The 57,373-nt window shown below is 65.9% G+C and carries 51 protein-coding genes (1 of these 51 running past the window's edge); 15 read left to right on the plus strand and 36 right to left on the minus strand.

Features of this window, described 5'->3' with window-relative positions:
* The first annotated feature begins 100 nt into the window (after positions 1-100).
* From CAFEL_RS07275 to CAFEL_RS07300, 6 genes are read left to right on the plus strand one after another with little or no spacing between them, the layout of a single operon-like run.
* Positions 101-649 (plus strand): TetR family transcriptional regulator, encoded by a 549-nt coding sequence (locus tag CAFEL_RS07275; protein ID WP_194559524.1) that lies wholly within the window; start codon positions 101-103, stop codon positions 647-649.
* Between the two features lie 22 nt (positions 650-671).
* Positions 672-2,840 (plus strand): glycogen debranching protein GlgX, encoded by a 2,169-nt coding sequence (gene glgX, locus CAFEL_RS07280; RefSeq protein ID WP_194559525.1) that lies wholly within the window; start codon positions 672-674, stop codon positions 2,838-2,840.
* A complete protein-coding gene (locus CAFEL_RS07285; protein WP_194559526.1) occupies positions 2,840-4,231 on the plus strand; it encodes an exonuclease domain-containing protein in 1,392 nt (463 codons plus the stop codon). Before glgX ends, CAFEL_RS07285 begins: the two co-directional genes overlap by 1 nt.
* Positions 4,232-4,285: 54 nt before the next feature.
* Entirely contained in the window at positions 4,286-4,867 is a 582-nt protein-coding gene (locus CAFEL_RS07290; RefSeq protein WP_194559527.1) for a hypothetical protein, read from the plus strand.
* Between the two features lie 10 nt (positions 4,868-4,877).
* A complete protein-coding gene (gene treY, locus CAFEL_RS07295; protein WP_194559528.1) occupies positions 4,878-7,241 on the plus strand; it encodes a malto-oligosyltrehalose synthase in 2,364 nt (787 codons plus the stop codon).
* Positions 7,242-7,255: 14 nt separating this feature from the next.
* The gene (locus CAFEL_RS07300; RefSeq protein ID WP_228496178.1) at positions 7,256-8,305 is read left to right on the plus strand and encodes a GTP pyrophosphokinase; all 1,050 of its coding nucleotides are present in this window, start codon (positions 7,256-7,258) and stop codon (positions 8,303-8,305) included.
* 1 nt (position 8,306) lies between these two features.
* On the opposite strand, the gene CAFEL_RS07305 is transcribed toward CAFEL_RS07300, so the two are convergent.
* The 4 genes from CAFEL_RS07305 to ilvA are packed head-to-tail and all read right to left on the minus strand — an operon-like array spanning position 8,307 to position 10,892.
* A complete protein-coding gene (locus tag CAFEL_RS07305) occupies positions 8,307-8,675 on the minus strand; it encodes an RNA-binding S4 domain-containing protein (RefSeq protein WP_194559841.1) in 369 nt (122 codons plus the stop codon).
* 16 nt (positions 8,676-8,691) lie between these two features.
* Positions 8,692-8,925 carry a hypothetical protein gene (locus CAFEL_RS07310; protein ID WP_181888708.1) on the minus strand — a complete coding sequence of 78 codons (234 nt, stop codon included), beginning with the start codon at positions 8,923-8,925 and terminating at the stop codon, positions 8,692-8,694.
* A 19-nt stretch (positions 8,926-8,944) separates the two neighbouring features.
* Complete coding sequence (locus tag CAFEL_RS07315) at positions 8,945-9,586, minus strand: YigZ family protein (protein ID WP_194559529.1); 642 nt, start codon at positions 9,584-9,586, stop codon at positions 8,945-8,947.
* Positions 9,587-9,590: 4 nt separating this feature from the next.
* Positions 9,591-10,892 carry a threonine ammonia-lyase IlvA gene (gene ilvA / locus CAFEL_RS07320; RefSeq protein ID WP_194559530.1) on the minus strand — a complete coding sequence of 434 codons (1,302 nt, stop codon included), beginning with the start codon at positions 10,890-10,892 and terminating at the stop codon, positions 9,591-9,593.
* Positions 10,893-11,027: 135 nt separating this feature from the next.
* On the opposite strand from ilvA, the gene CAFEL_RS07325 reads away from it, so the two are divergent.
* The 3 genes from CAFEL_RS07325 to CAFEL_RS07335 all read left to right on the plus strand — a co-directional run bounded on the left by CAFEL_RS07325 (position 11,028) and on the right by CAFEL_RS07335 (position 14,118).
* Entirely contained in the window at positions 11,028-12,887 is a 1,860-nt protein-coding gene (locus CAFEL_RS07325) for a choice-of-anchor I family protein (protein WP_194559531.1), read from the plus strand.
* A 154-nt stretch (positions 12,888-13,041) separates the two neighbouring features.
* Positions 13,042-13,563, plus strand: a complete 522-nt coding sequence (locus CAFEL_RS07330; RefSeq protein WP_194559532.1) for a hypothetical protein — start codon at positions 13,042-13,044, stop codon at positions 13,561-13,563.
* 36 nt (positions 13,564-13,599) lie between these two features.
* Positions 13,600-14,118, plus strand: a complete 519-nt coding sequence (locus CAFEL_RS07335; RefSeq protein ID WP_194559533.1) for a hypothetical protein — start codon at positions 13,600-13,602, stop codon at positions 14,116-14,118.
* A gap of 74 nt (positions 14,119-14,192) precedes the next feature.
* Here the strand turns inward: CAFEL_RS07335 and dnaE are convergent, their stop codons facing one another.
* From dnaE to lspA, 7 genes are all read right to left on the minus strand, one after another.
* Positions 14,193-17,753: a DNA polymerase III subunit alpha gene (gene dnaE / locus CAFEL_RS07340; RefSeq protein WP_194559534.1), complete on the minus strand. Its 3,561-nt coding sequence runs from the start codon at positions 17,751-17,753 to the stop codon at positions 14,193-14,195.
* A 57-nt stretch (positions 17,754-17,810) separates the two neighbouring features.
* Entirely contained in the window at positions 17,811-19,079 is a 1,269-nt protein-coding gene (locus CAFEL_RS07345) for an ABC transporter permease (protein WP_194559535.1), read from the minus strand.
* The gene (locus CAFEL_RS07350) at positions 19,080-19,817 is read right to left on the minus strand and encodes an ABC transporter ATP-binding protein (RefSeq protein ID WP_370642102.1); all 738 of its coding nucleotides are present in this window, start codon (positions 19,815-19,817) and stop codon (positions 19,080-19,082) included.
* Positions 19,818-21,497 carry an efflux RND transporter periplasmic adaptor subunit gene (locus CAFEL_RS07355; protein WP_194559536.1) on the minus strand — a complete coding sequence of 560 codons (1,680 nt, stop codon included), beginning with the start codon at positions 21,495-21,497 and terminating at the stop codon, positions 19,818-19,820.
* A gap of 114 nt (positions 21,498-21,611) precedes the next feature.
* Positions 21,612-22,106 (minus strand): hypothetical protein, encoded by a 495-nt coding sequence (locus CAFEL_RS07360; RefSeq protein ID WP_194559537.1) that lies wholly within the window; start codon positions 22,104-22,106, stop codon positions 21,612-21,614.
* A complete protein-coding gene (locus tag CAFEL_RS07365) occupies positions 22,107-23,036 on the minus strand; it encodes an RluA family pseudouridine synthase (protein WP_063938789.1) in 930 nt (309 codons plus the stop codon).
* A complete protein-coding gene (gene lspA / locus CAFEL_RS07370; protein ID WP_194559538.1) occupies positions 23,026-23,535 on the minus strand; it encodes a signal peptidase II in 510 nt (169 codons plus the stop codon). The genes CAFEL_RS07365 and lspA overlap by 11 nt, the downstream gene beginning before the upstream one ends.
* A gap of 72 nt (positions 23,536-23,607) precedes the next feature.
* Here lspA and CAFEL_RS07375 point away from each other — a divergent pair, with 72 nt between their 5' ends.
* The gene (locus tag CAFEL_RS07375) at positions 23,608-24,546 is read left to right on the plus strand and encodes a DUF6263 family protein (RefSeq protein WP_194559539.1); all 939 of its coding nucleotides are present in this window, start codon (positions 23,608-23,610) and stop codon (positions 24,544-24,546) included.
* On the opposite strand, the gene CAFEL_RS07380 is transcribed toward CAFEL_RS07375, so the two are convergent.
* Complete coding sequence (locus CAFEL_RS07380; protein WP_194559540.1) at positions 24,543-25,133, minus strand: WKL family lipoprotein; 591 nt, start codon at positions 25,131-25,133, stop codon at positions 24,543-24,545. The two genes, CAFEL_RS07375 and CAFEL_RS07380, sit on opposite strands and share 4 nt — an antisense overlap.
* Before the next feature lie 74 nt (positions 25,134-25,207).
* Here CAFEL_RS07380 and CAFEL_RS07385 point away from each other — a divergent pair, with 74 nt between their 5' ends.
* Entirely contained in the window at positions 25,208-26,098 is an 891-nt protein-coding gene (locus CAFEL_RS07385; protein WP_194559541.1) for an asparaginase, read from the plus strand.
* Here CAFEL_RS07385 and CAFEL_RS07390 read toward each other — a convergent pair.
* From CAFEL_RS07390 to CAFEL_RS07500, 23 genes are all read right to left on the minus strand, one after another.
* Entirely contained in the window at positions 26,087-27,469 is a 1,383-nt protein-coding gene (locus tag CAFEL_RS07390; protein ID WP_194559542.1) for a DNA polymerase IV, read from the minus strand. The two genes, CAFEL_RS07385 and CAFEL_RS07390, sit on opposite strands and share 12 nt — an antisense overlap.
* 43 nt (positions 27,470-27,512) lie before the next feature.
* The gene (locus CAFEL_RS07395; protein ID WP_194559543.1) at positions 27,513-28,811 is read right to left on the minus strand and encodes an HNH endonuclease signature motif containing protein; all 1,299 of its coding nucleotides are present in this window, start codon (positions 28,809-28,811) and stop codon (positions 27,513-27,515) included.
* Between the two features lie 430 nt (positions 28,812-29,241).
* The gene (ileS, locus tag CAFEL_RS07400) at positions 29,242-32,418 is read right to left on the minus strand and encodes an isoleucine--tRNA ligase (RefSeq protein WP_194559544.1); all 3,177 of its coding nucleotides are present in this window, start codon (positions 32,416-32,418) and stop codon (positions 29,242-29,244) included.
* A gap of 241 nt (positions 32,419-32,659) precedes the next feature.
* Positions 32,660-33,625, minus strand: a complete 966-nt coding sequence (locus CAFEL_RS07405; protein ID WP_194559545.1) for a DivIVA domain-containing protein — start codon at positions 33,623-33,625, stop codon at positions 32,660-32,662.
* A 126-nt stretch (positions 33,626-33,751) separates the two neighbouring features.
* Positions 33,752-34,063: a YggT family protein gene (locus tag CAFEL_RS07410; RefSeq protein ID WP_194559546.1), complete on the minus strand. Its 312-nt coding sequence runs from the start codon at positions 34,061-34,063 to the stop codon at positions 33,752-33,754.
* Positions 34,064-34,081: 18 nt separating this feature from the next.
* Positions 34,082-34,576, minus strand: a complete 495-nt coding sequence (locus CAFEL_RS07415; protein WP_194559547.1) for a cell division protein SepF — start codon at positions 34,574-34,576, stop codon at positions 34,082-34,084.
* A 38-nt stretch (positions 34,577-34,614) separates the two neighbouring features.
* Complete coding sequence (locus CAFEL_RS07420) at positions 34,615-35,313, minus strand: YggS family pyridoxal phosphate-dependent enzyme (RefSeq protein WP_194559548.1); 699 nt, start codon at positions 35,311-35,313, stop codon at positions 34,615-34,617.
* Positions 35,306-36,031 (minus strand): peptidoglycan editing factor PgeF, encoded by a 726-nt coding sequence (gene pgeF, locus CAFEL_RS07425; RefSeq protein WP_228496179.1) that lies wholly within the window; start codon positions 36,029-36,031, stop codon positions 35,306-35,308. Before pgeF ends, CAFEL_RS07420 begins: the two co-directional genes overlap by 8 nt.
* 14 nt (positions 36,032-36,045) lie before the next feature.
* Positions 36,046-37,236 carry a cell division protein FtsZ gene (gene ftsZ, locus CAFEL_RS07430; RefSeq protein ID WP_063938856.1) on the minus strand — a complete coding sequence of 397 codons (1,191 nt, stop codon included), beginning with the start codon at positions 37,234-37,236 and terminating at the stop codon, positions 36,046-36,048.
* 133 nt (positions 37,237-37,369) lie between these two features.
* Positions 37,370-38,017 carry a cell division protein FtsQ/DivIB gene (locus CAFEL_RS07435; RefSeq protein WP_194559549.1) on the minus strand — a complete coding sequence of 216 codons (648 nt, stop codon included), beginning with the start codon at positions 38,015-38,017 and terminating at the stop codon, positions 37,370-37,372.
* Between the two features lies 1 nt (position 38,018).
* Complete coding sequence (gene murC, locus CAFEL_RS07440; protein WP_194559550.1) at positions 38,019-39,440, minus strand: UDP-N-acetylmuramate--L-alanine ligase; 1,422 nt, start codon at positions 39,438-39,440, stop codon at positions 38,019-38,021.
* Positions 39,437-40,519, minus strand: coding sequence for an undecaprenyldiphospho-muramoylpentapeptide beta-N-acetylglucosaminyltransferase (murG, locus tag CAFEL_RS07445; protein WP_194559551.1), 1,083 nt, complete (start codon positions 40,517-40,519; stop codon positions 39,437-39,439). Before murG ends, murC begins: the two co-directional genes overlap by 4 nt.
* A 7-nt stretch (positions 40,520-40,526) precedes the next feature.
* Positions 40,527-41,807 carry an FtsW/RodA/SpoVE family cell cycle protein gene (locus CAFEL_RS07450; protein ID WP_353959464.1) on the minus strand — a complete coding sequence of 427 codons (1,281 nt, stop codon included), beginning with the start codon at positions 41,805-41,807 and terminating at the stop codon, positions 40,527-40,529.
* Positions 41,808-41,978: 171 nt separating this feature from the next.
* Positions 41,979-43,382, minus strand: coding sequence for a UDP-N-acetylmuramoyl-L-alanine--D-glutamate ligase (gene murD / locus CAFEL_RS07455; protein WP_194559553.1), 1,404 nt, complete (start codon positions 43,380-43,382; stop codon positions 41,979-41,981).
* Positions 43,379-44,479: a phospho-N-acetylmuramoyl-pentapeptide-transferase gene (gene mraY, locus CAFEL_RS07460; RefSeq protein ID WP_194559554.1), complete on the minus strand. Its 1,101-nt coding sequence runs from the start codon at positions 44,477-44,479 to the stop codon at positions 43,379-43,381. Before mraY ends, murD begins: the two co-directional genes overlap by 4 nt.
* A gap of 36 nt (positions 44,480-44,515) precedes the next feature.
* Complete coding sequence (locus CAFEL_RS07465; RefSeq protein WP_194559555.1) at positions 44,516-46,036, minus strand: UDP-N-acetylmuramoyl-tripeptide--D-alanyl-D-alanine ligase; 1,521 nt, start codon at positions 46,034-46,036, stop codon at positions 44,516-44,518.
* On the minus strand, positions 46,033-47,517 hold the full coding sequence (locus CAFEL_RS07470; protein ID WP_228496180.1) for a UDP-N-acetylmuramoyl-L-alanyl-D-glutamate--2,6-diaminopimelate ligase: 1,485 nt from the start codon (positions 47,515-47,517) through the stop codon (positions 46,033-46,035). The genes CAFEL_RS07465 and CAFEL_RS07470 overlap by 4 nt, the downstream gene beginning before the upstream one ends.
* Positions 47,518-47,538: 21 nt before the next feature.
* A complete protein-coding gene (locus CAFEL_RS07475; RefSeq protein WP_290171978.1) occupies positions 47,539-49,428 on the minus strand; it encodes a peptidoglycan D,D-transpeptidase FtsI family protein in 1,890 nt (629 codons plus the stop codon).
* Between the two features lie 191 nt (positions 49,429-49,619).
* On the minus strand, positions 49,620-50,198 hold the full coding sequence (ftsL, locus tag CAFEL_RS07480) for a cell division protein FtsL (RefSeq protein ID WP_290171979.1): 579 nt from the start codon (positions 50,196-50,198) through the stop codon (positions 49,620-49,622).
* A gap of 96 nt (positions 50,199-50,294) precedes the next feature.
* Positions 50,295-51,308 carry a 16S rRNA (cytosine(1402)-N(4))-methyltransferase RsmH gene (gene rsmH / locus CAFEL_RS07485; RefSeq protein ID WP_194559559.1) on the minus strand — a complete coding sequence of 338 codons (1,014 nt, stop codon included), beginning with the start codon at positions 51,306-51,308 and terminating at the stop codon, positions 50,295-50,297.
* Positions 51,309-51,499: 191 nt separating this feature from the next.
* Complete coding sequence (gene mraZ, locus CAFEL_RS07490; protein ID WP_034998527.1) at positions 51,500-51,934, minus strand: division/cell wall cluster transcriptional repressor MraZ; 435 nt, start codon at positions 51,932-51,934, stop codon at positions 51,500-51,502.
* Between the two features lie 414 nt (positions 51,935-52,348).
* Positions 52,349-52,741 (minus strand): DUF3040 domain-containing protein, encoded by a 393-nt coding sequence (locus tag CAFEL_RS07495; protein WP_194559560.1) that lies wholly within the window; start codon positions 52,739-52,741, stop codon positions 52,349-52,351.
* Positions 52,742-52,831: 90 nt separating this feature from the next.
* Positions 52,832-53,290 (minus strand): SAV_6107 family HEPN domain-containing protein, encoded by a 459-nt coding sequence (locus tag CAFEL_RS07500; RefSeq protein ID WP_290171980.1) that lies wholly within the window; start codon positions 53,288-53,290, stop codon positions 52,832-52,834.
* 131 nt (positions 53,291-53,421) lie between these two features.
* Here CAFEL_RS07500 and CAFEL_RS07505 point away from each other — a divergent pair, with 131 nt between their 5' ends.
* Genes CAFEL_RS07505 through CAFEL_RS07515 form a run of 3 tightly spaced genes read left to right on the plus strand, consistent with a single transcriptional unit; the run spans position 53,422 to position 56,616 of the window.
* The gene (locus CAFEL_RS07505) at positions 53,422-53,985 is read left to right on the plus strand and encodes a GNAT family N-acetyltransferase (protein WP_194559561.1); all 564 of its coding nucleotides are present in this window, start codon (positions 53,422-53,424) and stop codon (positions 53,983-53,985) included.
* Between the two features lie 43 nt (positions 53,986-54,028).
* Positions 54,029-55,111, plus strand: coding sequence for a polyprenyl synthetase family protein (locus CAFEL_RS07510; RefSeq protein ID WP_290171981.1), 1,083 nt, complete (start codon positions 54,029-54,031; stop codon positions 55,109-55,111).
* On the plus strand, positions 55,111-56,616 hold the full coding sequence (locus CAFEL_RS07515; protein ID WP_194559563.1) for an alpha-(1->6)-mannopyranosyltransferase A: 1,506 nt from the start codon (positions 55,111-55,113) through the stop codon (positions 56,614-56,616). Before CAFEL_RS07510 ends, CAFEL_RS07515 begins: the two co-directional genes overlap by 1 nt.
* Here CAFEL_RS07515 and CAFEL_RS07520 read toward each other — a convergent pair.
* Positions 56,519-56,908: an Rv2175c family DNA-binding protein gene (locus tag CAFEL_RS07520; RefSeq protein ID WP_194559564.1), complete on the minus strand. Its 390-nt coding sequence runs from the start codon at positions 56,906-56,908 to the stop codon at positions 56,519-56,521. The two genes, CAFEL_RS07515 and CAFEL_RS07520, sit on opposite strands and share 98 nt — an antisense overlap.
* Here CAFEL_RS07520 and CAFEL_RS07525 point away from each other — a divergent pair.
* Positions 56,907-57,373 carry the 5' end (the start) of a protein kinase domain-containing protein gene (locus tag CAFEL_RS07525; protein ID WP_194559565.1) on the plus strand. The gene runs 886 nt beyond the window's last position, so the window shows 467 of its 1,353 coding nt (coding positions 1-467); its start codon is at positions 56,907-56,909; the stop codon falls past the right edge of the window. The genes CAFEL_RS07520 and CAFEL_RS07525 overlap by 2 nt on opposite strands.

The raw sequence follows: 57,373 nt of genomic DNA on the forward strand, positions 1-57,373 counted from the left end.
GCACTCGTTGGACATCTATATAAGCATTCTGGAGGGTTTCTGTGAGGTTACGTAAAGCCATTTCGGCCGCCGGTGACCGTTGTGCGTCTATGTTGGAGGAATGCAACTAACCCGTGAGCGCATCACCGAAGCGGCGTTGACCATCCTCGCCGAGTACGGGCTCGCGGACGTGTCCATGCGCCGGGTAGCCACCTCACTTTCGGTCGCGCCCGGAGCGTTGTACTGGCACATCTCCAACAAGCAGGAACTCATCGCCTCCATGGCGGAAGAGATTGTGCAGGTGCTTATCAACGGCCCCCTGCCGGACCCCGCATGTTTGAGCCGCGAGCTGCGTGACGCACTGCTTTCCACCCGCGACGGCGCGGAGGTCGTCGTCGCGGCGGTGAGCCAGCCCGGTTCGCAGGTGCAAAAGGAGTTGGAAACCAGGTTCGCGGCATCGGTGAGGACGTGGCTGGGCGAAGCGGCGTCGGAAAGCAATGTGCGCATCGCCGCCAGAGGCTTGCTGCGACTGACCTTGGGCGACGCTGCGGTGCAGCAATCCGCCGCGCAGCTGGCGCAGGCCACTGGCGCGCCTGCGGAGTCGGACGGCGCAGGCGAGCACGCCGCGGCAGTGGCCTTCCTGCTCGACGGCCTAAAGCGAAGTGTCTGAGGGGGCACTAAGCTGTGACCCCATGAGTGAGACCATCGTCTGGCCCGGTTCTTCTTACCCCCTGGGCTCCACCTTCGACGGCGCAGGCACGAACTTCGCACTGTTCTCCGGCGTCGCGGAGAAAGTGGAGCTCTGCCTTATCGACGACGACGGGGCGGAGACCCGCATCCCGCTGGAGGAAGTGGACAACCACGTCTGGCACGCCTACCTGCCCGGAGTGAGCCCGGGCCAGCGCTACGGCTACCGCGTGCACGGGCCGTGGGACCCGCACAACGGCAAACGCTGCGACCCGAACAAACTGCTGGTGGACCCGTACGCGCGCGCCTTCGACGGTGAATTCGACCAGCACTCCTCACTGTTTTCCTACGACGTGCACGCCGACGAGCCGGGCACCGGCCGCAACGAGGAGGACTCGTTGGGCCACACGATGCTGTCCGTGGTGATCAACCCGTTCTTCGACTGGGGCGATGACCGCGCGCCGAAGATCCCGGAGGGCGAGTCCGTCATCTACGAGTGCCACGTCAAGGGCATGACGCAAACCCACCCCGGTATCCCGGAGGATCTGCGCGGAACCTACGCCGGCATGTCGCACCCGGTGATGGTGGATTACCTCAGGGACTTGGGCGTCACCGCCATCGAGCTGCTGCCGGTGCACCAGTTTTTGCAGGATGACCGCCTGCGGGACCTAGGCCTGCGCAACTACTGGGGCTACAACACGTTCGGCTTTTTCGCCCCGGAGAACAACTACGCCTCCTCCACCGCGCCCGGTGATGCGGTGGCCGAGTTCAAGCAGATGGTGCGCACGTACCACGAGGCGGGCATCGAGGTCATCCTGGACGTGGTGTACAACCACACCGCCGAGGGCAACCATATGGGCCCGACCATCGCTTTCCGCGGCATCGACAACGAGGCGTACTACCGGCTGGTGGACGACGACAAGTTCCACTACATGGACTACACCGGCACCGGAAACTCCTTCAACGTGCGCTACCCGCACTCGCTGCAGCTGATCATGGATTCGCTGCGCTACTGGGTCACGGACATGCACGTGGACGGGTTCCGCTTCGACCTCGCCTCCACCCTGGCCCGCGAGTTTTCCGACGTGGACCGCCTGGCCACCTTCTTCGACCTGGTGCAGCAGGACCCTGTGGTCAGCCAGGTCAAGCTCATCGCCGAACCGTGGGACGTGGGCGAAGGCGGCTACCAGGTGGGCAACTTCCCCGCCCTGTGGAGCGAGTGGAACGGCAAGTACCGCGACACCATGCGCGACTTCTGGCGCGGCGAGGACTCCACCCTCGGCGAGTTTGCCTCGCGGCTGACCGGTTCATCGGACCTGTACCAGCACAACGGCCGGCGCCCCACCGCATCCATCAACTTCATCACCGCCCACGACGGATTTACCCTCAACGACCTAGTCACCTACAACGACAAGCACAACGAGGCCAACGGCGAGGACAACCGCGACGGCGAGAGCCACAACCGCTCGTGGAACTGCGGCGCGGAGGGCGACACGGACGACCCGGAGGTGCTGGACCTGCGGGCGCGGCAGCGCCGCAACTTCCTGACCACCCTGTTGTTGTCCCAGGGCACCCCGATGCTCGCCCACGGCGACGAAATCGCGCGCACCCAGGGCGGCAACAACAACGTCTACTGCCAGGACAACGAGATCGCCTGGATGGACTGGTCCAGGCTCGAGGAAGCATCCGACCTGCACGACTTCACCCGTCGGCTGATCGAGCTGCGCCGCGACCACCCGGTGTTCCGCCGCCGTCGCTTTCTCGCCGGCGGCGCGTTGGGCGACGAGGAGCACGGCCGCGAGATTGCGTGGCTGACACCCGAGTGCACACTGATGACGCAGGACGATTGGAATACCCCGTTCGGGCGTGCTCTGATGGTGTTCTTGGACGGCGAAGCTATCGCCGAGCCGGACGCACGCGGACAGCGCGTGGTGGATGATTCCTTCCTGTTGATGTTCAACGCCCACTACGAAGACATCGACTTCACGGTGCCGGGCGCCGAGTTCGGCGACGAGTGGGAGGTAGTCGTGGACACCACCGAGGCGCTCGGCGTACGCGAGGACGCCGAGCCAGTCCAGCCCGGCGCGGCTGTGACCGTGGGCCAGCGTTCGACCGTGGTGCTGCGCCGCACCCAACCACCCGCAGGCGAAGGAAATTCGGAGGCCAGCCAGTAATGATCACCGCGCACGGCGCAACGTTGACCGTGACCAACGAGGCACTGACCCTCACCCCCACCGCACTCGCGGCCTCGTTGCGCGGCGGCAACAACTCCCGCGAGGTGACCATCACCGACATCGCAGGCACCACCTCCGTCGCGGGCGACGCGTGGACCCGCCCGCGTGTGGACATCGACACTGCCGGCGGCACTGTGGCCGTCTGGTTCGCTCCCGGCGACGAGGAGGGCCCCGCCGAGCTCTGCAAGCTTCTCGACGACGCAAAGCACGGCCACGCACCTGCCACCGGCACCGTGGCCGGCGGCGCCGGCATCCCTGGCTTTTCCTTCGTCGGCTTCGACGTAGAGACCGCGAACCGCCGCTGGGGCTCGATTTGCCAGATCGGCCTGGTGAAGATCGTTGACGGCGAAGAGGTGGACCGCGCCTCGTGGCTGTGCAAGCCGCCGGCGTCTCTCGCACAGTTCGAGGAGGGCAACGTGGCCATCCACGGCATCACCGAGCAGGATGTCGCCGACGCGCCGGACGTGTGCGACTGCATTCCGAAGATGGCCGAGTTCGTCGGCGATCTGCCTCTGGTGGCGCACAACGCCCAGTTCGACGCCTCCGCGCTGCGCGACGCCTGCCAGGCCTCCGACGTCGAGGTGCCGCAGATGCTGTTCGCCTGCACGCTCGCCCAGGCGCGCTCCACCAAGCTGGACGTGGCCAACCACCGCCTGCCTACCCTGGCGGAGCACTTCGGCATCACGCTGGACAACCACCACGACGCCTGCGAGGACGCCGCGGCCTGCGCCGGCGTAATGGTGGGCCTGGCGCGCCAGGCCGGCCATACCGGCAGCCTGATGACCTTCGTGCACGACTCCGGCTTCACGCTCGGCTCCATCGACGCCGCCCGCGTGACCCCGGTGTTGCGCGACCGCTCCGGCGCGGGCCGCACCATGCAGGCGGAAAAGGCGGCCCAGGGCGGGGTCGCCGCCGCGGTTGCAGCATCCGCGGCGCCGCAGGGCTCGAATCAAGCGGGCCCGGCGAAGCGGGCGCAGCAGAACAAAGGGCCCCAGCGCCCCTGGCAGTCCGTGGCCACCCCAGACACCGTGCCGGAGCCGAACACGGACGCAGATCCGAACGCGCCGCTGTACGGCGAAAATGTCACGCTGACCGGCGAGTTTGAGCCGCACGACAAGGGTGAGCTGTGGCAAAAGATCGCCGCACAGGGCGCGCAGGTGGGCAAGAACGTGACGAAGAAGACCACCGTGCTGGTGGTGGGCGAATGGGCCACGGTGACCTCGAAGGAAAAGCGCGCCCGCGAGCTGAAGGACAAAGGCCAGGACATCCAGATCTGGCAGGCCGACCAGCTGCTTGAGGCGCTGGGGTTAAACGAGCAGCCGCCGTTTTAGAAAAACTTTCGGCCTTTCGGGAACCGGGGCGGGTGCGGTTGCGTCTAAGTAGCCATGCAGCTTCTCCAACACGCACCCGTTCCCACCACGGCGATCACGTTGCGTCTTGCGCACGTGGACGGCGCGGCAACTCGCGCGCGCATCGCCGCCGGCTTTAGCACCTCCACTGCCTTTATTAGCCTCTCGCCTGGCCTGGTGTGCGTATTCGACTCGCCTACCTCCACCGGCCTTACCCACCAAGAGGTCGGCGCCGCGGGTGTGAGCGCCCATCAGCTGTGGAACGCCGCGGCGGAACAGCTGATCTCCCGCGCGCAGCGCGACGACGGCGTGGAGTTCTTAGTACGTTGCCCCAGCGTCGCGCTGGACTGCGACGAGCTGCCGCGAGGCTTCGAGGTGGACGGACACGACTCCCCCGCCGCCTGGTGGCTTTCCCACCCACGCACCTTTACCCTGCTGCACCGCCACTTCGAGGCCGTGCTGCGGCCGGAGACCGGGCTGGTCTACGCCACCCGCGACTGGCGCGAGCTATTCGTTTTCGACGCGGACGCCGACGAGGTGGCGCAGCACCTGCCCGGCGCGAATGTGCTGGCCTACTCCGTGGGGTTCCCCCTGCTGCGCCACGCAAAATCCAGCTAGGGTGTGGGGCGTGAAACGCCCCATCACCTCCACGTACCGCCTGCAGCTGCGCGGCCCGCATGCGGACCCTCACGGCCGCGAGTTCGGCTTCGCCCAGGCCGCCGAGCTTGTGCCCTACCTGTCCGACCTCGGGGTCTCGCACCTGTATCTCTCCCCGATCTTCGCGGCCGCGCCGGAGTCCAACCACAACTACGACGTGATCGACCCGACCGTGGTCAACCCGGAGCTCGGCGGCATTGACGGGCTGCGCGGGCTCGCCCGCACGGCGCACGACGCCGGGTTGGGGCTGGTGGTGGATATCGTGCCCAACCACCTCGGCGTGGAGGTGCCGCGGCGCAATCAGTGGTGGTGGGACGTGCTCAAGCACGGCAAGGATTCGGACTACGCCCACTTCTTCGACATCGACTGGGCCGAGGACAACGGCGCGGGCGGCAAAATCGCGCTGCCGGTCCTGGGCGCACCCGGCGACACGGACGCGCTGAAGCTCGAGCACCTCGACGGCGAGGACGTGCTCACCTACTACGACCACGTCTTCCCGCTCGCCCCCGGCAGCTACGCCGACCTCGACGACGACCCGGCCGCCGTGCACGAGCGCCAGCACTACCGGCTGATGTACTGGCGCGACGGCATCATCACCTACCGCCGTTTCTTCTCCATCAACGGCCTCGCCGGCGTGCGCCAGGAGGACGAAGACGTCTTCAACGCCACCCACTCCTGCCTGCGGGAACTTGTGGGCGAGGGGCTTATCGACGGCGTCCGCGTCGACCACCCCGACGGCCTGACCGACCCGTTCGGCTACCTCACACGGCTGCGCGAGCTCATCGGCCCGGACACCTGGCTGATCGTGGAGAAGATCCTCGCGGCGGAAGAGCCGCTGGACCCGCACTTGAACATCCACGGCACCACCGGCTACGACGCGCTGCGCGAGTTCGACGGCGTCTTCGTCGACGCGAACGCCACGGGCGCACTCAGCGAGCTGGCGCGTGAGTACTCTGGCTCCACCTGGGACGCCGACGCGGTGGAGGCTGCCGAGTGGGAGCTCAAAGCCCGCATCGCAAACGAGGAACTCGCCCCGGAGGTGCGCAGGCTTGCCCGCGCCGTGCGCCGCGACAGCCAAACTTTTAGCGACGTCACCGACGCCGAACTGACTGAGGTGCTGGTGGCGCTTGTGTCTCGCATGCCGGTCTACCGCGCCGATTACCGCTGCCTGTCGCGGGTGACGCCAACGCTGATCGCGCAGCTGGCCGAGCTCGGGCACAACCCGGCCGCGCTCGACCTGACCGCCGCCGCGCTCGCCGCGTCCGGCGAGGCGGCCCACCGTTTCGCCCAGGTCTGCGGCGCGGTTATGGCCAAGGGCGTGGAAGACACCCTGTTCTACCGCGCGTGCCGCCTGGTGGCGCTGCAGGAAGTCGGCGGCGCGCCGGGCCGGACCGGGGTGAGCCAGGCCGAGTTCCACCTGCTCCAGGCAGAACGCGCCGCGCTGTGGCCCCGCACCATGACCGCGCTGACCACCCACGACACGAAGCGCAGCGAGGACACCCGCGCCCGCATGCTGGAGATCGCGGAGCTTCCCGACGAGTTCGCCCGCCTGATCCGCGACGTGTTCGCGCTGACCCCGCCGCCGGATGAGGCCACCGGATACTTCCTCATCCAGAACATCCTCGGCGCCTGGCCCCGCGACGGCCACGCCACCGAAGAGTTCACCCGGCGCCTGCAGGACTACGCCGTCAAGGCCGCACGAGAGGCGGACCGGTTGACCAGCTGGCACGACAACGACCACGAGTTCGAGGCCCGGCTGACCGATTGGATCGCCCGCCTCACCGACGGCCCCGCAACGCAGCTTCTCGCAGACTTCGCCCGCGACCTCGACCGCGGCGGCGTGGCCGTCTCCCTCGGCCGCAAACTGCTGCAGCTGGTCGGCCCGGGCATCCCGGACACCTACCAGGGCACCGAGTTTTTGGACTTCTCGCTGGTGGACCCGGACAACCGCCGCTTCGTCGACTATCAGGCGCTTTGTGCTGGTGAGGCGGCGCCGGAGGACGTCGATAAGCAACGCATTGTGCGCGCCGCCCTCACCTTGCGCCGCGAGCGCCCGCAGCTCTTCCTCGACGGCGGTTACCGCGCGATCTTCGCCGCCGGCCCCGCGCGCGAGCACGTAGTGAGCATGGCGCGCACACTTGACGACGAACCACAGGTCATCGCCGTAGCAACCCGCGCCCCGCTCAGCTTGGAGCGCGCCGGAGGCTGGCGCGGCACCACCCTCGCCCTTCCCGAAGGCACCTGGACCGACCGGCTCACCGGGCAGAAGTATTCCGGCACTGTGGAAATGTCGCAGCTGTGCGCCGGACTACCTGCGGTGCTGTTGTCCATGTAAGCTATCCCGCCGTTATGAGCACTGCAAAGCATCCCGCAAAGCCTGAGAAGCCGAGGAACAAGGCGATGGACGACACCATCGCCCGGCTCGGGTCGACCTACTTTGCCTGGATGCGCGAACACGACGACATCGCGACCGCGTTTCGGCACGCGTTGCACGAACTCATGCGCGACGCCGGCGTCAACTTTGACCGCGTGGACGCGCGCGTGAAGTCCTGGACCTCTTTGAAGGAAAAGGCCCGCAAGACGCGCGACGACGGTGAGATGGTCTACCCCGACCCGTGGCACGACATCAAAGACATCATCGGCGCGCGCATCACGGTGCTGCACTCCACTGAAATCCCGGCCGTGCAGCGCCTCCTCGCGGACCAGTTCGAAGTGCTGCGCAGCGTGGACAAGGCCGAAGAAACGCGCGTGGCCGGCGGCTTCGGCTACGGCTCGCACCACATGATCGTGCGGGTGCAGGAGCAGTCCGAGGGGCTGGAAGAGTACGTCGGCCAGGTCTTTGAGGTGCAGATCCGCACCGTGCTCCAGCACGCCTGGGCCGAGTTCGAGCACGACATTCGGTACAAGCGCGCCACCGAGAACCTGGACCCGCAGGTGGACCGGGCTTTCACCCTGGCTGCGGGCCTGATAGAGCTTGCAGACCAGCAGTTCGACCAGATCGCGTCGCTGGCGAACCCGGAGGATCCGGCAGACAAGGTCAACACCGAGGTGGACGCGGAGATCTCCCCGGAGACCCTGCCGGGCATCCTCACCGTACTGCTGGGCAACCAGTTCCCGCTGTCGCGCGCGGGCGACTACCGTTTCTGCACGGAGCTTTTGCGCGCCCACGGCATGGAGCACGTCTCCGACGTTGCGGAGCTGACCAACCCGGCGGACATCGAGGCGATCTCGAACTCGCTGTCCTACCCCTTCGTGCCGGGCCAAGTGCGCATCGTGGACGATTTGCTGCTCAACCGCTTGGGCACCGAACACATCGAGCGCACCTGGGACGCCGGCAACCGTCCGCAGGTGCGGCGCAAGCGGCTGACCAACCGTTTGCGGCTTTTGCGCGGCGAGTAGTTCAGTTGCGCCGACCCATCAGCCGGTCGATCTCGCGGCGCTGCTTCTTCGTCGGCCTGCCTGTGCCGCGGTCGCGCACCGGCGGGGCCGCGAACAGCTCGCGCGGCGGGGGCGGCGGCGAGTGATCGACGTAGCACGACCGGGCAACCGGCGCGCCGACGCGCTTGCTCACGGTCGCCGCCACCTCAAGGATGTATTCGCGGTGGTCCTTCCACACGCGCACCGTCTCGCCGGGGACGACCTGCTGGGCGGGCTTGACGGCCTTGCCGTCGATTTTCACGTGCCCGGCGCGCACCGCGTCCGCGGCTTGGCTGCGGGTTTTGAAGATGCGCACGGCCCACAGCCAGGCGTCGATGCGCACCGCCGCCATGGTTGGCTGGGTCAAGCTAGTACTGGTCCTTGTGGTTGACGATTCGCTGGACCTTGTTCCAGTTGGTGAACCCGCCTGCGACAGCAACGACAAGGCCGAGGAACAAGAAGGTCCAAGAACTGAAAATCAGGCCGAAAGCGATGCCTCCGGCAACGCCGCCGCCGGCCCACAGGACGGCGTTGCGGGAGTACTGGCGCACGGCGGCCTTGCGCTGTGCGATCGGGTCATTGGGGCGCGGCTGCATGGTCATGGCGTCTAAGTGTAGCGCCTTACGCGCCGCGTTCGACCCAGCGGTAGCCGGCCTCTTTCATCTCGGCGCCGCCGTGAGTGGCGGCGGCCAAAAGTGTGTCCACACGATCGCGCTCCCCCGGCGTGAACGCCAGCGTGTAGGTGGCGGCGCGCCCATACTCCACATCCACGACGTCGATGCCTGCGGTGCGCAGCTCCGACTCGATGCGCCCAGCTTCGGCGTGCGGGAAGTCCACGGTGCCCAGCTCACGTACCTCGCGGGTGACGCGGGTGACGTGCTCCAGTGTGTCGGCCACGGACTCGGTGTATGCGCTGACCAGCCCGCCGGTGCCGAGCTTGATGCCGCCGAAGTAGCGGATCGCAACCGCCACCACGTCCTGCATGCCGGAGCCTTTAAGCACCTCCAACATGGGTTTGCCGGCTGTGCCGGAGGGCTCGCCGTCGTCGGATGAGCGCTCGAGGGGCTGCGCTGCGTCCTGGTGCACGATGAACGCGGAGCAGTGGTGGCGCGCGTCCGGGTACTCTTCGCGGGCGGTGTTGATGACCTCGCGCGCCTCTTGCTCTGTGGTTGCGCGGGCGATCCAGCCGATGAACCGGGAGCGTTTCACTTCGAACTCGTGGGTGACCAGCTCATCTGCGGGGCGTACGTACGACTGCTCCATCGTCTTAACCCGCCACGATGTAGTCGTACTCCGGTGTGCCCGGCTCCAGGCGACGGCAGTCGATCGCCGACTCATCCATCCGCCCCAGCAGCGGAGCGAGGTCCTCGGCGCGGGCGAGCTCGATGCCAACGAGGGCCGCGCCGGTTTCGCGGTTGTTCTTCTTCAGGTACTCGAACAGGACGACGTCGTCTTCCTCGCCGAGGATGTCGTTGAGGAAGTGGCGCAGCTGGCCCGCCTCTTGCGGGAAGTTGACCAAAAAATAGTGGCGCAGTCCGCGGTGCACCAGGGAGCGCTCCATCACCTCGGCGTAGCGCAGCACGTCGTTGTTGCCGCCGGAGATGATGCACACCACGGTCGAACCGGGCGCCAGTTCCGCCAGTTCCAGGCCCGCCACGGACAGCGCGCCGGCGGGCTCGGCGATGATGCCTTCGTTTTGGTACAGCCCGAGCATCTCGGTGCACACCGCGCCTTCGTCCGCGGCGTAGAGCTCGGTGGTGTCGCGGTGGGCGTTGAAAATCTGCCACGGGATGTCGCCGATGCGCTTTACCGCCGCGCCGTCCACGAACGGGTCGATGGCCTCCAGGGTGACGGGTTCGCCCGCATCGCGCGCCGCGCCTAGCGACGCCGCACCTTTCGGCTCCACCCCAACCACCTTCGTCGCCGGGGACATGTCAGCCAGGTAGGACAGCACGCCGGAGATAAGCCCGCCGCCGCCCACCGGCACCAGCACGGTGTCCAGCTCTTTGCCCAGGCTGGCCAGCTGCGCCACGATCTCGGCGGCGACGGTGCCCTGGCCGACCACAGTGTCGCGGGAGTCGAACGGCTCGATCACCGTCGCGCCGCGTGCCGCGGCGTCCTCGCGGGCGGCCTGCGCGGCCTCGTCGAACGTGTTGCCCGTGACCACAAGTTCGATGGCGTCGCCGCCGTGGACGCGGATGCGGTCGCGCTTCTGCTTCGGGGTGGGCTTGGGCACGAAGATCTTTCCTTGGATGCCCATCGCGCGGCAGGCGTAGGCCACGCCTTGGGCGTGGTTGCCGGCGGACGCCGCCACGACACCGGCGGCGCGGGCCTCGTCCCCCAGTCGGGAGATGCCGTAGTAGGCGCCGCGGATTTTGTAGGAGCGCACGTCCTGCAGGTCCTCGCGTTTGAGGTAGACATTAACGCCGTACTGCTCCGACAACCGGGGGCAGTACTGCAGTGGAGTCGGCGAAATCACCGATGAGATCCGGCCTTGCGCGAACCGGATGTCGGCTGCGTGGACTTCCTCGAAGGCGGAGTCGGATGTGTTCGGTGTGGCTGTGCGCATGGTTAGCGAGTCTACAACTGCCCCGCTCGTTTACTCCCCCTTCACCTCACCGTAACTTCGCGCCCACCTTCAGGCTGTACACAAGAACACGTATTCGTTTTCAGCTCGTTTTTACAGCTCCCTGAAAGGTCCCCCATGCCCGGAAACCGCATCTCCCGCACCGGCCTCGCCGCCGCGTGCGCCACCGCCCTCACCCTCGGCCTTGTCTCCCCGGCAACCGCCGCCGTCGTTGCTGAGCCGGTGAAGGATCTCGCCGACGGCGCTACCGCCGACATCTCGGTGCTGGGCTCCTACGGCGCAGGCGCCTTTGACGAGTCCGCCGCCGAGATTGTCGCCTTCCACGCCGATTCCAAGCGCATCCTCACCGTCAACGCGCTGTCCGGCAAGATCGACGTCCTCGACGCGGCTGACCCCTCCAGGCTCACCAAGGTCGGCGAGGTCTCCGGCGGTAAGAACACCACCATCAACTCCGTCGCTGTGCGTGCCGACGGCCTCGCGGTGGCCACCGTCGAGCCAGAGAACAAAACCGATGCCGGCGAACTGATTTTCTTCGACGCCGGCGCCGACACGCCCGGCACCGTGCTCGGCCGCGTGGGTGTCGGTGCCCTGCCGGACATGGTGACCATCACCCCGGAGGGCGATTACGCACTGGTAGCAAACGAGGGCGAGCCCGCTGAGGACTACTCGGTTGATCCAGAGGGCAGCGTATCCGTCGTAAAGCTTCCTGATGCTGTAAAGACCGCGACCCAGGCCGATGTGCGCACCGCGGACTTCACTGCGTTCGAAGGCACCTTGGCGGATAAGGGCGTGCACATCTACGGCCAGGTGGGCGCCTCCACCACCGAGGCGCAGAACCTCGAGCCGGAGTACATCGCCGTCGCGGGCGGCAAGGCGTACGTGACGCTGCAGGAAAACAACGCCGTCGCCGTGGTGGACATCGCCACCGCCACCGTCGAGGACGTGTGGCCTCTGGGCTACACCGACCGCCGCGAGGTGCCGATGGACATCTCCGACAAGGACGGCAAGATCGACATCCGCACCGCACCGGTTAAGGGCATTCTGCAGCCGGATTCCATCGCCGCCTACGAGGTCGACGGCTCGACCTACCTGGTCACAGCCAACGAGGGCGACGCGCGCGACTGGGAGGCCTACTCCGAGGAAGAGCGCATCAAGAAGCTGGGCGGCAAGAAGCTGGCCCCGATCTGCGAAGGCTACGCGGGCATGACCGCCAGCGAAATCGAGGAATTCCAGGCCGACGAAAACGCGGGCCGGCTGAAGATCACCACCGCGTTCGGTTTGAACGAAGAGAAGAACTGCTACGAGGACCTCTACACCTACGGCGGCCGCAGCTTCTCCATCTTCACCGCCGACGGCAAGCGCGTGTTCGACTCCGGCGCCGAGTTCGAGGAGCTCACCGCGAAGCTTCTGCCGGAGTATTTCAACACCAACCACACGGAAAACGAGTTCGAGTCCCGCTCCGATGACAAGGGGCCGGAGCCGGAGGGCGTCACCCTCGGCGAGATCAGCGGCCGCACCTACGCGTTTGTCGGCTTTGAGCGCATCGGCGGCGTGATCGTCTACGACATCACCGACCCAGCGAAGCCGGCCTACACCGCCTACATCAACAACCGCGACTTCTCCATCAATATGGAAGAGCTTGCCGACGAGGGCGACGACGCCGTGAAGGCCGGCCTGGAGAAGGTTGGCGACCTGGGCGCCGAGGGCCTTACCTTCGTGCCGGCGAAGGATTCCCCGAACGGCGAGAACCTGCTGATCGTGGGCAACGAGGTGTCCGGCACCACAACCGTGTTCCAGGTGGACTCGCTCATCGAGACACCGGCCAAGCCGGCCGAGCCCGCTCAGCCGGGCAACGACGCTGCCGGCAGCTCCCTATCCAAGGGCGGTGTGATTGCGATCGCACTTGCTGCCGTGGCGCTGGTTATCGGCGCGCTGGGCGCGCTCGGTAGCGTCGTGAACTCGATGTTTGCCAAGTAATTGGGTGGCGGCGGACAACTGCTGTCCATGAAATAAACGCCGCCGCTTCACTACATTTTTAACCATAAACCTGCTAGGTTCATCGGGGTGTCATGTCGGGCACAGCGCCCACATCGACTGTTTTGGATCTTCTACGAGGAGAATAAGAGAACATATGAAGCGTATTTCCACCGCAGCCGTGGCTGCAGCAACTGCTCTGTCCCTGGCCACCGTCCCGGCGATCGCTCAGGAGGACACCGCGGCTACGACCACCACCCCGGCTGCAACCACCGCTCCGGCTACCACCGAGCCGTCCGAGCCGACCGAGACCACTCAGCCGACCGAGACCACCTCCGAGCCGACCGAGCCGTCTGAGACCTCCACCCCGGCTACCACCGAGCCGACTGAGACCACTCAGCCGGCGCCCACCACGAAGCCGCAGCAGCCGAAGCCGCAGCAGCCGAAGCCGCAGACCTCCGGCTCCTCCCAGGGCACCCTGGTCGGCATCTTCTCCGGCACCCTCGGTGCTGTGCTGACCACCTCCCTGATCGTATTCTCTGACCCGCGCGGCGCGAACAAGATCATCGATATGGTCAACGCACAGTTCGGCCTGGGTCTGCCGCACCTGTACACCCCGAAGTTTGAGCTGCCTAACTTCCAGCTGCCGAACTTCCAACTGCCGAATCTTCCCTTCTAACCCACCCGCTCTCTTTCGCCTGAGGAAGGTCAATCAATGAAGTCCCGTTTCGTAGCCGTGTCTTTCGCGGCAACCGCTATCGCTGCCGGCTCCCTTGCGGGTGCTGCAGCCGCCGCCGAAGCTGATACTTCGACGACGACCACGTCCGTCTCTGCGGAGCCAGCCACCACGGCAACGCAGGATTCCACCCCGGCCACTACGGCGTCGACCAAGACCAGCGAGCCAGCCCCCACCACGGAAGGCCCGGTAGTAGTCGAGCCGACCGGTACCACCACCCCGGCTACCACCACCCCGGCTACCACCGGCAAGGAGAAGCCGACGGGCCCCAACGTCGCAACCATCACTCCGACGGCGACCTACACCCCGCCGGCATGGCTGCAGCCGTCCTCCTACGAGGAGCAGGCACTCACTATCATCACCAAGATCTCGGTCTGGGTCACTGCCCTCGCAGCGGCGATCAGCTCCCTCATGGTTGTCGTGGGCGCTGTCCCAGGCCTGAAGGAGAACCTCAAGAACCTGAAGAAGGACTTCAAGACGCTGACGGGCCAGCAGTAAAGCCTGCTGCGTATACGCCAAGCCCCGTCCGGTGTGACCGGACGGGGCTTTCCGCTTGGTTTTGGGGCCGCGCGCTAGCCCAGGATCCCGGCGCCGAGTGTCGCCTTGAGGTCGCCCATCAAGCTGGCCGAGCGGTTCACGCGCAGGTGGTCACCCAGAATCATCAGCTGGCTGTGTTCTCCGTTGACCAGATTCAGGTAGACGTCCGAATCGCCGGCGTTGTTCACCAGTACGCCTTTAAGTTTGGCGATATTCTCCGCTGTGCACTGATCCGTGCGCATGGTCAACCTCAGCGGCAGCCCGGCACCGTTGCCGGGGCCAAGCTCCGGCACCTTCACGTCATCGCCGAACAGGCTCATGCGATCGTCGCGGATGGAAACGTGCGCCTTGACCAGAATGATGTTGTCCTCCACGATTTGAGGCGCGACCAGTGCGTACACCTTGTTAAACAGCAGCACATCCACCTGTGCGCCATGGTGGTCCTCGATGGTCACGATCGCCCACGGGGAGCCATCCTTCTTGGAGAAACGGCGGTCCACGGTGGAGATCAGCCCGCCGATGGTCACCTCTGCCCCGTTTCGCATTTCTCCGGAGAGGATGGTGGTCAGCTGCGTATCCGTCTGCGCGTCGATGGCCTCCTCGAAACCGTCGAGCGGGTGGCCGGAGACATACAGGCCGAGCATCTCACGTTCCAGTGCGAGCTTATGTTTGCGGTCCCATTCGTCGTCAGGCACCTCGATGGTGAACGCGGAGTTGTCGGCGCCATCTTCCCCGCCGAAACCGGCGAAGAGGTCGAACTGCCCCTTGTCCGCCGCCTTCTTTGTGGCCAGAACGGAATCGACGGCGTCTTCCTGGATGAGCATGAGCCCCTTACGCGGGTGCTCCAACGAGTCGAATGCCCCGGCTTTGATCAGCGATTCTGTGATTCGCTTGTTGCAGGCCGCCAACTCGATCTTGTCCAGGTAGTCCGAGAAGCTGGTGAAAGAGCCCTTTTCCTTCCTGGTTTTCTTGATGGACTCCACCACTTCCACGCCGACGTTTCGCACAGCGGCAAGCCCGTAGCGGATGTCTTCGCCAACAGCCATGAAGTTTTCTTCGGACTCGTTGATGTCCGGCTGCAGCACGCTAATGCCCAGGTGGCGGCAGTCCGACAGATAGATCGCGGACTTGTCTTTCTTGTCGCCCACAGAGGTCAGCAGTGCCGCCATGTACTCAGCGGCGTAGTTCGCCTTCATGTACGCCGTCCAGTAGGACACCAGCGCGTAGCCCGCGGCGTGGGACTTGTTAAACGCGTAGGAGGCGAACGGCTCGATCGTGCCCCACAGCGCATCCACGGCCTCCTTGGAGTAGCCGTTGGAGAACATGCCGGCGGAAAACGTCTCGTACTGCTTCGCCAGCACCTCCGGCTTTTTCTTACCCATGGCCTTGCGGAAGCCGTCTGCTTGGCCCGCCGTGTAGTTCGCCACTTTCTGCGAGATGTTCATGATCTGCTCTTGGTAGACGATCAGGCCGTAGGTCTCATCCAGAATCTCCTTGAGCGGTTCTTCCAGTTCCGGGTGGATCGGCGTAATCGGCTTGCGCCCGTTCTTACGGTCGGCGTAATCCCAGTGGGCGTTCACACCCATCGGGCCTGGGCGGTACAGCGCCAGCGAGGCGACAATATCGTTGAATCCGGTCGGCTTCATGCGCTTGAGCAGCTCCTGCATGCCGCCCGAGTCCAGCTGGAACACGCCTAGGGTGTCGCCGCGCGAGAGCAACTCGTAGACCGCCTGGTTGTCGGTGTCGAGTGCCTCGAGGTCGATGGTTTCGCCGCGGTTTTTCTTCACGTTCTCCAGCGCGTCACCCAGCACCGTGAGGTTGCGCAGCCCCAGAAAGTCCATCTTCAGCAGGCCAATGGCCTCGCACGCCGGGTAGTCCCAACCGGTGATGATCGCGCCGTCCGCCGGGCGCTTCCACATCGGAATATGCTCCATCAGCGGCACCGAGGCCATAATCACCGCACACGCGTGCACGCCTGCCTGCCTGACCACGCCTTCCAGGCCGCGGGCCGTCTCATAGATCTTGGCCACGTCCGGATCCGTCTCAATCAGCGAGCGGACCTCCGCGGCCTCGTTGTAGCGCTCGTGCTCCGGGTCGGTGATGCCAGAGAGCGGAATGTCCTTCGCCATGATCGCCGGCGGCAGTGCGCCGTTGATGCGGTCCGCCATCTGGAAGCCGGGCTGGCCGAAGTTCACCTTGGCCGAGTCCTTAATCGCCTGCTTGGTCTTCACCGTGCCGAAGGTGATCACCTGGGCGATCTTGTCTTCGCCCCAGCGCTCTGCGGCGTAGGTGATCATTTCTCCGCGGCGGCGGTCATCGAAGTCGATATCGATATCCGGCGCGGAGGGGCGCTCCGGGTTCAAGAATCGCTCGAAGAGCAGGCCGTGTTCCATCGGGTCGATGTTGGTGATCGTCAGCGCGTACGCGACCAGGGAGCCCGCCGCAGAACCACGGCCCGGTCCGACGCGGATGCCGATCTCGCGAGCATGCTTGATCAGCTCCGCCACGATGAGGAAGTAGGACGGGTAGCCCTTCATGTCGATGACATCGATCTCGTAGCTCGCGCGCGTCAGGTATTCCTCCGGCACGTCTCCACCATCGAAACGCTCCTTCAAACCGCGCAATACCTCTTCGCGCAGCCACGTCGTCGGCGTGTGCCCCTCCGGCACGTCCGCGATCGGCATACGGTCGTGCGGGTGCTCCTCCCACAGCTCGCCGTAGTCGCCGACGCGCTCCGCAATCCACAGGGTGTTGTCGCAGCCGTCCGGCACCGTGGAATCCCACAGCTCGCGCATCTGTTCCGCGGACTTGATGTAGTAGCCGGAGCCGTCGAACTTGAAGCGGTCCGGATCAAGCAGCGTCTTGCCGGTCTGCACGCACAGCATCGCCTCGTGCGACGGCGCCTGAGATTCGAGCACGTAGTGGCAGTCGTTGGTCACCAGCGGCGGCAGATCCAGCGCCTGGCCGATGCGCAGAAGGTCCTCGCGCACCCGCCGCTCGATGTGCAGGCCGTGGTCCATCAACTCCAGGAAATAGTTGTCCTTGCCGTAAATGTCCTGCCACATCGCCGCCGCCTCGAGCGCGGCGTCGTACTGGCCGAGGCGAAGGCGCGTCTGCACATCGCCCGACGGGCAGCCCGTGGTGGCGATGATGCCGTCCGCGTGCTCGGCGATCAGCTCCGCGTCCATGCGCGGCCACTTGCCCAGCTGGCCCTCGTAGGACGCCAGCGACGACAGCTTGAACAGGTTGCGCAGGCCTGTCGCATTTTCCGCCAACATCGTCTGGTGCAAGTACGCGCCGGACGCGGAAACGTCGTCACGCTTCTGGTCCGGGGTGCCCCAGAGCACGCGCTTTTTGTTGAAGCGGGACTCCGGGGCCATGTACGCCTCGATGCCGATGATCGGCTTGACCCCGGCATCCACCATGCGGCGGTAGAACGCGTTCGAACCGAACATGTTGCCGTGGTCGGTCATGCCCACCGCGGGCATGCCCTGGCGCACAACTTCGTCGGCGAGCATGTCCACCTTCGCCATGCCGTCCAACATGGAGAACTCGGTGTGGTTATGCAGGTGCACGAAGGAGGATTTTTTGGCCATGCGGCTCATCTTAGACGGCACGCCGACAGGCGCGAATCCCCTCGAAAACCGGTGCGGTTATTCGTACCTGAGGGCCTCGATAGGCTGCATCTTTGCTGCCTTCGAGGCGGGGTACGCGCCGAAGAAGATACCTGTGGCAAGCGAGAACAGCAATGCGAAGATCACGGCACTGATCGGGGGCCACGTCATGTCCAACACCGCGGAGCTGGCGATCATGCCGATCGCGCCGCCGAGGATCACACCGATGATGCCGCCGATCAGGCACACCAGCATCGCCTCGACGATGAACTGCACGCGGATATCGTTCTGCGTCGCTCCGAGCGCCTTGCGCACGCCGATCTCGCGGGTGCGCTCGGTCACCGTGATGAGCATGATGTTCATCACGCCGATACCGCCGACAAGCAGTGAGATGCCGCCAATGGCGGACAACACCGTGGACAGGGTGCGGAAGATCGTGGTGAGACCTTCCAGCCCCGCGGAAATGTCGAAGACTTCGGCCTCGTAGTTCTCGTTGCCCGCGTACTGGCGGTCAAGGTAGGACTGCAGGTCCCCACGGAACACCTCCGCGTCTTCATCGGCCGCGGAGCGCACGCTAAACGACGATGTCCAGCTTGCGTCCAGCCCAACCCGGTCCGCGGACGTGGCGGGAATGAAAATCTCGGCGGCTGCGGACGGGCCGAACGCCGGGTCCTTGTCCGCCCGTTCCAACACACCGACGATCGTGAACACGCTCGTGGTGCCGTCCACGTCCACGTCGAAGCGGGAGCCGAGGGCGGCGGCGGAATCGCCGTCGAAAAGCGCCTCCACAAGCTCCGGGGAAACCACCGCAACAGGGCGGCGGCCATCGAGCATGTCCTGCGTGATGCCGCGGCCGTACTGCACATTCAGGCTGCGCATATCGAGAGAGCCGGTAAGTGCGGGGTTGATGCCGACGGAGACAGAGTCGTCGCCCGTGCTGGCCTCGCCCTGGCCGGAGACGTCGATGTCGACACCTTGGATCCGGTCGCCGAAAGCGGCACCCAAATTATCGAGTTCTTCAAGGCTCACGCCGTCGCGCTCTTCGGTCGGCCCGGCCATGCCGAAGCCCGCGAACGGGTCGTCGCTGCCCTCGCCCTCCTCGGGGCGCTCGTGCACCATGACCGGATAGGTGGTGGTGCCGGCGTCCTCGAGGCCGCCCATGACGTCGTTTTCGAGGGCGCGGCCGAGCGTCATGATGATGATCACGGCCATGATGCCGATGATGATGCCCAACAGCGTCAGCAGCGAGCGCAGCTTGTTGGTGTTGAGGCTGGACACGGCCAGCCGCATGGATTCGCGGATGTTCATTTAGCTCGCTCCTCCCGGTGCTCGCACGCCGGCAATGCGGCCGTCCATCATTTCCACGACACGCCCGGTCTCTTCGGCGAGCTCCGGGTTGTGGGTAATAAACACGATGGCCTTGCCTAGCTCCTGGTTCAGCTCGTGGAACAGGTCCATCACCATGCGGCCGGTCTTGGAGTCCAGCGCGCCGGTGGGCTCGTCCGCAAGCAGCAGATCCGGGTCGTTGGCCAGGCTGCGCGCGATTGCCACGCGCTGCTTCTGACCGCCGGAGAGCTCGTTCGGGTTGTGGTGCAGGCGGTCGCCCATGCCCATCCGGTCCAGCAACTCGGCGGCGCGCTCGTCACGCTCCTTGCGCTCCACCCCCGCGTACATCATGGGCATGGCCACGTTCTGCAGCGCGTCCATGCGGCCGATCAGGTTGAAGTTCTGGAAAATGAAGCCGATGTTCGTACTGCGGTAGGACGCGAGTTCTTTGTCCTCCTTGGCGTAGACCGGCTCGCCGTTGAAGGCGTAGGCCCCCTCGGTCGGCCGGTCCAGCATGCCGATCAGGTTCATCAGCGTGGACTTGCCACAGCCGGACGGGCCGACGATGGAGACGAACTCGCCCTGGTCGGCGTAAAAGTCCACTCCGTGTAGAACCGTCAGCTCGCTGGGTTCGCCCTCGTTGTAGGTTTTGACCACATTGCGCATGTCGATGAGCAAGCCGGAATCGGCCATGCCGCTGTGCTTCGAAGCCTGCGTCATCTACTGCTGCCCCTCGGCCGCACGACGGGTGCTGGTGACCGTCACCGTGGCCGTGGTGCGCTCTTTCTTCTCCCGCGCCTGGCGCACCTGGTCCGGGTTGAAGTTCGGGTCCGTGATCTCCACGTTCTCACCGACTCGGTCTTCGTACTCCTCCGGCCAGTTGATCACGATGTCGCCCGGCTTCAGCTCGCCGCCCGTGACCGCAACGTCCACGTCGTTGGATGCGCCAGTTTTCACAGAACGCTCCTCGACGGTGCCCGACGCCGCGTCATCGCCGTCCGTGGCGAGCACCAGCACCTTCTGGTCGTTGTCCTCGCCGTAGACGGCGTCCAGCGGCACGTTCAGCGCGTCCTTCGCCTCCGCGGTGATGATTTCCGCGCGGGCGGAACCGCCGAGCAGCAGGCCTTCCTTGTCGCCGGTGACCTCGATCTCCACTGGGAACGTCACCTCGTTGGATTTGTTGTTGCCCTGCTGCTGTGGCATACCTTGCATCGGGTTCTGGTTGCCGCTAGCAACGGAATCCGACGCCGGCGCGATACGGGTGACGCGGCCCTTGAACGTCTTCTTGCCGGTCGCGGCGGTGGTGAACTCCACCCGGTCGCCTTCCTTGATATTGGGCACGTCCGATTCGCGCACGTCGGTGCGGATGACCAAGCGGGAATCGTCCGCGATGGTCAAAAGCTTGCCCTGCGGGATGTCGCCTTCGCGCACGTCCACGCTGGTGACCAGTCCCGCCATCGGGGCGTAAATAGTGGATTCGCGCACCTGGTATTCCAGGGTGCCGTCACCGTCGCCGAGCTCGGCAGTTTCGGCCTGGCGCACCGCGGAGTCCAACTGCGCCTGCAGCTGGTTTCCCTCCTGCGCGGCCGCCGATTGCGCCGCAGCCAGGGCCGCCTTCGCGTCCTGCAGCGCCGCGCTTGCTTCTTCGACGCTCATGCCCGGGCCCACGGCAGCACCGCCACCAGCGCCGCCGGCACCGCTCTCCCCCGTCAGCTGCGCCAGCTGCTCAGGGCTCAGCTCACCGGGCGTGCCCAGCTGGCCCGGCGTGCCCGGCGTGCCCGGCTGGCCAGGCATAGCCGGTGCCGCCGGGGCCTCGGGCGCCTTCGGCGCAGCCGGCTGTGCCGGGGGCGCCGTCCTGATGCCGAGGTCCGAGGAAATACCGCCGGCGGCACGCTCGACGGCCGCGATGCCGCGGTTGATCATGCGGGCGCCACCGTTGGCGGCCACGGCAGCGTCGTACGCCGCCTGCGCCTGGTTGACCTGCGCCTGGGCTGCGCGGATGGCCTCGTTAGTGCCGTTGTTCACGCTTTCCTGGTGGGCATTGAGCGCCGCGCGCGCCTGATCCACCTGCGCCTGGGCGTCCGCCTGCGCGTTGGCCTGCTGCTTCTGCTGCACCTCCAGCTGGCGCTCCAGCTGCTCGGAGTTCATGGAGGCCAAGAACTGCTGCGGCTGCACGCGATCGCCGGCCTTGACGGCCACCTTCTCCACCTCGGACTGCACCGCGGTAGAAATGTTCACGGAGCGGATCGGCTCAATGGTGCCGTTAACCACAACACTGTCGGACACACCTTCGTTGGTGGCCACGGTGTAATCGCCGGGGTTCAGGCCCGCCCCCTCAGCGTTGTCGTCGCCGCCTCCGCCGAATCCGCATGCGCCGAGGAAGAGCGCGGAGGTTGTCACCAACGCAAGTCCTGCTCGGCTAAGACGCTTGTGTCCGGTTGATTTTTCGGTAGAGGAAGTCAAGAGCTCTCCTTGCCTAACGGTGCAAAACGGGCCTGCGTACAACTCCGCAAACTATACACCCCCACGTGTCGCAGAAGGAGTGATGGAAAACGCTCCCCACACCGCATCGGCTTCCAGCATTTCCACAGCAAGGACCGTCTCCGTGGCGTTAATCTGCTCCAGTTGCGCGCGCGGGGCAAACACTACTGCTCCGGCGATTGGAGATGCGGTGGCGGACCGGAGGACGTCGATACGCTTTTTGCCTATCGACGCCTCCGGGACCACCACCGGAGCCACCCCCGGCACCACGAGCGCACTGACGCGCGGGGCGGGTGCAAGTGCTGCGGCGGCCTCGTCGGGGCCGAGCGGCCGGGCGAAGGTGACCAGCGCGAAGGAGGCCTCCTCGTGGTCGAGGGTCGCGGCGGCGCGCTGGGCGTACTGCTGTGGAGTTTCCCCGTCCTCCGGGCCGAGCTGGTCGCCCTGCAGCACCGGCGGGGCGGGCGGGTTGGCCTCGCCCACCAGCCAGAATCCGGCGACCAGCGCGAGGACCACCGCGAGCGCGCGCATCTAGCCGTTCCGCACTTTATCCAGCGCGGCGCGCAGATCCTCCGGGTACTCGGAGGCGACCTCCATGTACTCGCCGGTGCGCGGGTGGGTAAAGCCCAGCTTGGTGGCGTGCAGCCACTGGCGCTTCAACCCCAGCTCCTTGGCCAGGTTCGGGTCCGAGCCGTACATGGGGTCGCCCACGCACGGGTGCCCCACAGACGACATGTGCACGCGGATCTGGTGGGTGCGCCCGGTTTCCAGGTGGATGTCGAGAAGGCTCGCGCGGCGGAATGCCTCGATGACGCTGTAGTGGGTCACGCTCTGGCGGCCGTCCTGGGTGACGGCGAACTTCCAGCCTGCCGACGGGTGGCGCGCGATCGGCGCGTCGATAGTCCCCTCGATCGGGTCCGGCAAACCCTGAACCAGCGCGTGGTAGGTCTTGTCCACCGTGCGCTCCTTGAAGGCGCGCTTGAGCACGGAATACGCGGGCACGCTGGCCGCGACGATCATCACGCCGGAGGTGCCCACGTCTAAGCGCTGCACGATGCCCTGGCGCTCCGGGGGCCCCGCGTCCGGCAGGGTGAAGCCCATCGCCTGCAACCCGCCGACCACGTCTGGGCCCTCCCAGCCCAGCGTCGGGTGCGCGGCCACGCCCACCGGCTTGTCCACGGCGATGACGTCCGCGTCCTGGTAGAGAATCTCCAGGCCCTCCACCAGCTCGGTCACTGGCTGCGGGGCGCGCTTCGGCTCGGGCAGGGTGACTTCCAGCATCGCGCCTGCGGTGACGCGGTCGGATTTTTGGGCGGCAGCTCCGTCGACAAGCACATCGCCCTCCGCCGCCATCTCGGAGGCGACGGAGCGGGACACGCCGAAGAGTTTGGCGATCGCCGCATCCACCCGCATGCCCTCAAGCCCCTCAGGCACGGGCAGGGCCCTGAACTCACCGCCCATCATCGCCTCCCTTCATCTCCGCGGCGATCGTGCCCAGGATGAATACCACCACGCCGACGGTGATCGACGCATCGGCCAAGTTGAACACTGCGAAATTGCCTACAGAGATGTAGTCCACCACGTGTCCGAACCAGAATCCAGGGTCGCGGAACAACCGGTCAATGAGGTTGCCCAGCGCGCCGCCGGCCACAAGCGCCAGGCCCAGCGCTTCCCACTTCGAAGTCATTTTCGGCCCAAACCACAGCGCACCCAGCACGAACGCCAGCTGGATCGCGGTGAACAGCCCAGTGAGGTTCCCTCCCATGCCAAACGCCGCGCCGGAGTTGAACAGCAGGTAGAAGCGGAACCAGTCCCCTATCACCGGCTGCGCCACCCCGGGTTCCAGCCAGTTCAGCATCAGCTGCTTGACGCCCTGGTCCACCGCGGCGACCGCGAGCATGACCGCCACCACCAAGGCGAGGTAGCGGGGGGTGCGTTGTGCTGTCGTGTCCTGCTTCATCGCCGATCCACTTTAGCGGGTCGCGGACGGCCTGCCTGTATTCCGCTGCACGGGACAGGTAGCTTTTGAAGAATGTTCCGGACCCTCCGCAGTATCACCGCCGCCGCTACCCTCACCCTCGCGCTGACCGCATGCTCCTCCGCCGAGGACGATCCGGTTGCGGGGGTGCCAGCATTTCCTATCGACGCCCCTTCGGTCGCCCTGGTCGACCCCGGCGAGAACCCGGAGGAGGTGCGCTACTCCCCGGACTCGGAGTGGGACACCGCCGTCGCCGTGTCCGCCGGCGTGGACCAGCACGTGGCCGCCCCCGGCGAAGCCGAGGTCGCGGACGCCCCCGCAGGCGGCGATGTGAACAAAACCACCTTGCCGCTGACCGCGACCGCCGAAGAGGCTCCTGCCCCGGGCGACGGCGAGGAGGACGCCGATTCCCGCATCGACTTCGTGGTCGGCTCCGGCAAGCACTCGGACTTGGACATCGGCCAGGATGTCGCCGCTTCCGAGGGGTTCCGCATGAGCTGGCGCACCGACGACACCGGACGCATCTCCACCCTGAAACTGCTCGCGCCCGCCGACGCGCCGCAGCGCGGCCTCCAGCTTGTCGAGCCCACCCTCATCACCCTGATCAACAACTCCGTCGTCTTCCCCGACGAGCCCATCGGCCCCGGCGCGACCTGGACCGTGGAAAGCCGTGTCGCGGGAGACACCTCGATGACGCGCACCACCACCTACACCCTGCTCTCCCGCGAAGGCGACACACTGACGCTGGACACGAAAGTTGAGGAGCGCCCCCAGAACAACACCCTCACTATCGACGGCCCCGGCGAGCTCGAGGGCGAAAGCGTGCAGGTGGATTCCTCCCGCACCACCTCCGAGGGCCAGATCGTGGTGGACCTTCACCGCCCGCTGCCAGTGGAGGGCCAGACTGCCTGGACCACCCGCCTGATCTACGGCGGAGACGACAAAGCGCGGGTGGTCCAAGACATCACCCGCGCTGTGCAGTTTGGCGTTTAGAGGGCCGGCGCTTCGGCCGGCGCCTGCTCTGCCGGCGCTTCTGCCGGTGCTTCTGCCGGTGCCTCGGGCGCAGCCGGCGCCCCGGTCTTGCACATATCCGGCACCTGCTCCGGGGCGAGGGTGTTGCTGACCAGGAAGCAGGCCCAGCTCTGGGAGATCTTCCACTGGCCGCCTTCGTTAATGAACTCCACGTCCTCCGCCAGCTGGGACTCCGCGTTCGGGCGGGTGAAGTTCACGGTGGCCAGCACCGAGTTGGCGGTGTAGCCCGGCAGCACAGGGTCGACCACCTGGAAGTTCGCGCCGGATTCCTGCTGCGACTGCGTCATCAGGTCGAACAGCTCCGGCGTGGTTTCGCCACCCTGCACGGTATTCGCACGCTCGGCGATGGGCAGGTTCGGGTCAGCGGCGCGCTGCAGCACAGCGTTGAGCTCGTCCGCCGTCGGCATTTCGGCCACCGGCGCAGCCTCGGAGGAGGCCTCCTGGGACGCGGCGGTGGTTTCGGTCGTGTCCGAATCCTCGGAGCAGGCCGTCAAGCTCAGTGCGATGCCAGCGACAGCTGCGGCTGCGACAAGTTTCGGTGCTTTCACGTGTTCTCCTTGCGTAGCGTAAATCTCTTGCTTCACGTTACTGCACACCCGCAACTTTCTGGCACTCTGTGTGCATGAACGTGTTAGTCATCTCAACCGGCGGCACGATCGCCTCCACCACAAACGACCGTGGCGCGCTCGTGCCCACGCTCACCGGCGACGAGCTCGTCGCCCGCTGCGGCACCACGGGCCGGGTGCGCGCCATCGATGTGGCCAGCCTCGACTCCTCGTCCATGGGCTTGGCTGAGATCGACCTGCTGCGCGAAACCGTGCGCACTTCGCTTCTCGACGACTCCGCATCCCTCGTCATCACCCACGGCACCGACTCCATGGCCGAGACCGCCCTCGCGCTGGACCTCGTCCACGCCGATCCCCGACCCGTTGTGCTCACCGGCGCGATGCGCTCCGCCGACCACGCCCACCCCGACGGCCCCGCCAACCTGCGCGGCGCGATCGAGGTGGCCGCCACCCGGCGCGACACCGGCGTCCTCGTCCATTTCGCGGGCGAGACCCTCCCGGCTCGCGGGTTGATGAAGACGCAAACTACCGCCGAGCACGCTTTCACCCTCACTAGCGGCACACCCCTGCCCCGCCCCATGGCGGTACCTGCCGCGCCGTTGGCCGGGTTGAACATCCCCATCATCCGCGCGTGGGCAGGCGCCGACGACGCCCTCATCCGCGCACTCGGGCCTGTCGACGGGCTCGTCTTAGAAGCCCTCGGCTCCGGCAATGTGTCGGCGTGCATGGGCAGCGCCGTCGCAAAGCTGCTGCACCGCGGGGTACCTGTGGTCGTCGCAACGTCGGTGCCCTACGGCGAGGTGTCGTTCGCCTACGGCGGCGCCGGCGGCGGATCCACCCTCGGCGACCTGGGCGCGTTGCCTGCCGGCTACCTAAGCGCCGGGCAGGCCCGCATCGCGCTGGCCACCGCGCTGGCCACCGGTGTGGACCCGCGCTCACTGCTGTGAGAACCAGTCCTCCCACGCCAACGAATCCAGCGGGTCAGCTTGCCGGAGCTGCGGATTGTCCGCGCGAAGGCTTTTAATCCTGCCTGGACCCGTCGCCCGCGTTTCAAACCGCACCGTCACCCAACCCTTGCCCGCACCCTGGACCCAGCCGTGCCCGTAATCCGGGTGGTAGACGTCCTGCGTCGCGCGCCACACCCCCTGCTCCGGAGCAGCCTCCTGGTGCACCTCCGTGTCGAATTGCGTTTCGTGGTCGCTGACACCAGTTTCGTAGTCGGCCGACACTGGCGAAGGCTTCACAATCGCCTGGTCCAACTCCGGAAACAGCACGTCCTGCAGCGTCTCCTCCAGGCCCGAGTACGACACGCCCACCAACCGAATCGGGCCCACCTCGTCGGGGTAGCGCACGATCCGGAACGCAGTGGCCAGCAGCGTCTCCGCGTCGTCGGTGGCGTACGGCAACGTCGCCGAGCGCGACTCGATGCGGAAGTCCGCCATCCGCAGCTTCACCGTCACCGTGCGTGCTCCGCGCCCATCCTTGCGCAGCCTGCGGTGCGATTCCGCAGCCGCCCGTTCCAACGCCGCGTCCACCTCCGGCGGGGTGGTCAAATCTTGCGGGTACGTGTGCTCCGAGGAGATCTGCTTCGACTCCGCCCGCGGCGCCACCGGCCGCTCATCCACCCCGCGCGCCAACCACCACAGCTGCCTGCCCACCGCGCCGCCAATGGCAATGTCCAGTTCTTTCTCGTTGAGGTTCGCTAGGTCCCCGATCGTTTCAATCCCCGCAGCAAGTAACTTCGACTCAGTCACAGGTCCCACACCCCACAACTCGCTGACTGGCATCGGGTGCAGAATCTCTAGCTGCCGGTCGTGCGGGATGACAAACACGCCGTCCGGCTTCGCCCGACCCGAGCCGATCTTGGCGTACTGCTTTCCCGGACCTGCGCCGATCGAACTGGGCAGCCCTGTTTCTTCCTTGATCGCCGCCCGCAGCTCGTTCGCCCATTTCTCCACGTCCTCCGGGCTCGCCCCGAACAAGTCTTCCGGCTCCATGAACGCCTCGTCGATGGACAGCTGCTCCACCACGTCCACGTACCTGCCGATGATCTCGAACACCCGGCGCGATGCAGTCGCGTAAACCGGCCTGCGCGGCGCCACCAGCACCGCTTTCGAGCCCACCAGCCGTGCTGCCCGGTGCGTCGGCATCGCCGAGTGCGCCCCGTACTTGCGCGCCTCGTAGCTGGCGCCTGCGACTACGCCACGGCCGGACACTCCCGCCACCAACACGGGGCGCCCTTTGAGCGTCGGGCGGGTCAGCTGCTCGCATGATGCGTAGAACGCATCCATGTCGATGTGCAGCACCCAACGGTTCATGTCCACCACTGTGCACCACCGGTACCACCATGTTCCAATCCGATCACACGGCGAACGAATCTCCGGTGACATACTCCATCCGCCTCGGCAGCGCTCTGTTGCGCGAGACGAACCGGGCACCGTTTTTGAACGTGAAGAACAGGTCAGCTCCTTGGCGCTCGATGGTGATTACTCCGTGGCTCACCTGAGAGTGGCAGCTCGAGCACAGTGGGATCAGGTTGTCTAAATCAGTCATACCTCCGTGCTCCCACTCCTTTATGTGGTGCATCTCTATGAAGCGCCTATGCGAACATCCAGGCATAGCGCACTGATACCCCCAGATCGCCAACAGCGCCTGCACTTGGCCGTCGGTGGCGAACCGCCGCGAACGGCCGACGTGGATCGTCAGTCCCGTGTCATCCAGCAAGTGCAAACGCACCATCGCATTGGCGAGGTAGCTGCGCACGTCCTCAGAACTTGCCGAGCGGTTTTCCGGCATCCAACATTGGCCAAACTGGTTGACCATGAGGTTGACCTGCACGCCTGGACTGCGAAGCGGACTCTTTGGGTTCGCGCGAACCATATCGATCATCGCCAACAACGCCCCGTAAACGTCCTGTTTTTCCGGAGGCCCGTACCGCGACACCGAACGCACGATGTCGTCCATGGTGATCTTCGTACGCTTTTGCGGAGCGCGGTCTTGCTCTGAGGGGACGGCGTCTTCAGCGGCAGCTGCGTCGTCGATAAGCTTCTGCACCTTCTCCGGATCCTGCAGATCATCTGGGTCCACATCCTCGAGACCGAAACTGGCAAGCTGAGCCACCTTCAACGCAGTCAGGAGCTTTTGGCCAGCTACCGCCGGAAGCCTCGCCTCGAAGGCGAGCATGCCGTCGTCGCACTCGCGGGCGCGAGCATACGGCTCAGTCGGATCCTCCTCTTTGGGCCTTGCCCCGGCAAGCACAAGCTGGAGATCAGCAAACGACATGCTCAGCGCGAGTTGGACGTATTGCTCTTCGTTGCACTCCTCCAAATACTGGAGAAGGAAACGGACTGTCGAATACGGCATCACCCCCGATTCGAACGCGTCGAATAAGAGCCTGAACTTTCTCAGCCCTCGCGCCACGCGCACGTACTCGAATGCCGTGGCCTGCGGGAGGTTGAGTTCGCTGCGCAACCACGTTGCCGTCGACTTCTCCCCGTACTGCTCCGCCAGCCCCTGTTCGTCGAACTGCCCCACCGCATCGAGCATCCGCGCCCGGTGATGGTTCGCCGACAATTGATTGCACTTGATCTGATCCTCGAGCACCTCTGCCGACAGGTCACCCGTTCGATCTTCCGTCCGTTCGTCCACCGCAATTGTCATGGTTGATCCCCTTACTCATGAACATTGACACCTTTATAGAAAGCTCATGTGTTCGAGTCAAGGGTTTTGAGGAAAATGTCCATTGAAGTGGACAACGTGCACGGTTTCGCTTACCCAGAAGTCGAACATAAACCCCATTCGCTATGCCGCTGCATAGTGCGCACCCCACACAAACACTCCCAAAAACTATGCCGCTGCATAGTGGGTGCCGCCCCAATATCGGTAAGAAAAACTATGCAGTCGCATAGTCAGCACCCCACACAAACACTCCCAAAATCTATGCAGCTGCATAGTGGGTGCCACCTCATAGTTGGCATCAAAAACTATGCAGCTGCATAGTGCGCATTATCGAGCGACGGTGCGCCTCCCCTGCTGAGAACGCAAAATAGGGGCCCCACTCCACACGAGTGAGGCCCCAGCTCGAAAGAACCTAGCTGTTCTTACGAACAGTGGCGGTCACGCCATCGATGACATCGTGCCCCTCGACCGGCTCGGTGACCACGTCGAAGGATGTCGCCAGGGTCTCGGCGGCGATGTGGTCGGCGTGGGTGCGGGCCCACGCCTCCTTCTCCGCAGGCACGGCCAGCACCACAGCGATGCGGTCGGAAACGTCGAAGCCCTCGCGCTTGCGGGCATCCTGCAGACCGCGGATCACGTCGGCAGCCCAGCCCTCAGCCTCGAGTTCCTCGGTTACCTCGGTGTCGAGGACGACCAAGCCGACGGTGCCGTCGGCGTCGACACGCGCGGTGCTCTCCGGGTTCTCCGCCACCAGACGCTCGGTGTAAAGCTCCGGGGTGAGCACGATGTCGCCGTCGACCACCACATCGTCTCCGCGGCGCTCGTAGTTGCCGGCCTTGACGTTCTTGATGGCGCGCTGCACGTCCCTACCCAGCGACGGGCCAGCCACCTTGGCGTTGACCACGACTTCGAAGGATCCGGCCGCGTCGACGTCGTCAGTCAAAGCGACGTCCTTCACGTTCACCTCGTCGCGGATGGTGGAGCGGAACGCATCGAGCTTGGCCGAATCCGGCAGGGCGACGGTGAGCTTCGGCAGCGGCAGGCGGTTGCGCAGCTTGTTCGCCTTGCGCACTGACGACGCCGCAGAGCACACCGCACGCGTCGCATCCATGGCGGCGACCAGCTCGGCGTCCGCCGGCAACTCGGAGGCCTGCGGGTAGTCCGTCAGGTGCACCGAACGGCCGCCGGTGAGCCCGCGCCAGATGACCTCGGAGACGTACGGCAGCAGCGGCGCCACCGCGCGGGAAACGACTTCGAGCACCGTGTAGAGCGTGTTGAACGCCTCCGGGTGCGCCTCCTGGCCCTCCCAGAATCGGTCGCGGGAGCGGCGCACGTACCAGTTGGTCAGCGTGTCGGCGAAACGACGCACCACGTCGCAAGCGTCGGCGATGCGGGTGTCGTCGAGCGCCTCGCCCACAGCTGCCACCATGTCGTGCGTCTTGGCCAGGATGTAGCGGTCGAGCACGTTGTCGGAATCGACGGACCACTGGGCGTCCGAAGACGAGTACAGCTGCAGGAACGTGTACGCGTTCCAGATCGGCAGCAGCGCCTGGCGCACGCCCTCGCGGATGCCCTGCTCGGTAACAATCAGGTTGCCACCGCGCAGGATCGGCGAGGACATGAGGAACCAGCGCATTGCGTCGGAGCCGTCGCGGTCGAAGACCTCCATCACGTTCGGGTAGTTGCCCTTGGACTTGGACATCTTCTGCCCGTCCGAGCCCAGCACGATGCCGTGAGCGACGACCTTCTTGTACGCCACTCGGTCGAACAGTGCGGTGGACAGCACGTGCTGCACGTAGAACCAGCCGCGGGTTTGGCCGGAGTACTCCACAATGAAGTCCGCGGGTTGGCGGGTGTCGAACTCCTCGCGATTCTCAAACGGGTAGTGGTACTGCGCGAACGGCATGGAGCCGGACTCGAACCAGCAATCCAGAACGTCCGGCACGCGGCGCATCATGGACTTGCCGGTCGGGTCGTCCGGGTTCGGGCGCACCAGCTCGTCGATGTGCGGGCGGTGCAGGGACTTCGGGCGGGTGCCGAAGTCGCGCTCCAGCTCATCCAGGGAACCGTAGACGTCCACGCGCGGGTAGTCCGGGTTGTCGGAAACCCACGCCGGCACCGGCGAGCCCCAGTAGCGGGTGCGCGAGATGTTCCAGTCGCGCGCGCCTTCCAGCCACTTGCCAAACTGGCCGTCACGGATGTGCGACGGGATCCACTCGATTTCCTGGTTCAGCTCCACCATGCGGTCGCGGATGTCGGTGACCTTCACAAACCACGCCGGCAGCGCCATATAGATCAGCGGCTCGCCGGAGCGCCAGGAGTGCGGGTAGGAGTGCACGATGGTCTGGTCGCGCACGACGCGGCCCTTGGCGCGCAGGTCGCGGATGATGTCGCGGTTCGCGTCGAAGACGAGCTTGCCCTCGTGCTCCGGCACGAGCGAGGTGAACTTGCCGTCGGCGTCGACGGGAATGGCCAGGTCGATGCCGTATTCCTGGCAGGTGAGCATATCGTCCTCACCGAAGGCGGGGGCCTGGTGCACCACGCCGGTGCCGTCCTCGGTGGTCACGTAGTCCGCGTTGAGGATCATGAACGCGTTGTCGTGGTCGCGGAAGTAGTCGAAGACCGGCTCGTACTCCAGGCCCTCCAGCTGTGCGCCGGTAAACGTCGCGACAACCTCGTACTCACCGAGCTCCTTCGCGTAGGCGCCCAGCAGGGTCGAGGCGAGAAGCAATTGCTTATCGACGAACCCTTCGGCCCCATCCGCACCGACCTTGACCAACGAGTACTCCACCTCGGGGTGGACAGCCAGCGCCAAGTTGGACGGCAGGGTCCACGGGGTCGTGGTCCAGGCGATAGCTGCGGCGTCGTGAAGCTCAGGGTGCTCGGCCCACGTCGTTTCCGCCGCGTAGCCTGCGCGCCCACCGGTGAACGGCAAGGTGACCGTGACGGTGGGGTCCTGGCGGTCGCGGTAGGAATCGTCCAGTCGGGTCTCCTGGTTAGACAGCGGAGTGTGCTCGGCCCAGGAGTACGGCAGGACGCGGAAGCCCTGGTAGATCAGGCCCTTGTCGTAGAGCTCCTTGAACGCCCACATGACGGACTCCATGTACTCCGGGTCCATGGTCTTGTAGCCGTTTTCGAAGTCCACCCAGCGGGCTTGGCGGGTGACGTAGTCCTCCCACTCGCCCGCGTAGTGCATGACGGACTTGGCGCAGTACTCGTTGAACTTCTCCAGGCCCATGTCCTCGATCTGGGCTTTGTCGGTGATATCGAGCTGCTTTTCCGCTTCAAGCTCTGCGGGCAGGCCGTGGCAATCCCAGCCGAACACCCGCGGCACGTGGTAACCGGACATGGTGCGGAAACGCGGCACGATGTCCTTGACATAGCCGGTGAGGAGATGGCCGTAGTGAGGCATGCCGTTGGCGAACGGCGGGCCGTCGTTGAACACGTACTCCTCGCAGCCCTCACGCTGATCCAGGGAAGCCTTGAACGTGCCGTCCGTGTTCCAATAATCCAGGACGACGCGCTCCATCTCTGGGAAGCGGTCGCTGCCGCCGGTCATGTCCACTTTGGGGTAAACGTTGCCAACCATGACATCACTCCTTCAGCCGTGCAGGGACGCATTGCTGCGCGGTACCACCCTGCTTGGGGCGCGCGATGCGCCCCCACTTCATTGCGGTGAAGGAAGTTACGTCTTCCGTGTGTGACGTCCGGGTCTATTAAGCACAAGCCGTTCTTCCGGATACGCTCCCCGGTGATGGCCGGATCGTTGCGTGTTACGAGTAACGCCCAGCATCCTACAGGGATGCTGGGCGTTTGTGAAGAGCCAGGAACTACTTCTCGTTCGGCGCGGTGCTGGAGCGCGACTCCAGCTCTTCCAGCTGGGATTCCAGCAGCGTCTTCAGGCGCGTGCGGTACTCGCGCTCGAAGGTGCGCAGCTCCGCGATGCGGTTCTCCAGTGCGGTCTGCTGCTGCTTCACCGTGTTCATGATCTCGGTGTGCTTGCGCTCGGCGTCAGCCTTGAGCTTGTTCGCCTGCTCCTCAGCCTGGCGGATCTGCGCCTCGGCGCGGGAGTTTGCCTCGTTGGTGGTCTCCTCGGCCTTCTTCTGGGCGTCGGTGACCAGCTGCTTGGAGCGGGTCTCCGCGTCCTGCAGCTGGGTGCGGGAACGGGTCTGCGCGTCCTCGATCTGCTTCTTGGACTTGGACTCGGCCTCGGCGATCTCGCGCTCTGCAGCGGCACGAGCGTCGGCCAGCATGGAGGACGCCTCTGCCTGCGCGTCGCTGGTCAGGCGGTCCGCCATCTCCTGCGCGAGGCCGAGCACCTTGGCCGCCTGCACGTGGGTGTCGGCGGAGACGTCGCTGCGGGCCGGCTGGGACGCGGCAGCGGCCGGGGCGGTCGCTTGCTTCGGGGCCTTCTCGGCTTCCTCAGCCTGCTTGCGGGCCTTGGCGGCCTCGTCCTTGGCGGAGCGGGCCTCAGCTTCAGCCTTCTCCTGCGCCTGCTTCGCGGAACGCAGCTGCGACTCGAAGTCAGCGCGGACCTTCTGCTCCACCTCGCGGCGGATAGCGGCTTCGTCGACCTTCTCGGAGTCCTCGGAACGCTTCACCGGCGCTGCAGCAACTGCGTCCGTGCCACCTTCCTCAAGACGGGAACGCAGCTCGTCGTTCTCATCCTGCAGCTGCGCAAGCGTGTCCTCGACGAGGTCGAGGAACTGGTCAACCTCGTCCTCGTTGTAGCCTCGCTTGCCAATCGGCGGCTTGCTGAAAGCGACATTGTGCACGTCAGCTGGTGTCAGCGGCATTTGCGTTCCCTTCGATAATCGTGTGAGTACTCGCTAGCGCGAAGCATTGTTTGCTGAATTGTAACGGTTTCGCTCGACGAGTGTAGTCCAGCCTAGCTGTAAAGCCGGGTTAAAGCTCAAGTAAAGCTACTGAAGCGCCGGATTAATTAGCACGGCGCCGATGAGCATCTGAATGAGCATAAGGATGAAAAACAGGACAATGACACTCACATCCAGGCCCACCCCGCTACCGCCGAGCTTCAGCGGCGGGATAAGTTTGCGCAGCGCATTCACTGGCGGATCCGTCATCCGGAAGATGGGCTCGGCCACCATGATGAACCAGTGCGGCGGGTCGAACTGCTTGGAAAACGCCTGCACCATCTCGATGATGATGCGCACGATAACCAAAAGCGAGTACAGCCCCACAAGGGCGTAGATGATTGCTCCGAAAAGTGCCACGCCGAACCACCCTACCGGCTAGCGCAAGCCAGCAGCACGCTTGAGGTCGTCTTTCTCCAGGTTCGCGTTCTCCGGCACGATAGCGAACATCCGCTTGCGCGTCTCGACGCCGCGGGAGAGGTTGTGCATGCTGCCACGCAGTGCGAAGCACAGGCCAGCGGCAAAGTCCACGATGCGTTTCGCGTCGGCGGTGTCCAGGTCGGTCAGGTCCATGACCACAGCGTCGCCGTCACGGAACGGCTCGCCGATCTCCTTGGCGTCGTTGTAGTTGCGCGGCGCGGCGGTCACGATATGCGGAGTGGAGCGGTAGCTCGGGCGGATAGCTTCGCGGCCGTAATCGCGGGGGGTGGGGCGGTCCATACGGGACGGGCGCTCGGCGCGCGGGGTGCGGTCATACGCGGTAGAACCGGCGGCGCTTGAGTTGTACTGCGGGTCGTCGTAGTACGCGTCGTCCTCGGCGTTTTCCACGGGGCCGAGGCCGAAAAAGTCTTTAGCACTGTCGAAGAAGGACATGCGGGCGGCTCCTTTTATGGGGTGATTCGCGGTGGATTTCAGACTACGGGCCGGGGCCCGAGGAGGGCTGTTCCGACACGCACGATATCGGATCCGCAGGCGATGGCGTCGACGAAATCGCCGCTCATACCTGCGGAAAGTCTCAAGTTGCGGTTGAGCTTGGCGGCGTAGTCATCTGTCAACGAGCGCGCCTGAGTAAACACCTCGCGCGGCTGCGAATCCAGCGGCGGCACGACCATGAAGCCGGCCATTTCAAGGTGCTCGGATTCCTCCACAGCTTCCACGATTGCGGGCACGTCGTCGAGGTGTGCGCCGCCGCGGGCAGAGTCGCCGTCGTAAGACAGCTGCACCATGCACGGCAGGATCTTGCCTGTGCGATCGCCGCGCTCGAGCGCGAGCGCCATGCCTCGGTCGAGCCCGTGGGCCAACTTGAGCGAATCCAGCGAGTGCACCTCGGAGGCCCAGCGCGCCACCCAGTTGGCCTTCTTGGATTGAATCTGGCCGATCATGGCGATGCCGCAGCGGCCTTCAAGCTCGGCAGCCTTGTCGCGGGCTTCTTGCTCGCGGTTCTCCCCCACCAGCGCGATGCCGAGCGAAGCGAGTTCTTCGATGCGTTCTACCGGGTGGAACTTCGTCACCGGCAGCAGTGCCACGCTGCCTTCTTCGCGGCCGGCGGCACGCTCCGCGTCGCGGATCTGTTGGCGGACAGTGTCGAGGTTTCTTGCGAGATCAGACATTAGGCATCCAAATTACGCCAGCCTGCCGCCCGGTTACACCTTCTCGTCGGTGGGAGAAGAAATCCTTGTCGGTGATGGTGTCGCGCGGATCCGCGTCGATGTGGGTCACGCCCAGGCAAAGCAGCTGGCGCACCAGCCCGGCGCGCACGTCGATGCCTGGGGTGCCCTTCTTTGTGCGGGTGCGGGAGCCGGGCAAATGCTTCTCGACGTCTAAAGCCATCCCCTCCGGGACCTCATACGACTCCCCGGCGGCGGCCGGCCCCAGCAGCACTTGAATGCGCGAGGGCTCGGCGCCAAGTTCCACCATCGCCTCGACGGTGTTTTTCACGATTCCGTTGCGCGCGCCCATGCGCCCCGCGTGCGCCGCGCCGATAACGCCGGCGGTGTGGTCGGACAGCAAAACCGGGGTGCAATCCGCCACGAGCACGCACAGGGCCAGGTTCTTTTGCCTGGTGACGAGGGCATCGGTGGCTTCCACGGGGGTGGCCGAAAGTCCGTCGACAAGTGTGACGGTGTTGGTGTGCAGCTGCTCCATCCACACGAAGCGCTCCTCGGGCAGGCCGAGCACTTCAGCGAGCCTGGCGCGGTTCGCGGCGACGTCAGAGGCGTCGTCGCCGACGTGGGTGCCAAGGTTGAACGAGTCGTAAGGGGCAGCAGAAACCCCGCCCGCACGGGAAGTGAACACCATGCGGACGGGGCGAGTGGAAAGATCTGGCATGCCTGCCAGCTTAACTAGCGCATGAAGTCCGGCACATCGACGTCATCGAAACCGCCGTCAAAGCCGCCGTCGCGGGGCTCGCGAGGCTCGCGGGGCTCACGGTCGCGCTCGGTGAACAGGCCGCTGCGGGTGGACGGCTCGTAGCGGTGGCGCGGCTGGTACTCCTCTTTCTTTGCCGGCTCGGCCTCGACGACCTTGGTGGAGGTCTGCTCCGGCTGCGGTGCTTCCTGTTCCACCGGCTCAGCCGTGCGGGCGTTGGCCTTCTCGTCGAAACCGGTGGCGATGATGGTCACGCGGACCTCGTCGCCCAGGTTGTCGTCGATAATCGTGCCGAAGATGATGTTGGCGTCCTCGTCGGCCTTTTCCTCCACGATGGAGGCCGCGTTGTTGACCTCCATCAGGCCCAGGTCGGAGCCGCCGGCGACGGAGATGAGCACACCCTTGGCACCCTCCATGGTGGTTTCCAGCAGCGGGGAGTTGATGGCCTGCTCGGTAGCCGTCATCACGCGGTTGTCGCCGCGGGCGGAACCGACGCCCATCAGCGCGGAGCCGGCGTCGGCCATGACGGAGCGCACGTCCGCGAAGTCGACGTTGATCATGCCCGGGATGGTGATGAGGTTGGTGATGCCCTGAACACCGTTGTAGAGCACCTCATCCGCCGCACGGAAGGCCTCCATCATGGACAGCTCGGCGTCGCCCAGCTGCAGCAGGCGGTCGTTCGGGATGACGATGACCGTGTCGCAGACTTCCTTGAGGTTCTCGATGCCCTCGAGCGCCTGCCGGGTGCGGCGCTTGCCTTCGAAGGTGAACGGGCGGGTGACCACGCCGATGGTCAGCGCGCCCATCTTCTTGGCAATGCCGGCGACCACCGGGGCGGCGCCGGTGCCGGTGCCGCCACCCTCGCCAGCGGTGACGAAGACCATGTCGGAGCCCTTCAGGGACTCCTCGATCTCTTGCTTGTGATCCTCGGCCGAGGTGCGGCCAACCTCAGGGTTCGCGCCCGCGCCGAGGCCGCGGGTCGCCTCGCGCCCGATGTCGAGCTTCGTGTCGGCATCAGTGAACAGCAGTGCCTGGGAATCGGTGTTTATCGCGACAAACTCGACGCCCTTGAGGCCTTCCTCGATCATCCGGTTGACGGCGTTGACACCGCCGCCGCCGACACCGACGACGCGGATCATGGCGAGGTAGTTGGCGGGAGAGGTCATAGTGGTGGTCTCGCCTTTCACAAGTTGGTTTTTGAAGTTGCTTCCCATCTTGTGCGAAAGTGCGCGGTTTTTTGTTTTCTGGGTCGGCGTGTCACAACCCTAAACCTGTACTTTAGGGTTGTGACCTGCGGTTTTAGCGCGAAGTGACCAGCTCCGGGTTGGAAATGTTGAATGTTTTTCCGTCCAGCTGCAGCACCGTCTCAAGCGCAAGCGCCTTGTTCCGGTTGTCCTCGGACGCGCCCCACGTAACTGTCCTGTCACCGTCGAGCTTGAGCACGAAACTGTGGTCCCCGTCGCGGGTTAGTTCGCGGACCTGTGGGCGGGCCACGTCCGTGATCGCGGAGGCCACCTCCACTGCCTTGGGCAGCTGCTCTTCGCTGATGCCGACGAGCTGCACGGCCCCCACCGGCGGCTGGGCCACAACGAAATCCTTGCCCTCACTGTTGATCAGGTGCGGCTCGCCGCCCTGGTCGATCCAAGCCACCGGGGTGTGCTCCACCACCGTGACATCCACCGCGTTGGGCCAGTTGCGCTTCACCGTCACCGAGTCCACCCACGGGTTGGCGGCCACGTCCTGGGCGGCCCTGCGCACATCGACCCGCCCCATCGGGGTGCCCGTCTCCACGCCGGAAAGCGATTTCACCTCCTCGGCAGGCAGGTTCACCGCCCCCTCGACGTTGACGTCGTCGACGGGCATGGCCGGGGTAAACGGGAGCACCGCCACAACCGCGAGCACAAGTGCGACGCAGCCGGCGACAATCGCGATGGCGCGGCGCGACATGCTACGCCTCCTGCAGGGCGGCGAGGATCTCGTCCGCAAGCATGGTCACACTGCCCGCGCCCATGGTCAGCACCAGGTCGCCGGGTTTCACTAGCGACGCCACGGTCGAGGGCGCCGCCGAGAAGTCCGGCTCCAGATGCACCGGCACGGTCATCTTCTCGGCGATGATCCGGGAAGTCACACCCTCCACCGGCGTTTCACGGGCGGCGAAAATGTCCAGCAGCACGCAGTCGTCGCTCAGCGAAAGCGCTTCGGCGAACTCTTCGGCGAATTCCTGGGTCCGCGAGTACAGGTGGGGCTGGAAACAGACCACCACGCGGGCGCCGCTGCCCTCGGCCTCAACCTTGTCGCGCGCGGCGGTGAGCACGGCGTCGACTTCCGTCGGGTGGTGGGCGTAGTCGTCGTAGACGCGGGTTCCGCCCACCTCGCCCTTGAACTCGAAGCGTCGGCGCACGCCGGTGAACTCGCTCAGCCCTTGGGCGAGTTTCTCCGGGGCGGCGCCCACGAGCGCCCCCGCAAGCAGCGCGGCCGCGGAGTTGAGCACCATGTGGCGGCCCGGAATCGCCAGCGTGTACAACACGTCGCCGGAGATGCGGTCGGTGCGAAGCTGCACCTCGACCACGGTGTGCTCGCCCTCTTGGCGCTCGTTGGTGACCACGGCGCCTGCCGGGATCTTCGGGTGGCGCGCGGCTGCCTCCGCGGTGCCGTATCCGGTAACCGTCAGGCCGCGCTCCAGGGCGCGTTCGCCGCAGGCGGCGGCGTTGTCGTCGTCGAGGCAGACAACCACGTGCTTGGCAATGTCCGCGAAGTCATCGAAGACCTGGAAGTACTTCTCGCGGGTGCCGTAGAAATCCAGGTGGTCCGGTTCGATGTTGGTGATCACCGCGACGTCCGGCGAGTAGCGCAGCAGCGAGGCGTCGGACTCGTCGGCCTCCGCCACGAACACGACGCCGTGGCCATGGTGCGCGTTGGTGCCGGCCCGGTTGAGCTGGCCGCCGATGGCAAACGAGGGGTCCTCCCCCGCCGCCTGCAGCGCCACCACCGCCATCGAAGTCGTGGACGTCTTGCCGTGCGTGCCCGCGAGCAGCAGCTGGGTCGATCCCTCCATCAGCTCCGCAAGCAGGTCGGAGCGGCGCAGCAGCGGAATGCCTTCACGCTTGGCGCGCACCAGCTCCGGGTTGTCCTGCGGGATCGCGGCGAAGCTGGTCACCACTGCGGTGGGCAACTCGCCGGACAGCTCCAGGTTGGCCTCTGCGTGGCCGAGCGCGACCTTGGCGCCCTTGGCTTTCAGCGCGCGCACCGGGCGGGAGTCCTTGGCGTCGGAACCGGTCACGGTGGCGCCGCGGTCCAACAGGATGTGCGCCACGCCGGACATGCCGGACCCGCCGATGCCGATGAGGTGGACTCGGGAGAGATCTGTCATTTTGTGTCCTTTCCAGCAGACGCGGCGATGCGCGCGGCAAGGTCCTCGGCAACACTGCCAGCGCCCGAATCCTCGAGCGCCGCGCGCATTGTCGCGCGAGCCTCTGGTGCAACCAGGGGCAGCAGCTTATCGACGAGCACGTCGCCGCTCAGCGCCGCATCGTCGATACGCAGGGCCGCCCCGGCGTCGACGAGGTGGGCGGAGTTGAGTCCTTGCTCGCCGTTGCCGTGTGGCAGGGGGATGTAGATGGCGGGGATGCCGGCGGCTGAGTTTTCCGCGACCGTCATCGCGCCGGAGCGGCACACGACCACGTCGGCGACGGCGTAGGCGGCCTCCATGTCGTCGATGTAGGGCACGGCCGTGTAGTGGTCGTGCGCTGCGGGCGCGTCGTTTTTGCGGCCGTAGGCGTGCAGGATCTGAAACCCCGCGCCGGTGAGCCGCTCGACGGCGTCTGCCAGTGCAGCGTTGATGCTCACCGCGCCTTGGGAGCCGCCGGTGACCAGAATGGTCGGGCGGCCCTCCTGAAGGTTCCACGTGCGCAGGCCCCGCTCGCGCTTCGCGCCGTCCGGGTCCACGCCCACGCCGGGGCGCACTGGCACGCCGACGACCTCGCCGTCCATGCCGGAATTCGGCACCGCGTTGAACCCGGTGCCGCCAATTTTGACGCCCAACTTGTTGGCCATGCCGGCCAGCGCGTTGGTCTCCAGCACGAAAAACGGCAGGCCCAGCTGCTTCGCGGCCAGGTACGCCGGGCCGGAGACGTAGCCGCCGGTGCCGAAGACGGCGGCAGCGCCGCAGCGCTTCATCGCCTGCTTTGCCTGGCGCACACTGCGTGCCAGCTTGAACGGCACGGACACGAGCTTCCACGGCTTTTTGCGCGGGATCGGCACCGGGTCGATCAGGGAGAGCTCGAATCCGCGGGCCGGCACGATGGTGGTTTCAAGGCCGCGTTCGGTGCCGAGGGCGACAACGTTGGCCCCGTAGGCGTCGCGAAGCACCTCCGCGACTGCGAGGGCGGGCTCGATGTGGCCCGCGGTGCCGCCGCCTGCGATGACGACGCTGAAGTTCTGGGAAGTCATTGCTCTCCTAACGGCGCGGGGTCCGGCGGTGCGGGGGCCTATGGTAAGCCGCGGCGACCGGCTGGGTCACCGGCGTGCCGTAGCGCTCGCGGCGCGGCGCGGCAGCTGGCGCCTGACGGCGCTGTTTCAGCGCGCGGGGCTCGGCGATGAAGAAGATGCGGTCGAACACGGGGCGGCCGTAGTTCTGCATGGACGAGATCGCGTCCGGCTCGTGACGCGCCACGGACGCCAGCACACCCATCGCGCCGAGAGTGAACACAGCCGAGGAACCGCCGGCGGACAGCATGGGCAGCTGGATGCCGGTGACCGGCAGCAGTCCCACCACGTAGGCCATGTTGATGAAAGCCTGGGAGACCACCGTGGCGGTCAGGGACGCAGCCATGAGCGTCTGGTACTGCGTCTGCGCGCGCAGCGCGGTGCGCATACCGAAGAAGCCCAGCAGCGCGAACAGGGTGATGACCAGCGCGCCGCCCCACAGGCCGAGCTCCTCGCCGATGACGGCGAAGATGAAGTCGTTGCGCGCCTCCGGCAGGTAGAACCACTTCGCGCGGGACTGGCCCAGGCCCACACCGAAGATGTGGCCGTCCGCCAGAGAGAGGAAGCCCTGGTGGGACTGGAACGCGACACCCCGGGTGTCGTCGAAGTGGCCGCGCAGCGCGTCGAAGTAGACGTGGAAGCGGTCGGAGCGGAAGCTACCGGAGAGGAAGATCACCACCAGCGCCACAACGCCCGAGGCAGCCACCACGCCGACGGCCTTCAGCGACACACCTGCAAAGAGCAGGATGAACGCCACCACGACGGCTAAAGACAGCGCCATGCCCATATCGCCCTGCATGGCAATCAGCAGCACACAGAGCAGGGAAACAGAGATAAACGCGGCAAACCCGTTGTCCGGGACGAACAGGCGGCGGGGGTCCTTGTTGGACAGGATCTTCGCACCCCACATGGCGATGGCCACGCGGGCGAACTCGGAGGGCTGCAGCCGCAGCGGGCCGACGACCAGCCAGGACTGCGAGCCCACCTCGGCGCGGCCGGTGCCCAGCGGCGTGAGCACGGCGATGAGCAGCAGGATAGCGATGACCATCAGCCAATTGCTCAGGCCCCGCAGCCGCTCGGGCGGCGTCTTCAGCGCCGCCCAGAAAGCGATCAGGCCGAGGATGACCATCGCGAACTGGCGCACGGCCAAAGACCACACGCTGGCGCTGGAGGCGAACGAGGTCGCCATAGAGGAGCTCATCACCATGACCACGCCGAGGCCGGCGAGGAAAAGCACGATACTGCGGATCATGGTGTAGTCGATCAACGGCCGGGAATCGAGCGCCTCCTGAATGCGCCTGACCCCTGCGCTGAGCTTCGATGGGGCGTCCGGCCGTGGTGCGCGTTGCCGGGGTGCGCGTTGAACCGTCATGCTGCCCTTTCGATTGGAACCGCGGAAGAAAACCTCAACCTTTAGTTGAGCTTACTTGTTGTGCGGGTTCCAGTGTCGCATTGCAGCGGCCGCGAATGCGTCGCCACGCGCAGACATGCCGGAAAACATGTCCAAGCTCGCCGCCGCAGGCGCCAAAAGCACGGTGTCGCCCGGCTGTGCCTGCGCGGCCGCCCACGCGACGACCTCGTCCATCGCCTGCGACGGGTCCTGCGCGTCGGAGACAAACACGGGCACCTCCGGCGCCGCCTGCTGAAGCGAGGTGCGGATCAGCTCCCGGTCCACGCCCAGCAGCGCCACCGCGCGGAACTGCTTTGCATGGGCCTTGACCACAGCGTCCACGGACGCCCCCTTGAGCTGCCCGCCGGCGACCCACACCACGGAGCCCGCGCCGGTGAGCGCCGAATCCGCCGCGTGCGGGTTGGTGGCCTTGGAGTTGTCCACCCAGTCCACCCCACCGCCGGAGTGCACGAGCGTGCCGCGGTGGCCCGCCACCTGGTATGCGTTCAGCGCGCGCTGGATGTGCTCGGGCGTGGCCCCCTGCGTCAGCGCCACCGCGGTGGCGGCCAGCGCGTCCAGCACGCCGGCGGCACCGGCGGGCTCGATGCCGTCAGCCGATGCGACATCCACGGTCGCACCGCCAAGCTTTGCGACGATGCGTCCGCCCGCCACACCAACCTGGCCGTCCGCCGGCTCGCCGAGCGTGAACCCGACAATGTCGTCGCGTCCCGTGCTGGCGGCGATGCGCGCCACCTCGGTGTCGTCGACGCCCGCCACCGCCACAGGCGCTTTGAGCACCTTCGCCTTGGCCGCGGCGTACTCGGCGAAACTGCCGTGCCAGTCGATGTGATCGTCCGCCAGGTTCAGCAACACACCCGCATCCGGCACGAGCTGGGAGGACCAGTGCAACTGGAAGCTGGAAAGCTCCGCCACCAGCACATCCAGGCGCTCGGGCTCGAGCATCGCCTCCCCCACCGCGACGCCGATGTTGCCGCAGGCGCCAGCTCGCAGGCCGGTGTCCTTGCCTGCCTCAATCATCATCTGCGCGAGCATGCCGGTCGTGGTGGTTTTGCCGTTCGTGCCAGTGACCACGAGCCAGGTGCGGGGCTTGCCGAAGACTCCGGCGCGGTCCAGCCGGAAGCACAGCTCGACGTCGCCTATGACGTCGATGCCGGCGGATGCGGCGTCGACAAGCAAGGGCGTATCCGGCCGCCACCCGGGCGATGTGACCACAAGCCCGACCTCATGGAAGCGAGCGCGCGCTTCGTCGCCGGTGCAGGCGTCGTAGCCGGCAGCCGCGGCGCGGGCGCGGCCGGCATCACTGTCGTCCACGACGGTGAAGCGGGCGCCGGCGCGCTCGAGCAGCTGCGCCGCACCAAGGCCAGACACCCCGGCACCGGCGACCAGGGTGTAGTCCGGCAAAATCGGCTGCGTCACAGGTTCGCCCCGTTCAGCCACTCGCCGTAGAACACGGCCAGGCCGAGCATGAACGCCATGGCGGAGATGATCCAGAACCGCACCACAACGGTGGTTTCGTGCCAGCCGCCGTTTTCAAAGTGGTGGTGGAACGGCGCCATGCGGAACACGCGCTTGCCGGTGGACTTAAACGACACCACCTGAATGACCACCGAGAGCGCTTCGAGCACGAACAGCGCGCCGATGATGATCATCAGCAGCTCCGTGCGCGAGCCGACGGACAGGCCAGCGACCAGGCCGCCAAGCGCGAGCGAGCCGGTGTCGCCCATGAAAATTTTCGCCGGGGCGGCGTTCCACCAGAGGAAGCCCACGCAGGCGCCGAAGCCTGCGGACGCCAGGATGGCCAGATCCAGCGGGTCGCGCACGCTGTAGCAGCCGGCGGCCGCTACGGCCTCGCACGAGTTGCGGAACTGCCAGAAGGTGATGCCCACGTACGCCGCCATCACCAGCGCGGTGGTGCCGGAGGCGAGCCCGTCCAGGCCGTCGGTGAGGTTCACCGCGTTCGACCAAGCGGCCAGCAGAATGTAGATGAAAATGAGGAAGAAGATCGTGCCGATCGTCCCGCCGCCGAAGGTCAGGTCGATCGTTTCGATGTCGCGCACGAAGCTTAAAAACTGCGAGCCCGGGGTCAGCCCGTTCTCGTCCGGGAAGCGCAGGATGAGCCAGCCGAAGATGAGCGAGATGGCCAGCTGCGCCACCAGTTTCGCGGTCTTGTTCAGGCCCAGGTTGCGCGACATGAACAGCTTGATGCCGTCGTCCGCGAAGCCGACCAGGCCCAGGGACAGGGTGAGAAACAGCACGATCAGGCCGGTGGCCGTGAACGCTGCGTGGCCTGTGACCAGAGCGACGAGGCTGCCGCCGAGGTAGCCCATGGTGATGCCGGCGAGGATGGCGATGCCGCCCATCGTCGGGGTGCCGCGTTTGCGGGCATGGGACGCCGGACCATCCTCGCGGATCTCCTGGCCCATGGCCCGCCGGTTGAAGTACCGGATGAGCGCAGGGGTGAGGAAGATCGAAACCAAAAAGCTGATGATTCCGGCGCAGATAACTTGAACCATGGAAGTTGTACCTTGCTATTTCTCTACGTCGAGTTTCTACCTAAGCGTATGCCCTTGCAGGAGCGCCTCCGCCACCACCCATAGCCGGGCGGCGTTGGAAGCTTTGACCAGCACAACATCCCGGTCGTCGCGCTCGCGCCAATTCTCCTCCCCTGCTGGCGCGGACGCCAACAGCTCGCGCACGGCCTGCGCGGCTTCGTCGGTGTCGGCGACGGCGGTGGTGTGGATGCCTCTGTCCCCGGCACGCTGAGTCAGCGCGCCCATCGCGTCGGACTTGCCGACGGCCACAAGGTGGGTCACCCGGTAGCGCGCCAACTCGTCCGCGAGCAGCGCATGCTCCTGTGTGGCGCCCGCGCCGAGCTCGCTCATCTCGCCGAGCACGGCCACCGAGCGCACGCCCGGGCGGGCGGCGGCGGTGTAGCCGAGCGCAGCGATGGCCGCGCGCATGGATTCGGGGTTGGCGTTGTAGGCGTCGTTGATCACGGTCAAGCCGTCGGCGCGCGTATTGACGTCCATGCGGTTGACGGACACCGAACTGGCCGCGGAAAGCGCCTCGGCCACGGTGGCCGCATCCATGCCCAGCTCCGTGCCCACGGCCGCCGCGGCGAGCGCATTGCCCACCTGGTGCGCGCCGAACACGCCGAGCGTGACGCGCTGCGGCTCTCCGTTCGGGGTGTGCATAGTAAAGGACGCGCGAGCGACCGCGTCGAGCTCGACGCCCGTGGCATAGTAGTCTGCGGCCGTGTTGCCGGATTCGGAGAAGGTGACCACGCGCGCGTCCGCGCGGGCGGCCATGCCGGCGACGAGCTCGTCGTCCGCGTTGAGCACTGCGACGCCGCTTTCAGGCAGCGCCTCCACCAGCTCCCCCTTCGCCTTTGCGATGTTTTCGCGGGAGCCGAACTCGCCGATGTGCGCGGAGCCGACGTTGAGCACCACGCCGATCTTCGGCGGCGCGATGGCGGCCAGGTGCGCGATGTGGCCGACGCCGCGCGCCGACATCTCCGCGACCAGAAAGTCTGTGTCTTCGGTGCATCGCAGCACCGTGTACGGGTGGCCGATCTCGTTGTTGAAGCTGCCCGGGGGCGCCACCGTCTCGCCAGCGCGCGAAAGCACAGCCGCGATAAGGTCCTTCGTCGACGTCTTGCCCGCAGAACCTGTCACACCGACGATGGTCAGCCCGTGCGAGTCCGTCAGCTCACGCGCGACAGCGGACGCCAGCTTGGACATGCCGTCCACCACGCCCGCCGCGGAGCCGTCCGGGTCGTTCGCTGCCAGGTCCGAGTTGTCGCCCTCGCGGGGCGGCAGCTTCTCGACGATCACCGAAGGCCTACCCACCTCCCTCGTCGTCAACGACGCGGCGGCGCCGGCCTCGGCGGCCTTGTCCACGAAGTCGTGACCGTCCACGCGCGCCCCCGGGAAGGCGACGAAGAGCCCGCCGGGGCCGATTTTGCGCGAATCGAACTCCACAAACCCGGTGACGTGTGTGTCCGGGGCTGCTTCCGGGCTCAAGCGCCCGCCGGTGATCTCGGCGATGCGCGCCAGCGTCATGTCGATCATGCTCGAGATTGCCTTTCTGTGATTGCCCTGCGCATCTCTTCGCGGTCGTCGAAGTGCAGTTTCTCGGTGCCCACGAGCTGGCCGACTTCGTGGCCCTTGCCCACCACGATCACGGCGTCGCCGGGACGGGCCCACTCCACGAGCGCGTCAATGGCCTTGCCACGGGGGCTGACCTCCACAATTTCAGCGTCGGTGCCGGCTTCGCGCGCGCCCGCGAGCACTGACGCGCGGATGGCGGCGGGGTCTTCGGTGCGCGGGTTGTCGTCAGTGACCACCACGAAGTCCGCGCCCTTGGCGGCCTCGGCACCCATCAGCGGGCGCTTGGAGGAATCGCGGTCGCCGCCCGCGCCGACGGCCACGCCGATGCGGCCTTCTACCTGGCCGCGCAGTGTGGCCAGCACCGCGCCGATGGCGGCCGGTTTGTGGGCGTAGTCCACGACCGCGACAAAGGGCTGGCCTTCGTCGATACGCTCCATGCGCCCCGGCACCGCCGCCTGCTCCAGGCCGCGCAAGAACGGCGCGAGCTCCACACCTGCGGTTGTCGCGACCGCCGCTGCGAGCGCCGCGTTGGCCACGTTGAACGCGCCCGGCATAGGCAGGGTGAACTCGTAGGTGTCGTCGGCAGTGAGCTGGATGCGTTGGCGGCCTTGGTCGTCGATACGCACAAGCTCCGCGGTGATATCGGCGTCGCCCGTAGTGGCGACGGTGACCGGTGCCTCGGCGAGCTCGGCCATGCGTTGGCCCCACTCGTCATCGACGCAGACGACGCTGCGCTTGGCGCGCATCTCGCTTCCCGGTTCGAAAAACAGCGCCTTCGCCTGGAAGTAATCCTCCATGGTCGGGTGGAAATCCAGGTGGTCCTGTGAGAGGTTCGTAAACGCGGCGACGTCGAAGTCCGAACCGGTGACGCGGCCCAGCATCAGCGCGTGCGAGGAGACCTCCATGACCACGTGCGTGACGCCCTCATCACGCATCTGCGCGAACAGCCGCTGCAGCATCGGCGCCTCGGGCGTGGTCAGCTCCGTGGCCACGTCCCGGCCCATGATCTTCGTGCCGGTTGTGCCGATAAGCCCCACCTTGCAGCCGGCGGCGGTCAGGCCCTTTTCCAGCATGTAGGTGGTGGTGGTTTTGCCGGAGGTGCCGGTCACGCCGAGGAGCGTGAAGCTTTGCGACGGGTGTCCGTACACCTCAGCCGCCACATAGCCCAAGATTGCCCGCACGTCCTCGACCACCAGCACCGGGCGGCGGTCGGCAGTCTGCTGGATGATCGCCAGGCCGGCTTCGTCCGTAAGTATGGCGCCGGCGGCGGAGTCGAACGCGTAGGTCGCGCCGTGCACGCGGGTGCCGGGCAGCGCGGCGAACAGGCCGCCGGGCTCGACGTTTTGCGAATCAAGGCCGACGAAGGTCACCGGCGCATCCGCGCTCGGCGGGTTGACGATGCGCGCGCCAGCGATGTCGGCGAGCTGCTGCAAGCTTGTCATTGTTGAGACCTCCATCTGTTTCTACTGGCCCTGCAACGGGTACGGCTCTGCCGGCGGGCTCAGCGGCACGTTCTCACGGTTGAGCAGCCAGCCCGAAATCTGCTTGAAAATCGGGGCCGCGGACTGCCCACCGTTGCCGCCCTCGAGCACGCCGCGCTGCGGCTCGTCCAGCATGATGGCGACGACGAAGCGCGGGTCGTCCGCGGGGGCGACACCGGCGAAGGTGATCCAGTAGGCGCTGTTGGAATACGCGCCGGTGTCCGGGTTGACCTTCTGTGCGGTGCCGGTCTTGCCGGAGAACTGGTAGCCCTCCAGGTTGTTGCCCTGGGCCGTGCCGTTGTTGACGCCGGCCGGGTCCTCCTGGAACGCGGCGCGGAACATGTCCAGCGTGGTGCGCGCGGCCTCCTCGCTGATCACGCGTGTGCGCTGCGGCTCCTCCTGCGCGATCTCCTCCCCGTCCGGGCCGGTGATCTTGTGGATGATGCGCGGCTGGATGCGCTCGCCCTCATTCGCGATGGTCTGGAACACGCCGGCCATCTGCAGCGTGGTCCAGCTCATGCCCTGGCCGATGGGCAGGTTGGCAAACGTGCCGCCGGACCACTGCTCCAGCACAGGAAGCAGGCCCGCGGACTCGTTGGGCAGCTCAATTCCGGTGCCTTGGCCGATGCCGAAGCGGTTCAGGTAATCCCAGAACCGCTCCTCCCCCAGGCGCTGGGCCAGCTGGAGCGTGCCCACGTTGGAGGACTTACCGAAGATGCCGGCGGTGGTGTACGGCATTACACCGTGTTCCCAAGCGTCGCGCACCGTAACGCCTGCCATATCGATGGAGCCCGGCACCTGGTGCACCTCGAACGGGTCAGTCAGCCCCTGGTCGATCGCCGCGGCCGCGGTGACCACCTTTGCCACGGAGCCAGGTTCGAAGGGGTGCGACACGCTCGGGTTTTCAAAATCCTTGCCCTGCTTCACCTGCTGGTCCACGTTGCCGTTCGGGTTGATCGTGTCGGTGTTGGCCATCGCCAGCACTTCACCCGTGTGGGTGTCCAGGACCACCGCCTGGGCTTCCTTCGCCAGTGAGTTGGCCTTGGCCTGTTCCAGGGTCTGCTGGACGTAGGTCTGCAGGTCCAGGTCGATGGTCAGCTCGATCTGGGCGCCGCCGACGGCCGGGACGACGTCGCGAAGCGAGCCCGGAATTGACTGGCCGTTCGCGGACACGTCCTCGGTGGAGCGGCCGTCGATGCCTGTCAGGTCCGCGTCGCGGGACGCTTCCATGCCGAACTGTCCCTGGCCGTCCATGGAGACCTTGCCGATGATGTTCTCGCCGACCGCGCCATTCGGGTACTGGCGGATGTCCTGGTGGTCCGCCGCGATGCCGTGGAAGGCCTCCGCGACGGTTGCGGCCACGTCCGGGTCGACGTTGCGCACCAGCACCTCGTAGCTGGAGTCCGCGTGCAACTTGTCCAGGATCTCCTTGGCGCTGACCTGGCCGACCTTGGTGGTCGGCTCGCCGGTGGCGGTGTTCGCAGGTGCGTCACGCACCACCTCCCCGTCGCCGATCATCCCCGGGATCTCGTTCGCCATCGTGCGCAACACGTCCTCGACGCGGGCATCCACCTGGGCCGCGATCTCCTCCGCAGACAGCCCGTCCACGCGCATCTCAAGCTCCTGCTGCTCTTTGAGCTCCCTGCGCAGTTGCACGGGGGAGACGGTCAGGGAGCGGGCTTGCATGGTGTAGGCCATCTTGTTGCCGTCGCGGTCCAGGATCTCGCCGCGGCGCGCACGGTCCACGTAAGTGCGGCTGCGCTGGTCGTTGGCCTGCTCACGGAGTTCGTCGCCGATAATCACCTGCACCCAGAACAGGCGGCCGATGAGCAGGGCTGCCACCGCCAAAAAGGCGATGCCGAGCCAGTACACACGCTTACCCGTAATCTGCTTCTGTGAAGCCTGCGCAGGATTCGGCCCCTTTTTCTCTGGTCTTACCTGCGCGTTCGCGCTAGAACGTGGCACTGCTCACCTCCCATGTCCACTGACTGGTACCCTCCGTTAACGTCGACAACCATCATGCCCCGCCCCCGGGCAGATACCTAGGTGCGCCACGCCAGCCGTCAGGGCCGGGCCGCAACGTTTGCCTGGTACGGCGCAAGATTGTCAATGCGCGGTGCGTTCGCGGCGCCGCCCGGACGCTGCGTCAGCGCATCCTCGAGCTCCTTCGTCGCACGGTCGTCGGAGGATGCGCGGGAAGCCGGGCGGCCGTCGCCGTTGACGTCCACCAGCTTGGAGGCGGACTCCGGGTTATACGGGCGCTGCTCCTCAGCGTGGCCCTCTTCATTGACCGCTACAACACCCGGCTCGCCAGCCAGCACCATGCCCATGGAATCCGCGCGCTGCGCAAGGGCTGCCGAGGAACGACGGTCCTCCAGATCCCGGTTGAGGGACTCGACCTCGTTGACCAGCTGCTGCTCCTTGGCCTGCAGCTTCTGGATTGCGAAGGTCTGCGTGGTGGCGATGCCGGAGAGGATCATCGCCGCAGCGATGCCGATGACCAGCAGCGGCAACGCGATCTGGGACAGCGACGAGAACTTCGAGCGCACCCGTGTGGTGGCCACGCGGCGTCCGCGGACGGACACCACCTGGTTGGACCCCAAACGGCCGCGGGACCGCGGATGCTCCACATGTGGCTTCACGCCAGGCATGGTGCGGCGGGCTGTGCGGGTCTGGTTACGTGTCAGCGTTGCCGATCGCGTTGCTCGTGCGGCCATGGTGTCCGTCCTTTGTCGGGCTTAGTGGGTGGGTTGGGGTGGGCTGAGTTTTTCAATGCAGCGCACCCTCACGGGCGCGGCGCGGGGGTTGCGTTCGATTTCGTCTGCCGGGGCCTTCTCCGCGCCGCGGGTGACAGTGCGGAACTCCGGTTCGGTGCCCGGCAGATCCATCGGCAGGCCGGCTGGGGTCTTCGATGTGGTGAGCTCGTTGAACGCGGCTTTGACAATCTTGTCTTCCAGGGACTGGTAGCTCATGAACACCGCGCGACCGCCGACACCGAGCAGATTGGTGATCACTGGCACGACGTTTTCCACCGCCTCGAGCTCGCGGTTGACCTCGATGCGCAGCGCCTGAAATGTGCGCTTTGCGGGGTGGCCGCCGGTGCGCCGGGTCGCCGCGGGAATGGTGGCGTAGAGCAGCTCCACCAAACGCGCGGCGCGGTCGAAGGGCTCGCGCTCACGCTCAGCGATGACGGCGGATGCGATTTTGCCTGCGAAACGTTCGTCGCCGTACGTCTTCAAAATCCGGGCCAGATCGCCGTGGCTGTAGGTGTTGAGCACCTCGGCCGCGGTGATGCCCTGCGTCTGGTCCATGCGCATGTCCAGCGGGGCGTCGCCGCGGTAGGAAAAACCGCGCTCCTGTTGGTCCAGCTGCATGGAGGACACCCCTAGGTCGAACAGGGCACCCGCGATGCCGTGCTCGCGGGCGGTGTCGAAGATCTCGCCGGCGTTGTTCTCCACCGCCTCGTCGATATGGTCGAAGCGGGACTGCACTGCGGTGAAGCGGTCTTTGAAAGGCGCCAAACGTTCCGACGCCTGACGCAACGCGTTCGGATCCCTGTCCACACCGATCACGCGGGCGTTTGGAAACACGTTGAGAAAGTGCTCTGTGTGGCCGCCGGCGCCGAGCGTGCCGTCGATAAGCACTGCATTTGCCCCGAACGCCTCGACGCTGGGCGCGAGCAGTTCAGCCATGCGGTCGCGCATGACGGGGACGTGACCGTGCGGGTCGTCAGCGAGCGTGAAGTCCGCCATGCCATGCCCTCCGTGTCCCTCGTAGTGTCCCTAGCTCGTGCGGTGTGTCAGCGTTATCAGCGCGGGGAGCGCATAGGGCCCTGCCCGGGGCGGCTGTTCTGATGTCGGGGAAGTACACCAGAACGCTTCACGCCCCGGACAGAGTCCGTACACGCTCTCCGTAGTCGATGCCTGCTGCTGGGTAGTCAGCCCTACAGCAGACCGGAGAGAATGTCGTCGTCATCCGCCGCGGAGAACGCGGCTTCAGTCTCTTCTTGATACTTGTTCCAGGACTCGAGGTCCCAGATCTCGAGAAAATCCACCGAACCGATGACCACGCACTCCTTGGAAAGGTTTGCGTAATCGCGGTGCGCCGGAGACAGGGTGATTCGCCCAGACCCGTCGAGCGTTTGCTCATCCGCACTGGCAGCCAGGTTGCGGATAAATGCGCGTGCCTTGGGGTTTGTGCGGGATGCCGCTGCGGCCTTGCGGGCGCGGGCGGCGAACTCATCGCGCGGGTACACCGCTAACGAGTGATCCTGCCCCTTGGTCACCATCAGCCCGTCCGCGAGGTCCTCACGGAACTTCGCGGGGAGCGTTAAGCGACCTTTGTCGTCGAGCTTGGGAGTGTAGGTTCCCAGAAACATCCGGCGACCTACCTTCCTTCACTTTCAGACGTTGGCTGTGAAATTTTTCTCGGCTTCGTTCCGTACCGCGCACGTAGTCAAGATGCGCGCCACGTCACTCCGCTAGGCCCCACTTTAACCCACTTTCCCCCACAAACGCCACACCTCAGCGGTTATTAGTTCTCGCGTGTCCTGTTATTGCAGTTCAAGGGACACTTTTTGACGTGGGGAGTTTACCCGTAATGGCGCGCACCATCGCCCACACACGCCACTTACAACATCGTTATCCCCACAAATCACGCGCTAGATGGGGCGCCGATTCCCCACTTTCGACCCCCGTGGGGTGCCAGTGGGGAGAAGTGGGGGATTTGGGGAAAGCACGAAAAAACGCCTTCCCGTTTTGCCGGGAAGGCGTTTTCTGTGCGCGAAGCTTACTTACTGACGGTCCTCAAAACGCCGACGGAAGCTCTCCTCCATGCTGGCGCTGCGCTGGGTGCGCGGCTTCGCCGGCCGCGACGCACGTGCAGACGAGGACGGCTGACGCGTCGGGGTACGCAGGGCCATAATGCCGCCGAAGAGCATGACGGCGAAGCCGATGATGCTCAGCACAATCGTCCAGGTACTCAGGCTCGCCAGCGCCACGCCGCCGAGCAGCAGCACGAGACCCAAGACAATCAGCGCGACGCTGCGCATGGTCAATTGTCCGGTCTTGGGTGCGGAACCGAAGCCAGATTCAGTCACGACACTGCTGCCGAACTTCGGGTCGTCCGCGAAGAGAGACTGCTCAATTTCGCGCAACGCCCGCATTTCCTGCTCAGATAGAGACACTGCTCACTCTCCAGATACCGATGGCGGACTGACGTTATCCGTATAACGGCCATGGTACGCAGATTGTTCCCGTGCCCCACATCCATCCCGCTAAGCAGCCATCGGCATCTCCCCTGCCCGGGTAGACAGATAAAACTCCTCCGCGTCCGAGAGCAGCCGGTGCACCACAGCCGCGCCCGGATCAGTTTCAATGCCGGATGCCACCCTGCCGCGTTGCGTCGAATAGCGCTTGAACACAGCGGCCCAATGAGCCCCATCCTCACCCGTGAGCGCCAGTTTGTCCCACGCGCTTGTGGGAAGGCGCTTGCGCTTGCGCACGATCGGCGAGCTGGCATTACGCGCCCCGGCAACCCGCAGCGCCGCACGATAAGCGTTTTCCATTGCCACGTCGTGGCGGCCCGCCTCGAAGTCATCGTGAGCGAGACCGATCAGCTCCTCGGCGGCCGCCAGGAATTGGTCGGCCTTACTAATACGCGCGCCCCGCCCGTACACCGCACCAGTTGTTGCTGAAACTACGCTTCCCATCATTGTGTCCTCCTGCAAAAACATCTCTTTTGTCCAAGTGATGAGCTCACCCTAAAACGCCCGTTCGACACCACCCAGCACGCATAGGAACAAGTGTTCGAACCAATCTTTGGGTTCTTGCTACACCGATCACCCGTAAGTGATTCCATAGAGGGGTGATTGCAACCATCCAGCGCCTCACGGCAGCCGAGTTCCTCATGCTCACCCCGACGCTCGTAGACATCTATATAGAGGCCATGGGGTACCCAAGGACCATGCGCCGACAACGCATCCAGGTGTGGAAAGGCGAGGTGCGCTCCCCCGGCTTCACCGCGGTCGCGGCGATCGAGACAGGCCAAGTGGTGGGCATCGCCTACGGCTTCATCGGCACCCGGGAGCGCTGGTGGGACCGTCAGCTCGTGCGCGCGATGAACGCCAACGGCGGGATCACGGACCAGGACCGGGACATGCTGCGCAGCTACTTCGAGGTCGCCGAGGTGCATGTCTCCCCCGCCCTGCAAGGCAAAGGCCTGGGCTCCCGACTACTCACGGAACTGCTGCGGGAGGCACCGACACGCTGGGCTCTACTGTCCACGCCGGAAATTGCAGGCGAAGCGAACAACGCTTTCGGGCTCTACCGCAAATTCGGTTTCACGGACGTGGCGCGCAATTTTCTTTACGAGGGCGATAAACGCCCGTTTGCCATCCTCGCCCTCGAACTGCCCAACCGCACTGAGTAGTGTTGCGGTAAGAGGAAAAATTTCAGGCACGAGGAGCGTGGGCGTGACAGATCTGGGGCTCAAAGACGTACCGGCACAGGTGAGTCAGCAACTTGAAGCGTTTTTCAACGAGCGCGCAGCTGCTGTCGAGACCATCGGCGAGCCCGTCGCCCAGGCAGTCGGCCACCTGCGGCGCTTCGTCCTCGGCGGCGGCAAGCGCGTGCGCCCCACGTACGGCTGGGCAGGCTTCGTCGGCGCGGGCGGCTTGCACGGCGCCGAGGACCCCGAGGCGGTGCTTCGCGCGATGAGCTCGCTGGAGCTGATTCAGGCGTGCGCGCTGGTGCACGACGACATCATCGACGCCTCCGACACCCGGCGCGGCAACCCCACGGTGCACCGCGCGATCGAGGCGGAGCACCGCAGCGAAGGCCTGCTCGGCTCCGCGGAGGAGTACGGCGTAAACGCAGCGATTTTGCTCGGCGACCTCGCCCTTGCTTGGGCCGAAGACATGTGGCGCTACTCCGGCGTCTCTCAGGACGCGCTCGCTCGCGCCGCTGAGCCGTGGGTGGGTATGCGCACCGAGGTCATCGGCGGCCAGTTGCTGGACATAATGCTGGAGAGCCTGGGCAGCGAGTCGGTGGAGATGGCCAACCGCGTCAACCGGTTCAAAACCGCGGCCTACACTATCGAGCGCCCACTCCACTTGGGTGCGGCGCTTGCGGGCGCGGGCGAGCCGCTTATCCGCGCATTCCGCGGCTACGGCCGTGACATCGGCATCGCCTTCCAACTCCGGGACGACCTGCTCGGCGTGTTCGGCGACCCGGCGGTCACCGGCAAACCGGCGGGCGACGACATTCGCGAGGGCAAGCGCACGGAGCTGTTCGCCACTGCCCTTGAGCTGCTCGATCAGGCCAACCCGGCAGCCGCGCAGGAACTGCGCGACGGGATTGGGAAAGCCGAGGATGAGGCGGAGCTGCGTCGATTAGCAGAGCTCATTCGCTCCAGCGGCGCAGAAGACGCGGTGGAGGCGCGCATTGAGGAACTCACCACCTCCGGCCTGGGCTTTTTGGACGGCGCTGGCATCGACGACGCCACCGTGGAAGCGCTCACCGGCCTCGCGCACAAGGCCACCGACCGGCGGATGTGATGCGTCCGCAGAGTTTGGGCGTAGCCGCCTGCGCGCTGATTGCCGTGGGGTCCTTCGGCGCCGGCGCGACCCGCTACCGCGGCGGCCTGCTGCGCGCCGCCGGCCTCGAGCACCTGTCCTACGGCCACGGCCGCGCGCTGATGGACGTGCTGCTCACCGCCGGGATTTTCGGCCTGGTGGTGGCGTGGGTGCTGCTGTGGAAGACCCGTCCCGGCCTGGCGCAGGTGCGCCGCAGCGTGTGCTGGTGGGCGGGCATCCTCGCGGTGTCTGCGCCGATCCTGTCGCGCGACGTGTACTCATACCTCATGCAGGGCGCGATGCTTCGCGACGGCTACGACCCCTATTCCGAAGGCGCCGCCGTCAACCCGGGCCCGTACCTGTGGGAGGTCTCCCACGACTGGCGCAACACCACCACCCCTTACGGTCCGCTCCATCTCGGTATGGGCAAGGCGGTGACGTGGCTGGTCGGTGAGAACGTCACGTTAGGCCTGGTGGTCTACCGGCTGATCTCGCTGGCCGGGTTCGCGCTCATCGTGTGGGCCCTGCCGCGGATTGCCAAGCAGATCGGCGGCGACCCCGCCCTTGCACTGTGGCTGGGTGCGGCCAACCCGGTGATGCTGCTGCACCTCATCGGCGGCATGCACAACGAGGCCGTCATGGTCGGACTGGTCAGCGTGGGGCTGTTGTGGTGCCTGCGCAGCCGCTGGTGCGCCCCCGGCATCGCGCTGATTGCGCTGGCGGTGTCACTGAAAGCCACCGCGGCAGTGGCACTGCCATTCGTGGTGTGGCTGATGGTCAAGCGCCGCAGCGCTACCACCCTCGGCGCCGCCGGCATGCTTGTGGCCTGCGGCGCGTGGGCGCTCGCCGTGAACGTCGCGGTGATCCAGCTGGTCACGTGGGCATCCGGCACCACCTGGGGGTGGCTCGAAGAGATCACCGGCAACTCGAAGGTGATCAATCCGCTCGCCGGCCCCACCCTCGCCGCCGAACTGATCACCCCGGTGCTCCAGCTTTTCGACGACACGTTCCGCTACAACACCGCCCTCGCCTGGACCCGCACGATCTTCTCCGCGCTCATGCTCGTGGGCCTGGCAGTGGTGTGGTGGATCTTCCGCCCCCGCCGCGGCGAGGCCTACGAGCGCCGCGCCGTCGCCGGCACCACCGCAGCCTACGCCGTGGCGTTTGCCACCAACGCGGTGACGCTGCCCTGGTACTACGCCTCCGTCATATCGCTGGCAGGCACGTTTAAGCCGCCGGCTTGGGTGGTGCGGGTGACCGTTGGGGCATCGATAGTCGTGGCTCTGGCGTTCCAAGGCAGCGGCAACCACCGCCTCTACGACATGTGGTTTCTCGCCCTTGCTTCTATCGCCGCCGTTGTGGCGGTGGAGTGGCTGTTCCGGGACCCGGCTAGAACGCCATCGCTTGCGCGCGGCGGATCACTTCGCGCGCCTTTTGGCCGTGCAGCGCGTCCACAGGACGCCCCGGCAGAGACTCATCCGGCGTGAACAGGAACGCGAGGATCTCGTCGGCGTCGTAACCGCCGTCGGAAAGCACGGTGATCGCGCCGGAGACGAACTTGCTCAAACCGTCCTCGCTGAGCAGGCTCGCCGGCACAACCTTCTTGCCGTCCTTGACGTAGTGCACCAGCTTTTTCGCGCCGATGTAGTCGTGCACCTTGGTCACCGGCACGCCCAGCCTCTCGGCGACATCCGGGAACGGCAGCAGGGTTTCGTCGATAAGCAATTGCTCAAGATTCGTTTGTGCGCTCACGGTCCGCGATTCTACTCTGGTGCACATGGCAACCTTGCGCGCAGGCACGACTCTGGACGGGCGTTACGTTGTCGACCGCCCAATCGCACGCGGTGGCATGGCAACCGTTTACCGCTGCGTCGACGCACGCCTCGGGCGCGAAGTGGCGGCGAAAGTCATGCATGAACAGTACGTGGACGACGAGGTCTTCCGCGAACGCTTCCGCCGCGAAGCCCGCGCAATGGCCCAGCTCAGCCACCCAAACCTGGTCAACGTCTACGACTTCTCCGCATCCGGCGGGGAAGTATTTTTGATCATGGAACTGATCACCGGCGGCACCCTGCGCGAACTACTCGCCGAACGCGGCCCCATGCCCCCGCACGCCGCCGCCTCCGTGATGCGCGGCATGCTCACCGGCCTCGCTGTCGCGCACGCCAAAGGCATGGTTCACCGCGACATCAAACCGGACAACGTGCTCATCGACGCCTCCAGCCGCGTCAAACTCTCCGATTT

The sequence above is a fragment of the Corynebacterium afermentans subsp. lipophilum genome, assembly GCF_030408375.1.
GTDB lineage: Bacteria > Actinomycetota > Actinomycetes > Mycobacteriales > Mycobacteriaceae > Corynebacterium > Corynebacterium lipophilum.

What these genes read in the sequence shown, in the direction of transcription:
- CAFEL_RS07345 (WP_194559535.1), bottom strand. Translation starts at nt 19,079, where the DNA reads ATGAACATCCGCGAATCCATGCGGCTGGCCGTGTCCAGCCTCAACACC.
- CAFEL_RS07405 (WP_194559545.1), bottom strand. Translation starts at nt 33,625, where the DNA reads ATGCCGCTGACACCAGCTGACGTGCACAATGTCGCTTTCAGCAAGCCG.
- CAFEL_RS07335 (WP_194559533.1), top strand. Translation starts at nt 13,600, where the DNA reads ATGAAGTCCCGTTTCGTAGCCGTGTCTTTCGCGGCAACCGCTATCGCT.
- CAFEL_RS07360 (WP_194559537.1), bottom strand. Translation starts at nt 22,106, where the DNA reads ATGCGCGCGCTCGCGGTGGTCCTCGCGCTGGTCGCCGGATTCTGGCTG.
- CAFEL_RS07420 (WP_194559548.1), bottom strand. Translation starts at nt 35,313, where the DNA reads ATGTCTGATCTCGCAAGAAACCTCGACACTGTCCGCCAACAGATCCGC.
- CAFEL_RS07500 (WP_290171980.1), bottom strand. Translation starts at nt 53,290, where the DNA reads ATGTTTTTGCAGGAGGACACAATGATGGGAAGCGTAGTTTCAGCAACA.
- CAFEL_RS07395 (WP_194559543.1), bottom strand. Translation starts at nt 28,811, where the DNA reads ATGACAATTGCGGTGGACGAACGGACGGAAGATCGAACGGGTGACCTG.
- CAFEL_RS07330 (WP_194559532.1), top strand. Translation starts at nt 13,042, where the DNA reads ATGAAGCGTATTTCCACCGCAGCCGTGGCTGCAGCAACTGCTCTGTCC.
- CAFEL_RS07515 (WP_194559563.1), top strand. Translation starts at nt 55,111, where the DNA reads ATGCGTCCGCAGAGTTTGGGCGTAGCCGCCTGCGCGCTGATTGCCGTG.
- CAFEL_RS07435 (WP_194559549.1), bottom strand. Translation starts at nt 38,017, where the DNA reads ATGTCGCGCCGCGCCATCGCGATTGTCGCCGGCTGCGTCGCACTTGTG.
- murC (WP_194559550.1), bottom strand. Translation starts at nt 39,440, where the DNA reads ATGACAGATCTCTCCCGAGTCCACCTCATCGGCATCGGCGGGTCCGGC.
- lspA (WP_194559538.1), bottom strand. Translation starts at nt 23,535, where the DNA reads ATGAAGCAGGACACGACAGCACAACGCACCCCCCGCTACCTCGCCTTG.
- mraZ (WP_034998527.1), bottom strand. Translation starts at nt 51,934, where the DNA reads ATGTTTCTGGGAACCTACACTCCCAAGCTCGACGACAAAGGTCGCTTA.
- CAFEL_RS07375 (WP_194559539.1), top strand. Translation starts at nt 23,608, where the DNA reads ATGTTCCGGACCCTCCGCAGTATCACCGCCGCCGCTACCCTCACCCTC.
- CAFEL_RS07290 (WP_194559527.1), top strand. Translation starts at nt 4,286, where the DNA reads ATGCAGCTTCTCCAACACGCACCCGTTCCCACCACGGCGATCACGTTG.
- CAFEL_RS07310 (WP_181888708.1), bottom strand. Translation starts at nt 8,925, where the DNA reads ATGACCATGCAGCCGCGCCCCAATGACCCGATCGCACAGCGCAAGGCC.
- CAFEL_RS07450 (WP_353959464.1), bottom strand. Translation starts at nt 41,807, where the DNA reads ATGATCCGCAGTATCGTGCTTTTCCTCGCCGGCCTCGGCGTGGTCATG.
- CAFEL_RS07520 (WP_194559564.1), bottom strand. Translation starts at nt 56,908, where the DNA reads ATGTGCACCAGAGTAGAATCGCGGACCGTGAGCGCACAAACGAATCTT.
- mraY (WP_194559554.1), bottom strand. Translation starts at nt 44,479, where the DNA reads ATGGTTCAAGTTATCTGCGCCGGAATCATCAGCTTTTTGGTTTCGATC.
- dnaE (WP_194559534.1), bottom strand. Translation starts at nt 17,753, where the DNA reads ATGGCCAAAAAATCCTCCTTCGTGCACCTGCATAACCACACCGAGTTC.
- rsmH (WP_194559559.1), bottom strand. Translation starts at nt 51,308, where the DNA reads ATGGCGGACTTCACGCTCGCTGACGACCCGCACGGTCACGTCCCCGTC.
- CAFEL_RS07315 (WP_194559529.1), bottom strand. Translation starts at nt 9,586, where the DNA reads ATGGAGCAGTCGTACGTACGCCCCGCAGATGAGCTGGTCACCCACGAG.
- ftsZ (WP_063938856.1), bottom strand. Translation starts at nt 37,236, where the DNA reads ATGACCTCTCCCGCCAACTACCTCGCCATGATCCGCGTCGTCGGTGTC.
- CAFEL_RS07415 (WP_194559547.1), bottom strand. Translation starts at nt 34,576, where the DNA reads ATGTCCTTCTTCGACAGTGCTAAAGACTTTTTCGGCCTCGGCCCCGTG.
- CAFEL_RS07390 (WP_194559542.1), bottom strand. Translation starts at nt 27,469, where the DNA reads ATGAACCGTTGGGTGCTGCACATCGACATGGATGCGTTCTACGCATCA.
- CAFEL_RS07305 (WP_194559841.1), bottom strand. Translation starts at nt 8,675, where the DNA reads ATGGCGGCGGTGCGCATCGACGCCTGGCTGTGGGCCGTGCGCATCTTC.
- murG (WP_194559551.1), bottom strand. Translation starts at nt 40,519, where the DNA reads ATGACTTCCCAGAACTTCAGCGTCGTCATCGCAGGCGGCGGCACCGCG.
- CAFEL_RS07285 (WP_194559526.1), top strand. Translation starts at nt 2,840, where the DNA reads ATGATCACCGCGCACGGCGCAACGTTGACCGTGACCAACGAGGCACTG.
- CAFEL_RS07325 (WP_194559531.1), top strand. Translation starts at nt 11,028, where the DNA reads ATGCCCGGAAACCGCATCTCCCGCACCGGCCTCGCCGCCGCGTGCGCC.
- CAFEL_RS07470 (WP_228496180.1), bottom strand. Translation starts at nt 47,517, where the DNA reads ATGACAAGCTTGCAGCAGCTCGCCGACATCGCTGGCGCGCGCATCGTC.
- ilvA (WP_194559530.1), bottom strand. Translation starts at nt 10,892, where the DNA reads ATGCGCACAGCCACACCGAACACATCCGACTCCGCCTTCGAGGAAGTC.
- ileS (WP_194559544.1), bottom strand. Translation starts at nt 32,418, where the DNA reads ATGGTTGGCAACGTTTACCCCAAAGTGGACATGACCGGCGGCAGCGAC.
- CAFEL_RS07365 (WP_063938789.1), bottom strand. Translation starts at nt 23,036, where the DNA reads ATGGGCGGTGAGTTCAGGGCCCTGCCCGTGCCTGAGGGGCTTGAGGGC.
- CAFEL_RS07300 (WP_228496178.1), top strand. Translation starts at nt 7,256, where the DNA reads ATGAGCACTGCAAAGCATCCCGCAAAGCCTGAGAAGCCGAGGAACAAG.
- CAFEL_RS07275 (WP_194559524.1), top strand. Translation starts at nt 101, where the DNA reads ATGCAACTAACCCGTGAGCGCATCACCGAAGCGGCGTTGACCATCCTC.
- CAFEL_RS07350 (WP_370642102.1), bottom strand. Translation starts at nt 19,817, where the DNA reads ATGACGCAGGCTTCGAAGCACAGCGGCATGGCCGATTCCGGCTTGCTC.
- CAFEL_RS07385 (WP_194559541.1), top strand. Translation starts at nt 25,208, where the DNA reads ATGAACGTGTTAGTCATCTCAACCGGCGGCACGATCGCCTCCACCACA.
- glgX (WP_194559525.1), top strand. Translation starts at nt 672, where the DNA reads ATGAGTGAGACCATCGTCTGGCCCGGTTCTTCTTACCCCCTGGGCTCC.
- CAFEL_RS07465 (WP_194559555.1), bottom strand. Translation starts at nt 46,036, where the DNA reads ATGATCGACATGACGCTGGCGCGCATCGCCGAGATCACCGGCGGGCGC.
- pgeF (WP_228496179.1), bottom strand. Translation starts at nt 36,031, where the DNA reads ATGCCAGATCTTTCCACTCGCCCCGTCCGCATGGTGTTCACTTCCCGT.